The 45,067-nt window shown below is 40.5% G+C and carries 47 protein-coding genes and 1 pseudogene (1 of these 48 only partly in view); 20 read left to right on the top strand and 28 right to left on the bottom strand.

Translation table 11 applies throughout. The features are described 5' to 3' along the window. Positions 1-83: 83 nt before the first annotated feature. From J8L98_RS07905 to J8L98_RS07890, 4 genes are all read right to left on the bottom strand, one after another. Positions 84-608 (bottom strand): hypothetical protein, encoded by a 525-nt coding sequence (locus J8L98_RS07905; RefSeq protein WP_192506492.1) that lies wholly within the window; start codon positions 606-608, stop codon positions 84-86. Between the two features lie 17 nt (positions 609-625). Then, entirely contained in the window at positions 626-1,039 is a 414-nt protein-coding gene (locus J8L98_RS07900) for a hypothetical protein (protein WP_192506491.1), read from the bottom strand. Between the two features lie 157 nt (positions 1,040-1,196). Then, positions 1,197-1,571: an MmcQ/YjbR family DNA-binding protein gene (locus J8L98_RS07895; protein WP_210995986.1), complete on the bottom strand. Its 375-nt coding sequence runs from the start codon at positions 1,569-1,571 to the stop codon at positions 1,197-1,199. Between the two features lie 59 nt (positions 1,572-1,630). Then, entirely contained in the window at positions 1,631-1,909 is a 279-nt protein-coding gene (locus tag J8L98_RS07890; protein WP_210995985.1) for a ribbon-helix-helix domain-containing protein, read from the bottom strand. 18 nt (positions 1,910-1,927) lie between these two features. Here J8L98_RS07890 and J8L98_RS07885 point away from each other — a divergent pair, with 18 nt between their 5' ends. Continuing rightward, the gene (locus tag J8L98_RS07885) at positions 1,928-2,323 is read left to right on the top strand and encodes a VOC family protein (protein WP_210995984.1); all 396 of its coding nucleotides are present in this window, start codon (positions 1,928-1,930) and stop codon (positions 2,321-2,323) included. 18 nt (positions 2,324-2,341) lie between these two features. On the opposite strand, the gene J8L98_RS07880 is transcribed toward J8L98_RS07885, so the two are convergent. Together J8L98_RS07880 and J8L98_RS07875 are read right to left on the bottom strand one after the other, a co-directional pair. Then, complete coding sequence (locus tag J8L98_RS07880) at positions 2,342-3,358, bottom strand: substrate-binding domain-containing protein (protein ID WP_210995983.1); 1,017 nt, start codon at positions 3,356-3,358, stop codon at positions 2,342-2,344. Between the two features lie 133 nt (positions 3,359-3,491). Next, on the bottom strand, positions 3,492-4,214 hold the full coding sequence (locus tag J8L98_RS07875) for a lipoate--protein ligase (RefSeq protein ID WP_210995982.1): 723 nt from the start codon (positions 4,212-4,214) through the stop codon (positions 3,492-3,494). Between the two features lie 195 nt (positions 4,215-4,409). Here J8L98_RS07875 and J8L98_RS07870 point away from each other — a divergent pair, with 195 nt between their 5' ends. Next, complete coding sequence (locus J8L98_RS07870) at positions 4,410-4,679, top strand: hypothetical protein (RefSeq protein WP_210995981.1); 270 nt, start codon at positions 4,410-4,412, stop codon at positions 4,677-4,679. 151 nt (positions 4,680-4,830) lie between these two features. Here the strand turns inward: J8L98_RS07870 and J8L98_RS07865 are convergent, their stop codons facing one another. The 7 genes from J8L98_RS07865 to J8L98_RS07835 all read right to left on the bottom strand — a co-directional run bounded on the left by J8L98_RS07865 (position 4,831) and on the right by J8L98_RS07835 (position 10,676). Continuing rightward, on the bottom strand, positions 4,831-5,151 hold the full coding sequence (locus tag J8L98_RS07865) for a hypothetical protein (RefSeq protein ID WP_210995980.1): 321 nt from the start codon (positions 5,149-5,151) through the stop codon (positions 4,831-4,833). Continuing rightward, positions 5,148-5,786 (bottom strand): hypothetical protein, encoded by a 639-nt coding sequence (locus J8L98_RS07860; RefSeq protein WP_210995979.1) that lies wholly within the window; start codon positions 5,784-5,786, stop codon positions 5,148-5,150. Before J8L98_RS07860 ends, J8L98_RS07865 begins: the two co-directional genes overlap by 4 nt. A 70-nt stretch (positions 5,787-5,856) precedes the next feature. Continuing rightward, positions 5,857-6,549 (bottom strand): PspA/IM30 family protein, encoded by a 693-nt coding sequence (locus J8L98_RS07855; RefSeq protein ID WP_192506482.1) that lies wholly within the window; start codon positions 6,547-6,549, stop codon positions 5,857-5,859. Positions 6,550-6,563: 14 nt separating this feature from the next. Next, positions 6,564-6,977, bottom strand: a complete 414-nt coding sequence (locus J8L98_RS07850) for a DUF2170 family protein (RefSeq protein ID WP_210995978.1) — start codon at positions 6,975-6,977, stop codon at positions 6,564-6,566. Between the two features lie 79 nt (positions 6,978-7,056). Further along, complete coding sequence (locus J8L98_RS07845) at positions 7,057-8,793, bottom strand: polyamine aminopropyltransferase (protein WP_210995977.1); 1,737 nt, start codon at positions 8,791-8,793, stop codon at positions 7,057-7,059. 3 nt (positions 8,794-8,796) lie between these two features. After that, a complete protein-coding gene (locus tag J8L98_RS07840; protein ID WP_210995976.1) occupies positions 8,797-9,696 on the bottom strand; it encodes a DUF350 domain-containing protein in 900 nt (299 codons plus the stop codon). Between the two features lie 26 nt (positions 9,697-9,722). Further along, positions 9,723-10,676: a CHAD domain-containing protein gene (locus J8L98_RS07835; RefSeq protein ID WP_192506478.1), complete on the bottom strand. Its 954-nt coding sequence runs from the start codon at positions 10,674-10,676 to the stop codon at positions 9,723-9,725. Positions 10,677-10,972: 296 nt separating this feature from the next. On the opposite strand from J8L98_RS07835, the gene J8L98_RS07830 reads away from it, so the two are divergent. Further along, positions 10,973-11,521, top strand: coding sequence for a rhomboid family intramembrane serine protease (locus J8L98_RS07830; protein ID WP_210995975.1), 549 nt, complete (start codon positions 10,973-10,975; stop codon positions 11,519-11,521). A gap of 141 nt (positions 11,522-11,662) precedes the next feature. Here J8L98_RS07830 and arfA read toward each other — a convergent pair whose 3' ends face one another. Then, positions 11,663-11,845 (bottom strand): alternative ribosome rescue factor ArfA, encoded by a 183-nt coding sequence (gene arfA / locus J8L98_RS07825; protein WP_210995994.1) that lies wholly within the window; start codon positions 11,843-11,845, stop codon positions 11,663-11,665. 74 nt (positions 11,846-11,919) lie between these two features. On the opposite strand from arfA, the gene J8L98_RS07820 reads away from it, so the two are divergent. From J8L98_RS07820 to J8L98_RS07805, 4 genes are all read left to right on the top strand, one after another. Further along, positions 11,920-12,423, top strand: a complete 504-nt coding sequence (locus J8L98_RS07820; protein ID WP_210995974.1) for a DUF2867 domain-containing protein — start codon at positions 11,920-11,922, stop codon at positions 12,421-12,423. After that, positions 12,420-12,983 (top strand): TetR/AcrR family transcriptional regulator, encoded by a 564-nt coding sequence (locus J8L98_RS07815; RefSeq protein WP_210995973.1) that lies wholly within the window; start codon positions 12,420-12,422, stop codon positions 12,981-12,983. Before J8L98_RS07820 ends, J8L98_RS07815 begins: the two co-directional genes overlap by 4 nt. Positions 12,984-12,985: 2 nt before the next feature. Beyond that, complete coding sequence (locus tag J8L98_RS07810) at positions 12,986-13,378, top strand: DUF6463 family protein (protein ID WP_210995972.1); 393 nt, start codon at positions 12,986-12,988, stop codon at positions 13,376-13,378. A 460-nt stretch (positions 13,379-13,838) separates the two neighbouring features. Beyond that, complete coding sequence (locus J8L98_RS07805) at positions 13,839-15,281, top strand: hypothetical protein (protein WP_210995971.1); 1,443 nt, start codon at positions 13,839-13,841, stop codon at positions 15,279-15,281. Between the two features lie 57 nt (positions 15,282-15,338). On the opposite strand, the gene J8L98_RS07800 is transcribed toward J8L98_RS07805, so the two are convergent. Both J8L98_RS07800 and J8L98_RS07795 read right to left on the bottom strand, forming a co-directional pair. Beyond that, positions 15,339-15,908 (bottom strand): hypothetical protein, encoded by a 570-nt coding sequence (locus J8L98_RS07800; RefSeq protein WP_247682468.1) that lies wholly within the window; start codon positions 15,906-15,908, stop codon positions 15,339-15,341. Between the two features lie 138 nt (positions 15,909-16,046). Next, positions 16,047-17,153: an MBL fold metallo-hydrolase gene (locus tag J8L98_RS07795; RefSeq protein ID WP_210995970.1), complete on the bottom strand. Its 1,107-nt coding sequence runs from the start codon at positions 17,151-17,153 to the stop codon at positions 16,047-16,049. Between the two features lie 391 nt (positions 17,154-17,544). Between J8L98_RS07795 and J8L98_RS07790 the strand changes: the two genes are divergently transcribed. Next, on the top strand, positions 17,545-18,288 hold the full coding sequence (locus J8L98_RS07790) for an alpha/beta fold hydrolase (RefSeq protein ID WP_210995969.1): 744 nt from the start codon (positions 17,545-17,547) through the stop codon (positions 18,286-18,288). Between the two features lie 49 nt (positions 18,289-18,337). On the opposite strand, the gene J8L98_RS07785 is transcribed toward J8L98_RS07790, so the two are convergent. Continuing rightward, entirely contained in the window at positions 18,338-18,559 is a 222-nt protein-coding gene (locus J8L98_RS07785) for a hypothetical protein (RefSeq protein ID WP_210995968.1), read from the bottom strand. 40 nt (positions 18,560-18,599) lie between these two features. Further along, positions 18,600-19,289: a pirin family protein gene (locus tag J8L98_RS07780; protein ID WP_210995967.1), complete on the bottom strand. Its 690-nt coding sequence runs from the start codon at positions 19,287-19,289 to the stop codon at positions 18,600-18,602. A 126-nt stretch (positions 19,290-19,415) separates the two neighbouring features. On the opposite strand from J8L98_RS07780, the gene J8L98_RS07775 reads away from it, so the two are divergent. After that, positions 19,416-20,318, top strand: coding sequence for a LysR family transcriptional regulator (locus J8L98_RS07775; RefSeq protein ID WP_210995966.1), 903 nt, complete (start codon positions 19,416-19,418; stop codon positions 20,316-20,318). Between the two features lie 16 nt (positions 20,319-20,334). On the opposite strand, the gene J8L98_RS07770 is transcribed toward J8L98_RS07775, so the two are convergent. After that, the gene (locus tag J8L98_RS07770) at positions 20,335-21,048 is read right to left on the bottom strand and encodes a hypothetical protein (RefSeq protein WP_210995965.1); all 714 of its coding nucleotides are present in this window, start codon (positions 21,046-21,048) and stop codon (positions 20,335-20,337) included. A gap of 483 nt (positions 21,049-21,531) precedes the next feature. Between J8L98_RS07770 and J8L98_RS07765 the strand changes: the two genes are divergently transcribed. The 3 genes and pseudogenes from J8L98_RS07765 to J8L98_RS07755 all read left to right on the top strand — a co-directional run bounded on the left by J8L98_RS07765 (position 21,532) and on the right by J8L98_RS07755 (position 23,687). Further along, positions 21,532-22,707 (top strand): RNA ligase RtcB family protein, encoded by a 1,176-nt coding sequence (locus J8L98_RS07765; protein WP_210995964.1) that lies wholly within the window; start codon positions 21,532-21,534, stop codon positions 22,705-22,707. Then, a pseudogene (prfH, locus tag J8L98_RS07760) lies at positions 22,695-23,158 on the top strand (peptide chain release factor H); the annotation flags it as partial. The gene J8L98_RS07765 and the pseudogene prfH, both read left to right, overlap by 13 nt. A 130-nt stretch (positions 23,159-23,288) precedes the next feature. Continuing rightward, the gene (locus tag J8L98_RS07755) at positions 23,289-23,687 is read left to right on the top strand and encodes a phosphotyrosine protein phosphatase (protein ID WP_348771894.1); all 399 of its coding nucleotides are present in this window, start codon (positions 23,289-23,291) and stop codon (positions 23,685-23,687) included. A 306-nt stretch (positions 23,688-23,993) separates the two neighbouring features. Here J8L98_RS07755 and J8L98_RS07750 read toward each other — a convergent pair whose 3' ends face one another. From J8L98_RS07750 to J8L98_RS07735, 4 genes are read right to left on the bottom strand one after another with little or no spacing between them, the layout of a single operon-like run. Next, positions 23,994-24,815 (bottom strand): nucleotidyltransferase domain-containing protein, encoded by an 822-nt coding sequence (locus J8L98_RS07750; RefSeq protein WP_210995962.1) that lies wholly within the window; start codon positions 24,813-24,815, stop codon positions 23,994-23,996. Further along, entirely contained in the window at positions 24,815-26,077 is a 1,263-nt protein-coding gene (locus J8L98_RS07745; RefSeq protein ID WP_210995961.1) for a multifunctional CCA addition/repair protein, read from the bottom strand. The genes J8L98_RS07750 and J8L98_RS07745 overlap by 1 nt, the downstream gene beginning before the upstream one ends. 51 nt (positions 26,078-26,128) lie before the next feature. After that, positions 26,129-27,190 carry an RNA 3'-terminal phosphate cyclase gene (gene rtcA / locus J8L98_RS07740; RefSeq protein WP_210995960.1) on the bottom strand — a complete coding sequence of 354 codons (1,062 nt, stop codon included), beginning with the start codon at positions 27,188-27,190 and terminating at the stop codon, positions 26,129-26,131. Positions 27,191-27,198: 8 nt separating this feature from the next. Further along, the gene (locus J8L98_RS07735; RefSeq protein ID WP_210995959.1) at positions 27,199-28,425 is read right to left on the bottom strand and encodes an RtcB family protein; all 1,227 of its coding nucleotides are present in this window, start codon (positions 28,423-28,425) and stop codon (positions 27,199-27,201) included. 262 nt (positions 28,426-28,687) lie between these two features. On the opposite strand from J8L98_RS07735, the gene rtcR reads away from it, so the two are divergent. The 3 genes from rtcR (at position 28,688) to katG (ending at position 33,135) form a co-directional block, all read left to right on the top strand. Further along, positions 28,688-30,280: an RNA repair transcriptional activator RtcR gene (rtcR, locus tag J8L98_RS07730; RefSeq protein ID WP_210995958.1), complete on the top strand. Its 1,593-nt coding sequence runs from the start codon at positions 28,688-28,690 to the stop codon at positions 30,278-30,280. A 433-nt stretch (positions 30,281-30,713) separates the two neighbouring features. Further along, the gene (locus J8L98_RS25045; RefSeq protein WP_282098756.1) at positions 30,714-30,848 is read left to right on the top strand and encodes a hypothetical protein; all 135 of its coding nucleotides are present in this window, start codon (positions 30,714-30,716) and stop codon (positions 30,846-30,848) included. Between the two features lie 16 nt (positions 30,849-30,864). Then, positions 30,865-33,135, top strand: a complete 2,271-nt coding sequence (gene katG / locus J8L98_RS07725; protein ID WP_210995957.1) for a catalase/peroxidase HPI — start codon at positions 30,865-30,867, stop codon at positions 33,133-33,135. A gap of 87 nt (positions 33,136-33,222) precedes the next feature. Here katG and J8L98_RS07720 read toward each other — a convergent pair whose 3' ends face one another. Continuing rightward, the gene (locus tag J8L98_RS07720; protein ID WP_210995956.1) at positions 33,223-35,460 is read right to left on the bottom strand and encodes a TonB-dependent receptor; all 2,238 of its coding nucleotides are present in this window, start codon (positions 35,458-35,460) and stop codon (positions 33,223-33,225) included. Between the two features lie 623 nt (positions 35,461-36,083). Beyond that, positions 36,084-36,650 carry a hypothetical protein gene (locus J8L98_RS07715; protein WP_210995955.1) on the bottom strand — a complete coding sequence of 189 codons (567 nt, stop codon included), beginning with the start codon at positions 36,648-36,650 and terminating at the stop codon, positions 36,084-36,086. A 1,297-nt stretch (positions 36,651-37,947) separates the two neighbouring features. On the opposite strand from J8L98_RS07715, the gene J8L98_RS07710 reads away from it, so the two are divergent. Beyond that, positions 37,948-38,643: an amino acid racemase gene (locus tag J8L98_RS07710; protein ID WP_210995954.1), complete on the top strand. Its 696-nt coding sequence runs from the start codon at positions 37,948-37,950 to the stop codon at positions 38,641-38,643. Positions 38,644-38,955: 312 nt separating this feature from the next. Here J8L98_RS07710 and J8L98_RS07705 read toward each other — a convergent pair whose 3' ends face one another. Further along, on the bottom strand, positions 38,956-40,941 hold the full coding sequence (locus J8L98_RS07705) for a methyl-accepting chemotaxis protein (protein ID WP_210995953.1): 1,986 nt from the start codon (positions 40,939-40,941) through the stop codon (positions 38,956-38,958). A gap of 402 nt (positions 40,942-41,343) precedes the next feature. On the opposite strand from J8L98_RS07705, the gene J8L98_RS07700 reads away from it, so the two are divergent. Next, a complete protein-coding gene (locus J8L98_RS07700; RefSeq protein WP_210995952.1) occupies positions 41,344-41,748 on the top strand; it encodes a biopolymer transporter ExbD in 405 nt (134 codons plus the stop codon). Between the two features lie 62 nt (positions 41,749-41,810). On the opposite strand, the gene J8L98_RS07695 is transcribed toward J8L98_RS07700, so the two are convergent. After that, complete coding sequence (locus J8L98_RS07695) at positions 41,811-42,146, bottom strand: zinc ribbon domain-containing protein YjdM (protein WP_210995951.1); 336 nt, start codon at positions 42,144-42,146, stop codon at positions 41,811-41,813. 273 nt (positions 42,147-42,419) lie between these two features. Here J8L98_RS07695 and J8L98_RS07690 point away from each other — a divergent pair, with 273 nt between their 5' ends. After that, complete coding sequence (locus J8L98_RS07690; protein ID WP_210995950.1) at positions 42,420-42,587, top strand: hypothetical protein; 168 nt, start codon at positions 42,420-42,422, stop codon at positions 42,585-42,587. Here J8L98_RS07690 and J8L98_RS07685 read toward each other — a convergent pair. Then, positions 42,577-42,780 (bottom strand): hypothetical protein, encoded by a 204-nt coding sequence (locus J8L98_RS07685; protein WP_210995949.1) that lies wholly within the window; start codon positions 42,778-42,780, stop codon positions 42,577-42,579. The two genes, J8L98_RS07690 and J8L98_RS07685, sit on opposite strands and share 11 nt — an antisense overlap. A gap of 89 nt (positions 42,781-42,869) precedes the next feature. Between J8L98_RS07685 and J8L98_RS07680 the strand changes: the two genes are divergently transcribed. Both J8L98_RS07680 and J8L98_RS07675 read left to right on the top strand, forming a co-directional pair. Then, a complete protein-coding gene (locus tag J8L98_RS07680; RefSeq protein ID WP_210995948.1) occupies positions 42,870-43,943 on the top strand; it encodes a type 1 glutamine amidotransferase domain-containing protein in 1,074 nt (357 codons plus the stop codon). Between the two features lie 50 nt (positions 43,944-43,993). Continuing rightward, positions 43,994-45,067 carry the 5' portion of a serine hydrolase domain-containing protein gene (locus J8L98_RS07675; protein ID WP_210995947.1) on the top strand. Its footprint extends 750 nt past the window's final position, so 1,074 of the gene's 1,824 nt are visible here — the first part of the coding sequence; it begins with the start codon at positions 43,994-43,996; the stop codon falls past the right edge of the window.

Raw genomic sequence — 45,067 nt, 5'->3', positions numbered from 1 at the left:
TTATAAGCAGATTGGTATTATATCGATAAAATAAGAACTGAATATCACCTATTTCAGTTCTTATGAACAGCCTAATTGTCGATTTAATCGAGATTTTGTTCTAAAAAGACCGACTTTTCAATTTGTTCAAAAATTGAATTGTAATATTGTGGTTCAACAATCATATCTGACTCGACGACTTCACCACTGCTATTTAACCGCTTGGCAATGGCGTTGATCCGAACTCGAGTTATGCCTTTCAATTGGGTTACATTGGCAGAAATATCGATTGAAATCGTATCATCCAGATTATTGTCACCAAATACCCAATTAAGGCCCAGAGTAAAATACGTGGCAACTGCTTTTGTGAGTACTTCTGTGCCATTCGTTTGTGTCGTCGTACTATTTGCTAACACCACACCAGCATCAGAGTCAGAAGATGTCAGAGTAAACCCTCTATCTAACAATGCATTTATCAACGCTTTAAACACCACCAATTGAGTCGTACTATCGTATTCTTTCGTTTGCATACTGCGCACTTCTAAAGTCGACATTTGCTGTTGTTTTGATGCACATCCAAGTACACTTATCACGCATAACAATACGCTAAAATACTTCAGTAAATTCATTAGCTCTTACCTGTTAATTAAAATTTACTGCGGTGATAAGCAATTGAACTCACATTACTTAGCTGATCAAATTTGATGATGACCGTTAACGTATTCGAACTAACCTGACTACTGCCTTGTTCGGCAGAAACAATCCCTCCTCCGTTGCCAGAAAAGTACCCTAGAGTTCCTCCTGAGGTCTGATAAACTTGTTCTTTTGAAAACTTATCATATACCCACACTTCATTTCCGCTTGGTGCTGTTTTAACTATATTTGGGCTACCAAGTGCAGCAACCACATCCGTTGATGGCATACCATTTTTTATCTCCTTTTGAACTACACCTACTGTTAATCTATCCACCTTTTCTGAATTACTTTGTTGCACACTCTGACAGCCAACACACAGCGTCATCCATGTAGCAATAAACAATCCTAATTTACCTGTAGTCATCATTTTTCCTTAATTAATAGACAAGTTAATACAGTCTTCAATGTAACGAAAAACAGTTCAATTTCATACTAAATATTGTATCCAATATATCAAATCAAAATTTATTCATATAGCCCTGTTAGAATCACTGATAAATGGACCGAACTGGCCACGGAATCTACCTTTGAAGAATTGCCTTTTGCGCAGCTTTCGTCATTTTACCTACCACCAGCAAAAATGAATTATCTATCATCCGCTCAATTTCTCCTTGCGGAATTGAGCCATCGAGAATAATGGTGTTCCAAAGGCGTTTATTCATATGGTAACCAGGGATCACTGCATCAAAGATATCTCGCAGTATTGCAGCTTCATCAGGGTCACACTTTAAATTCATCCACCAATAATCGCTGTCTGCCTTGCCCATTTTACCTCGGGCTAAGGTGGCAAACATTTTATCTTTTACTTTATACACATCAACGCCTTCACCAAATGGCTGACTCACTGTGGTAAATGGCTTATTTAATAAGTAAGTATTAACTTCAATTTTTTCCATACTACCTGCCTTAACGATTAAAATAGACATGAGTTAAAACGTAGTACTCAGTTACTACCTCAACTTGAGCTACGTCCGTTATCATTGAGCACATACGTTAAGCAAGTAACGCGCAGCATTGATGCTAAGTTTTTTACTTCACCGTGACGCTCTATAATCTCTTGATATAAGACGGAAATAAACTCTGCAACTGAGCTCTGCTCTTGTTGTGCAATTTGCTCTAGTAAATGCCACATTTGATTTTCAAGCGCTAAGCTCGTAACAACACCTTGAATTCGAATTGAGCGCTTGGTTGTGTCGTATAGCAACTGTGGTTGCGAGGCATATAATTCACACATATTTACTCCGGGAACAACATGGCTAAAATGATCCATACGATGGTTAGGGTAACCAACGCTGAACAATCTATTAAATTTTATCACGCATTATTTAACTTGCATGAAAAGCGTCGTTTGACATTTGATGACTTTACACTGATTTATTTAGGTAATGAAGACAGTGATTTTGAACTCGAATTAACACATAACCATGCACAAAAAAACCAGTATGAATTAGGTAATGGCTATGGTCACCTCGCTTTCACGACGCCAGATCTTAATTCGCTGCACCAACTCGCCATTGAGCTTGGTTACCAGCCTAAAGAAATAAAACAATTTTTCAATCACTCTACCTTAATTGCCACCTTCTTTTTTATCACCGACCCTGATGGTTATGACATTGAAGTCATCGAGCGATCCAAAATATATCGTTAACTGAAAATGAGCAAACAACTAATGATTGACCGTACACGTCTGTGTGTTAGCTTGCTGACAATAGTGAAAGTCTAAAAAATAGCTGTCTTTATCGGGCATTTTTTTGTTAATAATCACATCATACAATAGCTGCGCACCCATTACGCCCATTTGAAATGGGTTTTGACCCACATTTTCTGTGGCCAACCCTTGCCTTAACGCATTCAATTGCACTTGTTCGGTATCCGCTGAGATGATCACTGCCTGTCTATTTTTAATTTTATCTTGATAAGGTCGCAGCATTTCAATATAGCGAGGATTAAACTGTGCAAATCCTGCTACAGCGATAAATATAGGCGGGTTAGCGGCTCTGACCATAGCAAGCAGCTGATTGAGGGCATCTTCTCTTCGACCCATCGTATAAAAAGGACATCGTTCATACTCTTTCCAAGTATTGCCTTTATCAAGCGGTACACGCGCACCACTATTCAAAGAATGACGTACACCGTCAATACGCTCGTTCAAATTAGGCGTCGTTTGGTGACCAGATTGAATACAAAACACCTGTGATTCATTGGTGCGATATTTTTTTGCAACCTCTCCCAGTGCCTTACCAAAATCAAAGTTATTTGTACCGACATAGGCCAGTCTATAGCTTTGATGTTCGGACAATAAGTCTGAGTCAAAAGTAATAACTGGAATACCCTGTCGCTTTGCCGCTTTTAATGCACCTTCAACCAAAAATTTGGAATCTGTGGTAGATATGAGTAATCCATCAATGCCTTTTTTCACCAAATCATCGACGATTAATACTTGCGTGCGCACATCTTGATAATCATCGGCACCATCGTATATGCACTCAATATCTCTATGTTGCTGTGCAAATTGTACACAGCCCCGATAAGACTGCTCATAAAAACTGTCATTTTTAGTTTTACCGACAACGGCAATCTTCACGGCAGCAAAGCTATAGCTGACACATAAAAATGATAGCACGACAGCTACTATGATCTGTGTCCCATAACGACTTATCGGCTTTCTATACTGCAAAATCATACTCATCCTAGAACGCGATTATACAAACTCAAAATCCCTCGCTGCTCACAATAAAAAGTGACAGCACTCAGATGAGAGTAAAGCAGGTAAAATAAAAGTAAAGGTAATCATTCTATATTGAATAAATTACACACTATTCAAAACTGGAATACAACTGGCTATCGATAAAGGCTTGTTGAAGCTTTGAAAACAACATATCGACATTTAAACGTTCGTCTATATGCTCAAATAAAGAGGTATGTACATCTGCTTTGATTAATTCTTGATAACCACAATGGGTATAACAAAGGTTAACCGGTTTAACCAACTCTTCCATTAATGCATCTATTAAAATACATGCTTGCGCCAATACAATTCGCCCTCCGCCTTTTGTTACGACAACACGCTGTGCTGTGCCTATTATTTTTTTACCTGCAATATTTAGATTATAGTCGCCGTCACAGTATGACCCAGGCGTGGCATGGACATCACAGGTGATACCAAACGATGCCAAAAAGCCAGTTAAAGCCCGACATAAATATTGGTATGCCAAAACAATTGAATAAGGTTTTGAGGTTGGCCAATGATATAAATGAGATACGTTAATAACACGGTCGGTTTGTGGAACCGGTGCACCACCTGTTTTTCGAGTAAATAATTGCCACCCTATTTCAGATAACGCACTTTCCAGTGAGGAACTCATGGGCCATTTGTTACCCGCAGGTAAAACCAATGTTGGTACTTTAGTTCGCCATAAAATTAAGCTTTGATCTAACGTGTTAGTTTGCAATTGGGCCAATAACGCCGCTTCTTTGTCAAAGACTGTACTAACTGCAATATCATTATAACGCAGTAGCTTAATACGTGTTTTTTCCATAATAGTCCTTTTCGTGCGGGTCTTAGTCAATGAATAAACAGCTGTAACATCATATCATATGGGGTATTGGTGGGGGACTCGAACGCTCCATACCCAATCTTTTAAAGGTACAATTGCATGACAACCTTAGAGTAAACCTAATTGAATATAAATACCTTGTGAAAAATACACATACACTGGAGTTTCACTGAAAAAATGACGTTATCTAACTATTTACTCTCTTTATGCTGCGCAAGTTTATTTGCGACGTATGCGGGCGTATGTATACCTGATCACTGTGCTCAAGTATATATAGAAAGGCGCTATGTTGAAGCCTCTGGAACAATATATGTTGGCACGAGTGGCGACGAAAAAATATTGAATTGCAACGCCGTTGCAGGTGTGTATGTCACAATTCCAGCTGGTACACTGGGTGCCAATTTATTATATTCAATATTACTGACCGCTCAAAGAGAACAAAAATAGAACAGCCCCTAGACTCACCGCCAATATAAAGGGCTAAAATTGGGCTACGCAAAGTTAATTGGAAATCACTTTCAACGGAGCCCAGCTTTTGACGGTGCAGAAACAGCGGTAATACAAAACCCCCATACCAAATTGATAAGCGCCTAGGCTGCTACTCACCTTTTGAAAATTTCTGGATCAGAATATCGGCAACTTGCTGCTTTACCGCTCTTTTATCATCTGTCGCAACCCCAAAACGTATTGCCAGCTCTGCAATTTCATCATCATTCAGATTAAATGACAGTCTTTGCCGCGTTTTTTTAGATTTTACATCTAATTGTAAAATCTTTCGGATCATATCTGATGGGGTTAACTCTTCATCAATGGCTTGCTTTTTAATGCTTTTTTGCACATCGCTGGTCAAATCAAATGCCATCTGCGTGGCTCGAACGGCTTGTTCTTGTCGTTGCCACTTGGCTTGCTTATCTGTCACGACCTTGACCCTGGGAACAAGTCAATTACATCACTTACAGGGCGTCTCAGTGTCAAAGACACTTCTGTTTCTCCCCCTTCCCAAATCTCAATATTAATACTGTGACTTTCGTCACTTGAGATCAAGCTTATCACTTCACATGGCTCGCCAGATTCATCTTGATAGCGCGGTAAAGTTTGATTTCTGTAGTCTTGTTCATGGAAATAACACACATAAGGCGTTTCACTTTGCTTATATTTATCTGCTAAGAAATGTGCATAAGCATCGGGTTGCGCAACAGTCGTGATCTCGCTTAACTGCTCTTCATCGAAAATACGTGCAAATTCATCCAAAGTAAAAATAACATCCACGTCTTCTCGCTGAATTTTGACCGAAAAGTTAGCAAACTCTTCGCCATCATTGCGTTCAATTTGCAGGAAAGCCACTTTGCCAGATTCACTTTCCAGTACAAACTCGTACTCTGCGTTATGCTGATATTGATAAGTTTGTACATCGGTTACTTTAAGCGTTTGACCTTTAAGCCAACCCGGGTACGCAAATGAATCAATCAGTGTCAGCATATCACCAACGGCTAACTGACTGGGATGAGAGAGTTGGCGCTCTGGCGCTTTTTTAGATTTAAAAAAACCAAACATAAGAAGCCTTATTTACAATAATACCAAACCAAAAAAGGAGGCACAGCCTCCTTTATCAGAGTAAAACAAATTATCCGTTTTGTTTTGCTTTTATACGCGCAAGAATATCATTACTCTTTTGATTTTGCTCACCAATACCCGCTTCAGCAAGCTTCGCTTTTAGATCATCACCATTAGCAGATGCTTCTAGTTGCTTCGCTGCACCGAGTTGATCTTGTCTATCTTGCTGACGCTGCTTAATACGCTCTAACGATTGACGCGCGTTGGTCATCGATGACTCATTAGTATTCAATGTGCTATTTACAGCCATTGTTGCTTGCTGAACACTTTCGGTCGTTTTAACCATCGTTAATTGACGTTGATTCTCTTTGATTGATTTTTCAGCATCTTTAACTTGTTGCTTTAAAACCACAATATGGTTACTAAAGCCTGCTAGTACTTGATCATGTTCAGATTTCTCTGTTTCAAAATCACCAATTTTTTCAGCAATTTCCATTGCTAATGCTTCATTGCCTTTCGCTAACGCTTGGCCTGCGTATTCTTCATGCTCGGCAATACTGTCATCTAAAGCGCTAATTTTACGCTTCGTTTGCATTTCTTTTGCCATCACTTCCGTTAAGCTTTTCTTGGCTTTATGTAGCGCATTCTGTGCATCCGCTATCTCTTGCTCAAATATACGAATGCCATTCGCATCCACAATCGACTCACCAACTTCTCTGGCACCACCACGTACAGCGGTAAATAACTTCTTTAAAATACTCATAACTTACTCCACTATTATTCGTTTAAATAAGCGGTCACAGCGTCTAAAGCATCGATTGCATTGTCAGCTAATGTTACTAGCTCATGCGTCACTTCATCAAAAGATGAACTCACCGCTAAAGCACCAAATATTGCATACTGATCATCAATTTTGGCGAATGCGCTCAAAGGAATTGGTACATTCAGCTTTAATAAGGCTTCATTCAATTCATGACGCAGTTCAGTTTTAACTTCTGCTTCATTAAATAAGTAACTGATGCAAAGTAGCTGCTCTTCTGTTTGAGTGACAAAAATAGGTAACTCATCATTGCCATCTACAATAACTTGCAATACTTCTTGCTCGCCTTCGTTCGCAATTAAGAATGACTCAAAATTTGCACCTTCAGTTTCAAATGATGCAAGTTTGATTGATAATTCATTTAATTCCATCTTATATACCTTATTCACTATGACATATTATGTCTGAGTTAAGATTTGCATAGCTGACATATTATGTCAACCTTCCATTTCAATTTTTATACAACTCGGCTTCTGTTTGCCATGCCTGACGATAATAATCGTACAACACACCAGAACCCAGTCTATTGACTTCTATACTTTTATTTCCATCAAAAAATTTATTTGGAAAAGCAAATGCAGCTTGTAAATATTCTTGATTAACCCAATTGCTTGGTACAGGAAAATCGTTAACGGCTTTGATTCTTTCACTGGCACTTTGACCTGTTCGAGTTGCGATTGTCCAACCCCATTGACCAAATGAAGGAATATTCTGCTGATATTGCTCAACATGCGCAAACCCAGCATGCTTTACCGTTTTAGCAATACTGATAAACGCATTCTTTGCATGATATGGAGAAGTAGACTGAATCGACAATGCACCATCCGGTGCCAATAACTGTCTAACATGATTGTAAAAGTAATCACTATACAGCTTGTTTAAATCTGGGTGATTCGGATCTGGCAGATCAATAATTATACTGTCAAATAACAGCCCATCATCGAGCATTTTCTCTACTTCTAAAAAGGCATCGGTGACAATGACTTTGGCGCGAGGATCATTCAACGCATTGTGATTTAACGCCGATAGCTTAGTCGTTATCTCCGGTAACGCTGAAAAAGGCTGACCTTTTAAACCAAATAGCGACAGTAATTGACCATCTAAATCAATAAGTGTCGCTTCTTTAACCGGCCATTTGAGTACGTCGCGCAGTGCTAATCCATCACCGCCACCGATGATTAACACTCGGTCGTGACGATTAGCCGCTAACATCGCAGGGTATACCAACATCGTATGGTATATCTGCTCATCGGCACTGGAAAATTGTAGACGCCCGTTTAAGAATAGATCATTAATAGGCATTGCTTGCGTGCGGCTCAACCTCTCAGTCACCACAACATGCTGGTACTTAGTCGACTCAGAATAAATTACCTTGTCTTTATACAATACATTACTTAAGTCCTTCATCCACACAGAACCATAGCTTAGCAATATCAAAAACAGTCCAAGCAGCAACACATGACAGAGCAATAACAGCTTAGCGAAACGCACATGTTGGTGATAACGCCACAAAAACATCAGCCCCGCAATCACGTTAAATAATGCAGTCCACGCTGCGGCTTGCATTATCGGCAACGCCAACATGATCATCACCCATATCGCTGCGCCAATACCCGCGCCAATATAGTCAGCACCATAGATAGTGCCTGCGTTATTTTCTAAAAATCGCCCATAAACGTGCTGGCGAATACGTGCGATTAGAGGGATCTCCATACCAATAAAAATGCCGAGCATCAGCCCAAAAATATACGGTAAAAAACGCGCGACATTTTGCAGTGATTCAAATACTCTGCCATCAATTACCGCATCAGCAGGCAGGTTATATAAGCTGGAAAACGTATGTGGGAGGGTATAAGTTAACGCAATAACACTGGCAATAATCAAAATACTACTCATGCCTAGCAGCGCAATTAAGCTTTCAAGCCATGCAAATGCAGTAAACGGATCTTTAAACCAACGTGCTAAAAATGCACCTATCCCCATGGCAACAATCATTGTTCCAATCATGGCATAAATCGCGCTTTCTACAGATCCTAAAACACGCCCTGCATAGTGAGATAATAAATATTCATAAATTAGGCCACAGCCAGCAAGAATCGCCATGACACTAATTAGTAAGATATCGTGACCGAGTAACTTAAGGTTACTGGTCACGTTTTCAGCGTTTTGCGAAGATGCGCTTGTCAAAGTTTATACGCCAAGTAATGTGGCCATAGTGATACCTATCGCAAACGAAATTGCCGCTGAAATTGTTGCTACGCCAATATTTTTCTGACGATTCACTTCATCTGAAATGTCTTTCCCTGCAAGAATTATTTTGATCATCACTAAATGCAACACGATAAATGCGATTATACTGCCCAGTGCTGATACGCTCCAATAAATCAAACTTGAAGTAATCGTGTCTGCCACGTACGGTGCAATCCCAGTCGCCGCTGTTAACGCCAATGCACTGCCAATCAAAAACCCTGCGTAGCGGATCCCAACCGCAATATTGTTATCTAAAATAGCTTGCTGTAAACAGTCACCATTGCGATTGGTACGTTTAAATAACTGTACGCGATATTGACTCACTAGCAGCATACAAATATTACCTATGACAAACGCAATGACAACAATAGGTAAGCCATACCAACCTTCTGTTAATACCCAAACTAATGCTGAGCGGATCACAATCGCAACACTTAACACATGACCAAAATCAATCAGGGCTGCGGTAATATTGCCTTTGAGGATCTCGCCATGTAAATCGACTTTTTTCAATGCCACTTTATCTTGAAAGAAGTGACCTATTTTAATTAAAACGATTCCCACCACACCATAACCAGCCATCTGGGTCGCTTCTTCTAATAATGAATCAGCAAAAGCACCACTGGTAATGCCAGTTAAGACTACTGCGAGTCCAGCAAGCCCGCCCGCAAAACTTAATCCAAATGCAAAGTTGTCTTTTTCAGTTATTTCATCGTTTGCATGGAGGTTCGAGACCCACCCTTTGATATATTTAAGGCTCACAAACAACGCTATGATAACAATCATATCTATCAATAGCGCTTGAAGAGACCAAGCCGTTAATCCGTTAATTTGGTACATTTTTATAAACTCCGCTATCTAATTCGTTACTTTCCTCGGCTAACACCGCGCGAGGTTCTACTTGAGCTATTACGCACCGAGCCAGAATTTGACTTAGCATAGCTACTGTTTCTCGAGTAACTACTGCGCGTTGCTGATGATGGGGTATGGCTACTACGACTCAATCCTGATGCGCCAGCTTTGGTCTTGGCATAAGGGCTGGTAAACTGCTTCCCTTGGCTTTTATAAGACTGGCGAGTGCGCTGTTCAACCGCGGTTTGACGCTTATAGTTACTATAACTGGTATAGCGTTTTCGTCCATAATCGTTGTAATAACTATACTTCCTGTGTTTGCTCCAACGCCCATACTCCACTCCTCCAACGAGATCACCAAACATTCGATACATGCCATACCACATCCAAAAATTGGTGCCATTAGATTGGGTTTCCCATTGCCCGTAATTGGCATTTCCTACTAGTTGATTACCGACACCGGCTTGGCCATTGGCGGCATCTTCAGCCGCTTTACTAATAGCCCCTACACGTGCCAGCGTACCATTTGACATATCCGCCAATACATTAATTGGGTCGGTTAATGCGTCTGCAAATAGACTTCGCGTCGCGGCTTCTTTTAATAACATCGCTTGTGTAATAATGTCATCACTGTGCATCGTTGGCTCTGGTGCTTTCAGCTGACGATAGCGGGTGAGTAAATTTTGATACAAAGGGCCTTGCGTCGTTGCATCTTGCGCGACAAGTTCTGCAATGGCACTAAATTGTGGGTTTTGCTGACTGAGTACGTTGCCATATTCACTGAGTAATACCGCATTTCGTATTTGTTTTTTTTCAAGCGCTTCACCTAAGGCATTAATCTCACGTGAAGCTTCTTGTAGTGTGTATTTGATTGTTTGTTGCGTACGTTCTTCCTTCGATTCACAACCCAGCATTAAGCTAAACAAACAAAACAGACTAATCAGTTTCCAAACTTTAAAATCGGACATTCATTGTCACCTGATCTGCTTTAGTAAAAGTTTAAGCTCCCATTCTACATACCCCGGCAAGATAACCAAGTGCTACTCACTAAAAATCCCTATTTGTGTAATAAATTACTTGGCGTAAATAAATTATGTAAGCTGTTATTTTAATTTAACTTAATTCTTTATGCATAACCAAAATGGGAATATGCTGTTACAATTACATGGGGTAATTAATGCATTATGCACATAAGATATCCACACCTTTACGGTAATTATTGTCATATTAAAAACACTTTAAACTTGATATTCGGAAACGTTCAATGCCATTTAGACAGTCAATCAAGATCATCGCCGTACTACTTTTAATCATGCTGCTTATTCAGCTACTTAACACAGTAACAAATGGCATCATTTCGCAGTTTGGTATTATTCCTCGTACCACAATGGGATTAATCGGGATTCCATTAGCACCTTGGATACATCACAACTGGCTACACTTAGCATCAAATGCGATCCCACTGGCTTTGTTATCGTTTCTTGCTCTACAAAATGGGTTTAAACAATATATTCTCGTGTTCGCTTTTATTACGCTCGTCGCTGGCAGCGGTGTTTGGTTATTAGGCTCAGCGGCACATCATGCAGGCGCCAGTTTGATAATATTTGGGTTATGGGGTTACTTACTCGCCTTGGCTTTTCTTCAACGTAACGTTAAAAATATTTTCATCGCTATTGTGGTCTTTTTTATTTACGGAGGACTTGCTTTCTCACTGCTCAGCTATCAGCCAAACATAAGTTGGAGTAGCCACTTTTTTGGCATGTTAGCTGGTTTACTCGCCGCTCAGCTGTTCAAAAATAATGGTGTTAAATAGTATGGCCTTACAGCTAAATAACTCCGTAACATACTCGGCTTATCCGAAGGTCAAAAACCAGACGGCCACTGCACTATTAAAGCTTCAGCTCCTACCATGAAACCAAGCTATCACTCTAGAAAAGCCTTATCTTAGAGCTCGCTACACTGCCATAAGATAAGGCTCTTGGCCTTGATGTTTCGCTTTACGTTTAAAACGCCCCTTACCTTTTTTTACTTGCTCAACTTTTGCTTTAAATAGTGGGCTTGTACCCAATGCTTTAAGCGCATTGTCTTTTATTTCTCCACCTTGGTGGGCATGTTTAATAACATCAAAACTATTAATCACTTTACAACTGCATAATAAAAGTACAACATATACATACCATAAGGTATGGTATGTAGTTGAAGGAATAGTTTATGTGGAAAGTAAAAGCAGTCCCCGTACCAAAAGATGACTTTTTAGCATCAAAACGCAGCAAACATAGCTTTCGAGATGCCTTAAGCGCCCCTGTTAGCCAACCATCAATAAGCGCTGCGAAAGCGCAACTTAATATATTTTCCCGTATGCCTAAGTGGGTAGATACATTGATGAACATCCGTAACAAAGTCGTCAAGTACTTTGGCTTCAAGGTGGCGATAGATAGTTCATTACAAATGGAGAAAACAAACTTAAAGCTGGGTGACGCCGCAGGGTTTATGACCGTCATCTCTGTACATGAGCAAGAAATAGTTAGTTTTGCTGAAGATAAGCATATGCAGTTTTACATGAGTGTAACTACAAATGGTCAACACGCAACGGTGTCAACATTAGTCAACCTTAAAACGCCTACAGGCCGATTATATATGGCACTCATCACGCCATTTCATTGGATAATTGCCCGAGTGGTTATTCACAATGCGGTCAAGGAACAACGATTATGAATAAAAAAAACCAACAGCTCAGCAAAATACAATGGCTTGAAAAAGCACTCGAACAACTCATCGCGCTTGGCCCGCAACACCTTAGAATTGCAAATTTATGCCAAAATTTTGAAGTCACCAAAGGCTCGTTCTATCACCATTTTAAAAATAGAGATGACTTTGTACATGCATTAATGCAGTACTGGTATGAGCAAGCCACGGTCAATTTTATCGCGCAAGCTAACACCCAAAGCTCGCCCTTAGAAAAGTTACAAAAACTTGACCAAGTCATTGCAAGTAATAACATTGAGGCTGAAATACATATTCGGGCTTGGTCACTCACTGAAACATTTATCATCAAACACTTAGAGAAAATCGACACGCAGCGCCAAGCATTTTTAGCCTCATGTTATCAAGAGTTAGGACTAAACTCTGAGCAAGCCACAGATCTGGCTGCAATATCCTATGCCCAATTTTTAGGCCTCTTACACATAAAACCGCAACCCGATGTAACGCAGTGCCTAAAGCTATCAGCATTAATTTCGCAACAATTCTTACCCGCTATACAACAAGGAGATTAACCGTGAACTTAACTAAATATTCAGGATATGCTTTATTTTTTACAGGTGTACTTCACACCATGATAGGGGTGATTTTGGGCTGGCCGACTCTATTAGAAATGCATGACAGTGGTTGGTTTAGCGCCACTATCACCAATGGGGAAATGAACTTCAAAAGGGAGGCCATTACCTGGTTTTTATTAACGGGTGCTTTTTGGATAACATTTGGTCATGTATTACAAACCATGATTAAGCAAGGCCTCAAAGTGCCACTTCAATTGGGCTGGAGCTTCATATTTTTAGGCACAATCACGGCCTATATCATGCCCGTATCAGGTGCTTATTTGTTTATCATACAAGGGGCACTTATTGTGTTAAATAGGAGTAAAACACCTCAAATACCAACCCCTATTTAAATCTGTATCACATATTGTCAAAATGAGGAGGGTTATACACCTCTTCATTTTCACCAAACCGATGTAGCTGAAAACCACACTCCAGATATCGCAGGCAGTCAGGGGTAACACTGGAAGGGTGAATTATTTTACTGCACATGAGATCTATATGACGCCTTAATTTAGCATCAGAAATGCTCTTGTATACTGAGTACTTCTACATACTTAGATTCACTCAATGACACACAAGCTGATTTATTTTAAATAATCAACTCGATTGGCATATCGCTACAAATTCACGTATGTGCTTTGATGATGACTATTTCCTACCCCTTCGGTTCAATCCATTGTCGCAATATCTTACGATAAAAACATATTCATGCTAACTCACATTCCACTAAGAACTTTTTTGCCAATTGCACGGTCTATTGTTTACCAAGCACTATCTTCTTCTTATTCACTAACGGAATATAAAATATACATGCCACTATGCAAACAACAATGGATGTTAAAGACTTCAGTTTTAAAGCTTATTATTTATAGTTCTTTGCCAATTTTTCCTGCTATTTTTTTACTGGTTGCATATGATTTATTTGAAATCACTTTAATTGCGAAACTGTGCTCTGAGCACCTTTCAGCATTAAGCTTCAGCGCACCCATTACAATCGCGATGACCGGCTTCACTATCGCTTTATCAATTGCAACCAACAATTGGATATGCCGTGTAAAATCAGAAACATCAACATACTCTGATGACAACATGATGGGAGGGTTAAACGTCAATGTGATAAGAGCTTTAACTGTGGTGGGCCTATTCACACTCTTCATTTCACTACTACTTTACATGACGACCCCTTTGATATATTCCGTATTAGGGACAACTTCCTCTCCTACATCCGCGGTGGACTTAGCGGTCACCTCGCTCGCTACCGAATATACCAATATACGATTAGTCTCTTGGTTGCCCTTGGTACTCATTTGGCAATGTAATGGCATACTGCGTAGTTTGGGCCATATAAAACCAGCGAGCACAGTACTGACTTTATGGATGCTCAGTAAATTTGCATTAAGCTATATTTTAATTGGTGATGGTACGTGTGCCCAATCTTCAAATAGCGGCATCATGGGTGCGGGATACGGCCATTTAATTTCTGATACCTGTTTTGCGTTTGTGTCATTATTGATAACGTTTCGCATGCTCGGTATCGATAACATCGTTATTCAGAAAATAAAATGGCGTAACACGTTCAGGCAAATATCAATCACAGGGCTAAATGCAACGTTACAGCAATTGTATATGCCTGTGTGTATTGGTGTACTCACCTATTTTGTTGCAAGCATTGCGCACGAAAAACTACCACTTTTGAGCATTGTATTTCGAATTGAAGCACTCGCTTTGCTAACGCCGATGGTATTCACGGCATCACTGCCAGGCATTCTTGCAGCAAACTGGTGGGCCAATGAGTATTCTCGAGTAAAGTCATTTATTATAAATAGCTTTGCGATAGTTTTTATCATTCAAATCGCCATTGCACTGCTTTTATTTGCTAACGCTCAGTCTATCTTCATCGCGCTAAACTTGAGCAACGTGTTAAAAGCAGATCTAGATGCATTTTTACTGTTTGTACCTATTAGCTTAATTGGCGCAGGCTTTGTTATGCTAACGCAGTCTTATTTAAACGCAATAAATCACGCAACCCAAGCAAATGTACTCAGTCTTAGCCATAAAATTCTATTCACACTGCCTCTGGCTATAATTGGATTGTACTACCTCTCACTAACCGGTATGTTTATAGCCATTGCTGTAGCTAATATGATAACTGCGTTTTTTGCCGTCAAACGACTGCGACAATTATCACAGCAAAATCATAGTCAGCGGTTATCTACTCATGCCAAAAGGACACTCATTAACAACCCTCAATAGAATCAGATAATAATCAAACATCAGGCATTGAGTATGGGCAATCACTGTTAAACGCGCTCATTTTTTGTTGAGCGTCAATGCAGATATGCTCAACTGGGCCTTGCCACCGTCTTTATCTGTTAAACTGGGTACAAAATAAAGCGCATTGATATGTGCCTTTATCATCCCTTTGCCCGTTGACCATTTTGGTGTCCAATCTGGGCGAGAAAAATCAGATAACATGACTGTGTGCGTCGTCTTTTTATCTGCCTTTGGTAAGGTAACCTGATAATGCGCATAGCTTTTATCACCCTGCCTACCATAGTCTTTTTGCGACAATTTAATAATAAGAGCTCTATCACTTTGATAAGTCACTGTGACGCTTTCGTAGCCCCCTAGAGAACGGGTTGGAATATCATATATCAGCTCAACCCAGGAATTATTCGCCTTGTCGAGCCTTGGCACGCGCAAAAAGCCAATATCAACTTGTCCATTTGTCACTAATCCCCCCTCAAAGACAGCCCGACTTCCATGCGGATCTGTTGCATAGCGCCAATCCTCTGCTATCAGATGCTGTGTATCTGTAACACTGACACAGCCACTCAATACCATTCCAGCTAAAAAAAAGCCCCCTCGAAATACCATCATATTTCCATACCTTTGAATTTAGATGCATATTATATAAGAAGCGAAGAAAGAAACAGTAAAAGAGACCGTTATATTTTTCATACAATGGTCTCTAATGCGACATTTTGCGATGCACAATTATGGTCGTTGGGCTAAATATTAATTAGCCATATTTAATAACTCAGCATAATTTACACTTTCACCAACCAGTAATGTTTTTACAGTAAAGTTAGGCTTCATGTCTTGTACGGCTGTTGCTAATCGGCGTAACGGTTCATTGACGTGTTCAAACCCTAACGCCCAAGTACCATACCCCCATGGAATAAACACCTTACAACCTAAATCGAGTGCTGCCTGCACCGCATCTTCTGGTGACATATGCATTTTTCTTGCTCCCCGAGGGTATGCAACAATAGGCATTAGGCACACATCTATATCGCCAACTTGCTGCTGTATGTCTTTAAAAATGGGGCTATATCCCGTATCCCCAGCAAAGTAGACTGTGTGTTTACCGTCGTTCATTAACCAACTTCCCCATAAACTTTCATCTGTATCAAACGCGCCATGACTAGACGTATGATTCGCAGGCAAAAAGTGGAGGTCGGTATTGCTATGTTTGGTTTGTGTATACCATCCCATTTCAGTAATGGGGCCTTGCTGATAGTTGACATCATCAGCGGTATCCAGTGGTAAGTACAAAGCCGTATTGCCATTAAAACGATTCAAAGTTTCACTATTAAGATGATCATAATGATTGTGAGAAACCATGATTGCCGTAACAAAATCTAGTTGGTCTGCTTTTATAGGTGCATCGCCCAAGCGGTTTAAGTCATCAATAACTTTACTGCCAACCCAACCATATCTATCAAACTCACCAAAAACAGGGTCGGTAACGAATGCATCGCCATTGGTTTTCTGTATCAAAAAGCTTGCATGCCCAAGCCAGGTAATATGACCTGCATTGCGGCTATTTATTTCCGCCGTCGGAGAGAGTAGCTTTTCATAATCAAACCCAAACGTTTTATCAATACCAGAATGCGCAAAACTGATCATGCCCGGTTCAACTGTTTTTTTCTCTGTTGGTAATAAAAAGTCAACATCATCATAAGCATGATGAGGGCCGCGGCCTTGATATGTACCAGGATAAATATTTTGATATTTCTTCTCTGTTACCGGGAACAATTCATTCTCTATACGCGTGATATTTTGAGAGCAAGCGCTTAAACACAGGGTACTTAAAAGCGTAAGTAAAAGTCTATTTTTCATTGTTATGATACCTTTTCCTAAAACATGCTGTCATTGTACATTTACGGTTTACCTAAATCTTAACCACTTTTTATTATTTGCGAAAAATAGAAAACAAAAAGAAAAATTAAAAATATAACCATAAAAATCAAAATGATAAATTTATCCTCCGAAAAAGTAACGAGCATCATATCAATATTACTTTTACAACAAATACGATCTCCGCTCCTCATAATGATCTGCCCCAACAACCAAACACATACTCATAGCCAAAGGTCTCTTGTTGAGGTGCCGCAATTAGAATCACCTAATAATTCACCTTAACGCGTTTATTGTCTCACTGAACGAAAATCACTGAAAAAAAAATAAGCTATCGTTAAGTTGGAACAACACTTAAATTAAAAGAACGATTATGAAAAAAAATTATAAAGTACTCAGCATACTCATATTCCTTGCGAGCTTTTCTACTGTGGCACACGCTACAGAGAATGTATTAATCACCTCCGACAAATTTTCTCTAAAAACAGACTATTTCAAACCTAACATTGCCAGCGACCGTGCCGTCTTAATGCTTCATCAATGTAATTACAATCGAAGTATGTATACCAAGATAGGTGAACAATTGGCACAATTAGGTATTCACGCATTAAGTTTAGATTTTAGAGGATTTGGAGAAAGCGTAAATCATCAATATGATATTGAAAAAGTAAGATCGCAACCAGATGACACTCGGCGTTCGGCTTGGTTAAAACTATCTAAAAGTTGGCCCAATGATGTCATGCTTGCATACACTTTTCTGAAAGAGAAAAGTGGCCCTAATAGCAATATCGCCGTTATCGGTGCCAGCTGTGGTGGTGCTCAAGCAATTACTTTAGCCCAAAGCCAGTCTATTTCGGCCATCACGTTTTTTTCATCCGCACAAAGTGACACCAATATCGCCCATTATAAAAATGATTTGGCCAGCATACCTACGCTGATTATTGCCGCGGAACAAGATGGTAGAACCTATAACAGCGCACAAACATTGTTTAAAAATGCAGAGCATATAAATAGCAAGTTTGTCAGCTATAAAGGAGCTGAGCATGGCTACCCATTACTCGATAAAGACAATAACCTAGTGCCTCTTATCACTAACTGGCTTGATAAGCAGTTATAAAAAACGGGGTCCGCTTACCTCTATTTGAAAACTCACAGGAGAGACACAATCAGTGTTTCTCTAACATTGATGCCTTTTTTCCAAAGCAATATACGACCAAAGGCATCACAACATAAGACATAATAGGGACTATTAACGCAACAACAATACAGACTTGCAGTAAGTGATTGTTAGGCAAGTAAGGCGTTACCCAGGTTGGAATAAAGTAAACCAATGGCACTAATACAATGTAGTTAATCAAAGCAATCAGGTGTGGGTTGATATGTGTCATGGCTTTGCTCCTGATAAATTAATAGATTAAAACAGGCTACCTAAGGAGCTGTCACTGTCACAACAACTACTTCTACGTCATTTTTCGCCTCAATATGAAGACCTTCAGCGCGCACCACGCTCCCTTCTGATGCATCGTAATACGCATTGTCATCCATTAATCGCGCATTGCCTTTACTGACGTAAACCAATACATCGTTGTTCGAAGTGAATACTTCACCGGCTCTTAAACGCACAATATCTATGGTAGTTTTACTATAAAAACTGTCAGTTTGCTTTTTGCTACCACCATAGATGCGCGTGACCCCCTGTTGCACTGTGTAATGCTTAAACCCCGCTGGTTCGCCTAACTCATCAGGTAAAACCCACAGTTGTAGCAATCTATTTTTTGTTATATCAGGATTTACCTCGTTATGCTCAAACCCTTCCCCCCCAGCTCGTTGTACCTGCGCTTCTCCTGCAATGAGGCTTTGCCCATGCTCTAACGACCCTTCATGACTAATCCGCCCATCCATCATAATGGTGATCACGTCAATTTCTTTATGTGGATGCATATGCGTTTCACCCATTGGGTTAAACTGTGCGTCAGCAAGGTAAACAAAATTACCAATGCCCTCAAATGTATTTGGACTTTTTCTACCAGCAAACACGCGGCTATCTGTCACTAAACGATGCTCTGTTAAACCCGCAAAACCACCCAGTGGTAATGATTCTCTTGTTAATACTTGCATCTATTTCCCCTTCGTAAAGTCATTTTATCTGGTTGATGTGGTAATAGTACGCTGTCTAATTAGATTGATAAATGCACGTTAATTGATATGATATTCTCATAATCAACAACAATTAGATGCTGACTTATGCAATATGATTTAAATGACATGATGGTTTTTTTAGCTGTAGTAGAAGCTGGTAGTTTCACATTAGCAGCAGAACGGTTGGGGATCCCCAAAGCAAATGTCAGCAGAAAAGTATCTCGCTTAGAAAAGCAGTTAGATATTACTTTGCTGGAGCGTTCTACCCGGTCACAGCACTTAACAGAAGCAGGTAAACATTATCTTATACATTGCAAGCGCATACATGAAGAGATTGATTTAGCGAATAGCTCAGTCAGTGAACAGTTACATCGTTATAAAGGCCAGTTAAAGATTGGCACATCGGTCGCGATGGGCCAACAAGTGTTGCGCCCAGCACTTGGCAAGTTTATGCATAAATACCCTGAAATCAACGTGCAGCTCAATTTAGTCAATCGACGAGTCGATTTCATTGAAGAAGGGTTCGACGTTGTAATACGCATTGGTCACTTAGAAGATTCACTGTTAATTGCGAAAAAATTGGGCAGTGTTTCACGTAAACTATTTGCTAGCCCACGTTACCTAACACAGTACGGTAACCCCACCTCTGCTGATCAACTCATTGAGCATCAACTGCTGATTATGAACCCCGCGAGTAACGGCACAAAGTTAAACTTGAACTCAGAAGATGGCCAGTCAATCACCTTGGCTAACAAGCCGCGTTTACTCGTTGACGATTTTGCGTTGCTTAAACAATCCATAATAGATGGCTTAGGCGTTGCTGTACTGCCTGAATATATGTGTGCAAAAGAAGTAAAGGCAGGTAGCTTAATTCAGATCCTGCCCAAGTGGGGAATGCCAAAAGTTGATGTTTATGCACTATACCCTCGTAATCGAGCAAAGTTACCGAAAGTTAGTGCTTTTTTAGCCTTTATTGAAACGCTGTATCATCAAGTACTAAATGAATAAAACCAACTAAGTCACACTAGAAACGGTAGCTCACATAGGCACCAACTCCTTGTTTGTTGGCACTGTCAGCCGTAAAGCCATTCTCTTGCGGGTTAAAGCTCGAGTATTTCAAGTACACTCCAGCATCTAAGCTTCTGGAAAGTGCATAATTCATTGACACAGAGGCTTCATGTGCGGTTGACTGAGTCATATCATTTAAACTCCTGAGTGTATAGTCAGCACTCACTACTACATCCTCAAGCACTTGATGCTGCACTCCTAGGTTAAACCGATATTCATCCGCGTTTTTATCGGTATGTTGTACATTCCAAAACACATATTGCGCACCAAATAGTAAGGCAGTATCTTGAGAGTAGACATATTTACCCATAATATCAGCACCGTAGCCCAGCACATCAACATTGCTTTGCCCTAATTTTTCGTACATGCCTTTTAAACCTGCGCCCAGAGTCAGTTCAAGGCCTAAGTCACTATCTCCTCGGTCTAAAAATCGATAACGAGTATGCCCTAAGCCGATTGTCCAATCATCATTTAAGCCATACCGCGCATCAAAACCAACCTCAATACCGTCTTCATCACCGTTTTTACCGTAACCCAAAGCACCAACAACTTGTAATTCACTGTCTTGTACCGTCAATGAACGAGTGACGACATTACGGTCACTCAATTCACTCGCCTGACTTGCACCGATGCATGCCAGCGCAATTAAAAGAGAAAATTTATTTAACATTGTTATGTCCTATTACTTGCTTCAATAACAACGATAATACCGATACAACCTGTAATATTCGTGTATTCAGCTGTAGGAAAGTGTTCGCGAACTGTGAGAAAGTGAAAACGTAATACCATATTAATTAGCTTGCGCTGTAAGCGAGAACACAAGAAACTGTTCATCATTGCTTATTTTGAAAAAAGTAAATTAAATATTGCTTTACGTTACCGATTTCAATACCATGCGCTCGTTCAATAAACACACCCAATTCATTTAATCTATTAACTGTAAAGGAGAAAACATTATGACTATGACATCAACAACCTTTGCAGGTCTTATCCAATAAGAAACGAGTGACTTAATCGTCATTTATTTGCATCCCTTATATATGCAAATACATACCGTGAGTTTCATTCGCGTCAACGCGACTTAGATCCAGACCTGCCAATACGTATTACGTTTTAAATCCTAATTTTCTATCCAGAGAAAGGAATTGGTACTATGGACAGATCCGTCCAAAAAATTACTGACAATGTTAGCCTTATTGCGTCCGCAGATACGTGGATTGAAGGGCTGGCAATCGAACAACTGATTAAAACATCAAATTTACCAGACATGCATTACGTCGCGGGAATGCCTGATTTGCACCCCGGTCGTGGTTACCCTATTGGGGCAGCATTTTTTACTCAAAATAAAATCTATCCAGCACTGGTTGGTAACGATATCGGCTGCGGCATGTCACTTTGGCAAACCTCAGCAAAAGTATCAAAGGTCAATTTAGAGAAACTCGTTAAAAAGCTTGCATATGTTGAGCAACCCTTAGATGAAAGCTGGTCTGCATTAATAGCCAGCCGCAAAGCAGAAAAAGGTATCAATATTCACAGTTACGACCGAGCTTTAGGAACCATTGGCGGTGGTAATCATTTTGCAGAGTTTCAAGCCATTGAGCGCATTTATGATCACACTGCATTTGATACTTTGGGGCTTAATAAAAAGCACCTACAACTTCTGGTTCACTCCGGTTCGCGCGGGCTGGGTCAATCGATTTTAGTAGAACATGTTACCAACTATAATCATCATGGTTTAACTGTCGATGACAAAAGTTTTCATGGCTATATGACTCAACATGACGAGGCCGTTCGTTGGGCGGAATTAAATCGTGAACTCATCGCACTCCGATTTTTAGACGCGATAAACGCCAATGGCAATTACGTATTAGATATCAATCATAATCTCGTCTCAGCGAAGAATATAGAGGGTAAAACAGGATGGCTACACCGAAAAGGGGCAACTCCCAGTGACAAAGGCTATGTGGTGATCCCCGGTTCTCGTGGAGATTATAGCTACCTAGTCAAACCACTTATCACAGATGAAACAACAGCCCAAAGCCACGTTACCAGCTTATTCTCATTAGCGCACGGCGCTGGTAGAAAATGGAAACGCGGAGAGTGCCATGGCCGCCTAGGTCATAAATACAAACGCGAAGACTTATATCGAACATCTTTAGGCAGCCGTGTAGTATGTGGCAATAAAGAACTGTTATACGACGAAGCTCCACAAGCATACAAAAAATGCGAAACAGTGATCCAAGACATGATCGATGCAGGGTTAATCACAGTCGTTGCAAAACTGCGCCCAGTATTAACCTTTAAGACCAATGGAGAATGTTCATCATGATCTTATTGCAACTGTCTGCAGGCCAAGGACCACTAGAATGCTGTCAAGCAGTAGGGCTGGCGTTAAAAGTAATTGAAAAACAATGCCGTGCTCAAGGAGTCAAACTTACAGTCATTGAAGCTAAAAAACTCAAAGAGCGTGACTGCTTTAAATCAGTGTTACTTCAACTTGATTCTGCACAGCGCTTAGCTAAGTCTTGGCAAGGTATTATGCTATGGGTATGCCAAAGTAAATACCGCCCAAAACATAAGCGAAAAAACTGGTTTTTTAGTGGCCAAATGTACGAGGTCAATGAAGCACAACTGGACCAAGGCGTCACTTTTCAAACATGCCGAGCTTCTGGTGCCGGCGGTCAACACGTCAATACGACTGACTCTGCCGTACGCGCAACACACCACACTACTGGCCGTCTGTACGTGTAGAAAGTGAACGTAGTCAACACGCGAACAAACGCCTAGCAAGTATCTTGTTATTTCAAAAGTTAGAAGCACTAAAACATGAACACATGGCACAGCAAGAAAAAGCCCGCTGGCAACAGCACCAGACACTTGAGCGAGGCAGCCCAATAAAGGTATTTAAAGGTGAAAGATTTTCGCTCAGCAATGGAAGCTAATAACATGACAAAAGGACATAAAGAAGTAACAAATATCTTATTTATTTGCAGTCGGAATAAGTGGCGCAGCCCTACAGGGGAGCATATTTGGCGACATCACCCCTTTATTTCGGTGAGGTCTGCTGGCACCAGTGCAAAAGCCAACAGAACCGTCAATAGCAAGGATATTCAATGGGCTAATATCATTTTTGTGATGGAGAAAAAACACAAAAACCGGTTACTCGCGCAGTTTACCCGGCACATCGCCCATAAAGAAATTCATATACTCGACATTCCCGATGAGTATCAATATCTAGACAACACACTAGTCAACATGATGAAGTCGTCTGTAAGTCATTATTTAGGGTTTTCCGAGCAATCTAACTAATCTCAGGTTTGGATAAGGGTTTTGGAATAGAAAATGTTTTGTAAACAAACTTACTTACAATCCAATGATGATATTTTGTTCAATATCAAAGCGCTTTCATTTGTAAGAGCGGGCTATTACAAATGAAAGCAACGCCGAGAGTGAGAAAAATAGCTTTATTGGGCAAATTCGCTTATCCAGGGCTGAAGTTAACTATTGACCCTTAGTACTAAGGCCAAAAATACAACATCAATTTATAAAGGTTATGCTTATCTGTGCGTAACCTTTATATTGTCAAATACACTGTACAACGGTGCGACCACACCTCTACGAATATGTATCGAGTACATCACGGAATAATTGATTAAGCACTTCTACATCAACGTTGCGTGCTTGGTATTTAGCTCGGTAGCTCTCATGCCGTGCTAACTCTGATTCTATAAATGCATTGATCGCAGGCTCAGTAGGGATAAACTCTTTTTCTAAGCTCACTCGCTTGCGTGCCAATAACAGGGTGATGGCATCATCTAAATCCGTATTATGCGCAACTAACTCTCGCAATCTCTCAAACTCAATGGGCGCAGGCGTATTGTATTTTTCAAGCCACATAATCGCCAGCAAAGGTCGTAAAACATAAAAGTACTTTTTTAACGGAACCACCTCTTTTTTAAGGTATTCTCGGTAATTTCCTTTCGCCATATGTAAGTAGTGATAAATGGCTTTTTCAGACGAGGCTATTATCGGCATGAGCGCTTGAGCTTGCTTGGTAAAGCACTCATCATTGACATACACTATGGGCGATTGCAACCATTCTATAAATGACGGGTTTGAGTTGAAAAAAAGCTTGAGTGCTTTTTTTATATCCCAACCATTAATGTCTATATCATCCACGATGGGATATTCAATCACATCCCTTTTATCATCTAGATTTACTGCCAAGTACCACTCTTTAGGGTGCACATAAATAAAGCGCACATCATAGTCACTATTGGGCGATTCAAACCCCCAAGCACGGCTACCTGACTCAATCGCATACAACACCTTGACGTTATGTTCACTTTCCGCTGCTTTTATACGGCGCATTATCTCTACACGTACCTGTTTTTCAATGCATCGTTCGAATTTACACTCGCGTTCAATGACTGCCATTACTGTGCTCTCTCTATATTCTTTTTTAAGTTATCAAAACAACTTCGTAAACAATGAATTTCTGCTTCGCGTACGAACTGACCTATATCAGGACCTTGCCTCCCTTGTAACAGCGCCTTTTGCACAATGGCTTTTCTATCTAACGTTTTTAATGCTGTGAATAACCTTTGCGCAGCCAGTAATTGTGGGTAAGCATGATTAACAAAACGCTCCCCTCTGCCTTGGGCATCACATAAACACGCTTGCAGAAAATGTTCAAATCGTTCGGGATGTCCCAGTGCATCCATATTCTCAACAATCAGTTTATGCACCTTTTTTGCTGTTAGTTCAAATAGTTTATGGCACCGAGTATGATTGTCACTGGTTAACTCCCCTACTGACTTAAACCGATTGGGTATTTTTAGTCGTGCACAAAATGCGTCAATGACAGCGACTCCAGCTTGCTCGTGCCCGCGTAAGTGACCATACTGTTTATAACAATACGCTTTACCAAAATCATGCGTTAAAGCAGCAAATCGCGCTTCAATATCAAAATTTAACTCGGCAGCTCTTTTCAGTACCAACATCGTGTGGGTGTATACATCTCCTTCAGGGTGATGCTTTACAGGCTGCGGGATACCTTTCATCGCTTCAATTTCAGGAAAGATTCCAAAATCACTGAGTGTCTCAAAGAATAAATGCGGATAGGTTTCTCCAAGGGCTTTTTCGGTTTCAAGCCATACTCGTTCAGGAACCAAATGTGATAACTCGCCACTGTCTCGAAGCCGCTCCATCAATAAATAAGTTTGTGGTGCAATGCGCCAAGTATCACCATAACGTGCTAAAAATCGTGCTATGCGTAACACTCTTACTGGGTCTTCGATAAATGCCTCTGACGTATGCCTGAGCACTTTATCTATTAAGTCTTTTCGGCCATTAAAAGGGTCTATTATGTTACCTTCATTATCCATCGCCATCGCATTGATGGTTAAATCACGCCGAGCAAGGTCATCTTCCAAAGTAACTGACACCGCTGCATTGACCGAAAAACCGGTATATCCTCGGCCATTTTTTCGCTCTGTGCGCGCTAACGCATATTCCTCTTTTGTGTCAGGGTGCAAAAAAACAGGAAAGTCGCGCCCAACAGATTGAAAACCCAAAGCGAGCATGGACTCAGACGTCTGCCCCACCACAACATAATCTTGATCTTTAGACGCTTGTCCAAGTAAGGCATCTCTGACAGCCCCTCCGACTAAATACACCTTGCTCAACCCACTTGCCATTACTCTACCTACTTATTTTTGCCAATACATGAACGTGAAATACGACTTATCTTAACCCGGTTTTAACTCATCGTTATGCAGTGAAATACGCCACAAAACCTCTGTCAACTGCTCAACAACAAACACTTTACCGAGTACCAGCTTGATCACATCAATATTTGTGAGCGTATGTAAACTCGGCTTCGTCGTCGTAAAACTGCCACTGCCAGCAAGCGCAATCGGTAGCAGCAATTGATCCGCTAGCTGTTCCTCGACAGCGGCATGTGCTTCAATAAATGTACTTACTCGTGCCGCAGCTCGCCTAGCGACTTCTTTCGCAGCCAATCCGCGCTCACCTATCACCTCAAATACGCTGCAATGTGTGCTACTTGCAATAGACAGTTGAAAGCTATTACCTGCCCCTTTTGAGCTCACTTGCTGTACACTGCTCGAAACTTGCTGCCAATCTAGCAACTTTTTAGCAGTCGCCACTTCCGTGTCACCAATACGCTTAGGTAAAGCACTCAACAGTGCATGCATCGCACAGTTTTCAATTTTGTTAGCGAAATGGCTCCCACTATCAAGTATATGAATGGAATTAAATGCAGCCGCAGGCTCAATCGTTATTTGCCACTTCCCCCCGCCGGCGGGGTAAAAGCCCAACGAGTATACCTCTACTTTACAACGCACACCCATGATCGCCAGAATAGGGAAAAATGATTGCTGTAAAAAACTCAATGAAGGAGACATGCCATTATGTGTGCCGCCTTCAAACAGAACGGTCGAACGTTCAGCTGCAAGTGCCAGTACAGGTAAAATCGTTTGACACACCAAAGCTGTACTACCAGCTGTACCAATTGCAAACTCAAAGTTACCCGCTTTAATTTCCCCTGGTGAAAAGCGGATACGGCAGGAACCTAGTTCAACGCCGTCAAGCTCGGCATCACATACCGCTTGAGCGGCTATTACTGACGTTAAATGCTGCCTCAATAATCCTGGTTTTTTTCTACCTGCTCGAATATTGATAAGTTCAATTTTTCGCTGTGTTAAAATAGACAGTGTCAAAGCCGTTCTCAATACCTGACCGCCACCTTCACCCTGAGCGCCATCAATAATTAAATAATCAGAATTCATATAACTATCTACCCTTTTACACATACAATTTGCTTTAAGGTATGTACCACTTCAACGAGGTCTTTTTGTGCCGCCATGACTTTGTCTATATCTTTATAAGCATGCGGTATTTCATCAATGACCGAAGCATCTTTGCGGCACTCGACGCCTTCTGTTGCAGTAATGTGGTCAGTAATACTGTAGATTTTTTTTGCTTGTGTTCTCGACATAACTCGCCCTGCACCATGGCTACAGCTATTAAAGCTCTCTGGATTCCCAAGCCCTCTAACAATAAAAGACCGTGCGCCCATGCTTCCTGGGATAATCCCCATTTCGCCTTTTTCAGCGCGCACAGCCCCTTTTCTTGTCACGAAGCAGTCTTTACCAAAATGGTGTTCCCGTGAAATATAATTATGGTGACAATTTACCGCTAATTCAGTAGTTGAAAACGCTATCGGTAACATCTTCCTCAACGCAACAATCGCATTGAACATCATAATTTCACGGTTTTTAGCCGCAAAATCTTGCGCCCATTCCACGGCTTCAACATAGTCATCAAAATAATCGCTACCTGCCTCTAGGTACGCTAAATCCATATCAGGTAAATTTAATTGATGGCGCTGCATCTCTTTTCTCGCTAGTTCAATAAAGTAGCTCCCAATACGGTTTCCCACTCCACGACTGCCTGAGTGCAGCATGATCCATACGGCATCGTTTTCATCTAAACAAAGCTCTAAAAAGTGGTTGCCTGTCCCCATGGTTCCCAAATGGTTTACTGTATTGCTTTTTCTTATTGCCGGGTGTTTTTCACAAATACGCTCAAAACGCGCTTGTAGTTTTAACCACTCACTCGCAACCACTTCAGGGATATTGTGCCAAGCACCTCTGTCAGTTCGACTTCGACCACCAGTTCTACCATGAGGTACGGCCGCCTCAAATGCATGGCGTATGCCTAATAAATTGTCAGGTAACTGACTTGCAGTTAAAGACGTTTTAGTGGCAACCATACCACAGCCAATATCTACCCCAACGGCTGCTGGAATAACGGCATTCACAGAGGGGATCACGCTGCCAATTGTTGCGCCTTTACCTAAATGGACATCCGGCATCACGGCAATATGAGAGTGTACTAACGGCATAGCCGCAATATTGTGCAATTGCTGCTGAGCCTGCTCTTCAAATGGCACCCCTTTAGTCCATGCTTTAATTGGGACTCGTCCAGCCTGCGCGATGATGTTGTAATTTTGCTTAGTCATTGTTCTCAATTTTCTCTATCTTATTTTATTCTGAAAAGTATGAGTGTTGTCATCAAGTTAGATAACACCATAATCACTCAATTAAGTGAGTAGCAGTAGTACAAGTCGTATGCCAACAACATAAAAATTAAAAAAATACAACCTAAAGCATTGAAATATAAATGAATTTAAAATTTAGACACGTTGTAAACATGATTTCCCTTGCGCTTAAAAGCAACAATAAATATCATTTCAGATACAAAAATATCCAAGTAGATATATTATGAAAAAAACAATTGCGGTCAGTTTGATTGGGACTCAACTAGATTTTAATGGGAAAAGGGGTGATCGATGGGCTAAATGGCGACCTAATGTTAGTTTATGTAGCCAAGATAATTTAATTATCGATCATTTACACCTCTTGCATGATAACCACAGCAGTCGACTCGCAAATAACGTCGCCGTTGATATCGAATCAATATCTCCTGAAACAACATTGACCTTGCACGATATTAACTTCATTGACCCATGGGACTTTGAAGAGGTCTATGCAAAGTTGTTTGATTGGTGCCAAAAACAAAGCTTTAATACTGAAAAAAATGACTACTTATTTCATATCACTACCGGCACTCATGTTGTGCAAATATGTAGCTACTTACTTACTGAAAGCCGACATTTCCCTGGTCGATTAATCCAAACATCACCGGACAATAGCAAGCAAAATAAGTCTATTGGCCGCACACAAGTGATTGATTTAGATCTTTCTAAATATGATCAATTAGCAACTCGATTTGATATTGAGCACCAAACAGGTAAAGAATTTTTAAAAGGCGGCATCAAAACTAAAAACCACGCCTTCAATGCCCTTATTTCCCAGATCGAAAAAGTCGCGATTCGCTCGCAAGAGCCTATATTACTCACAGGACCTACTGGAGCAGGCAAAAGCCAACTCGCGACTCGAATTTATCAACTGAAAAAAAAGCGTTCTATGCTCAAAGGAGAGCTGGTATCAGTCAATTGTGCGACCTTAAGAGGTGAAAATGCAATGGCGGCCTTATTTGGTCACACAAAAGGCGCGTTTACCGGCGCAATGCAATCTCGCGATGGTTTTTTACTCTGTGCAAATAACGGCGTGCTATTCCTTGATGAAATCGCTGAGCTTGGACTTGAAGAGCAAGCAATGCTGCTACATGCCATTGAAAATAAAACCTTCCACCCTGTTGGCAACGATAAACCCGTACAGAGTAACTTTCAACTTATCGCAGGTACCAATAAGGATTTAAAGCAAGAAATTGCCAAAGGGACATTTCGCGATGATCTCCTTACCCGGATCAATCTATGGACCTACTCATTACCACCTTTAAAAGCCCGTAAAGAAGACATACCTGCCAATGTCGACTTTGAGATTGACCTCTTTACACAAAAAACAGGCCAGCGGGTTCAATTTAATAAAGAAGCCAAACAGGCATTTTTAGCATTCTCAACGTCACCTGAAGCCTGTTGGTCGGGGAATTTTCGAGATTTAAGCTCTGCGATAACCAGACTATGCACTTTAGCCGACTCATCCCGTATAACTACAGCCGATGTACTTGAAGAGATACAGCGCTTAAAAAATGATTGGTATTTACCTGTCAGTCAAACCGCACATCACGCATTAGCACAACAGCTATCAACACAACAAATCGCCCAACTTGATGTATTCGATGCCAATCAACTTAACTTTGTTTTATCTACCTGCGCTCAGCATAAAACCATGGCCTCTGCGGGTAGAGCCTTATTTGATGTCAGTCGCACCTTAAAAACACAACAGAATGACTCAAGTCGTCTGCAAAAATACTTGCAAAAGTTTGGTATTAAGTGGGCTGATATCTCTTAACGAGTCTGACAGATAGATAAAGCTCCCCCATTCTCCTGCCACCCAGCCTGAGCAAAGTTGACGCATCATCGTCAACTTTTCCTGTCGATCACACAGCCACACAACATACGAATTTAAAACATACTTTAACTGCCATCTAAATGTTATTTTTTTGTGATATTTATGTGATAAATATTATTTAACATCTACCCAACTCTTAGTTTTTATTATTTTAATGAAAATAAAAACATCAAACTCAAATAGTTGGAAAATATCATGCCTAATTTTCTTCTACATTTACTGAAATGAATAGTAATGGCTAGCAACGTAAAGAATAACAACTAAATAACCTATAAATAACAATTAAGCAAATTGAGTTTTCCGATTGCACTAATCGGTTTAATTCAAAATACATTACACAACATATTCCATATTCTTTTTATGGAACCAAGTTGTGAGAAAACGCACTTCAGCAACAGCAATGAATACGACGGTCGAACAATTATTGTATTCATGTGTATTGGCAACATCACCAATTCATGCTGTGCAATTGATAAAGTCATTCACGAAACGATTACATTCGTTTTAAAACAGGAACTGGGACAATGAAAAAACAGCAAGTATTTTCTAAATCAACTATCGCAATACTCACGGGACTCGCGTTAGCGTCAGGTGTCGCCGTTGCACAATCAGATCAAATAAGTAAACCAAAAGGTGCGCTGGGGAGCGGTATTAGTAAAGACGGCCATGCTAAATCTAATCAATTTTGGTGGCCTGACCAACTCGACTTATCCGCATTGAGAGATCACGATGTGCGGTCAAACCCATTAGGTAACGACTTTGATTACGCCAAAGCATTTAAGGGCCTTGATTTAGCCAAAGTTAAAAGTGACATAGAAAAGCTGCTCACTACCTCTCAAGACTGGTGGCCAGCTGACTTTGGTAATTACGGACCCTTTTTTATTCGTATGACGTGGCACAGTGCTGGCACCTATCGTACGCTTGATGGCCGAGGTGGGGCTGGTGGTGGGCAACAACGCTTTGACCCACTAAACAGCTGGCCTGATAACGGTAATTTAGACAAAGCAAGACGCTTACTATGGCCTGTAAAACAGAAATACGGAGAAGCATTATCTTGGTCTGATTTAATGGTGTTAGCCGGTAATGTATCTTTAGAAAGTATGGGTTTTGAAACGTATGGCTTTGCTGGTGGACGTGCAGATGATTGGGAACCTGACAGAGTCTATTGGGGTCCTGAAGTTGAAATGCTCGCCAGTGACCGACAACACAAAGATGGTAAACTACAACGCCCTTTAGGTGCCACTCATATGGGCCTCATTTATGTCAACCCTGAAGGGCCAAAAGGCAAACCTGATCCATTAGGCTCAGCAAAAAATATTCGCCATGCTTTTGCGCGTATGGCCATGAATGATGAAGAAACACTTGCTCTTATTGCTGGTGGCCATACATTCGGAAAAATGCACGGTGCACACAAAGCATCTAAATGCCTTGGAAAAGCGCCTGCCGCAGCTCCGCAAGAACAGCAAGGTCTTGGTTGGAAAAATACCTGTGGTAAAGGCCATTCTGAAGATACCGTGACAAGTGGCTTAGAAGGAGCTTGGACCCAGCAACCCACTCGCTGGACATCATTATATTTAAGTAATTTACTGCAATTTGAATGGCAGCAAACGCGCAGCCCAGCAGGTGCAATTCAATGGGTGCCGACAGACAAATCTTTGCATAAAATTGTGCCTGATGCCCATATTAAAGGTAAGTTTAATCCACCCGTAATGACCACCGCCGATTTGGCATTAAAATATGATCCGGCTTATCGCAAAATTGCCGAACGATTTTTAGCTGATCCCAAAGAATATCAACTCGCATTTGCGAAAGCATGGTACAAATTAACACATAGAGATATGGGCCCTACACGCCACTTTTTAGGTAACGAGGTACCTGAAGATATTCATATCTGGCAAGATCCCATCTCAGACAGCACTAAGTCAGAATTGAGATCTAAAGACATTAAACGATTGAAAAAAAGTATCTTAAATTCAGGATTGAGCATATCTGAGCGAGTACGTGTAGCATGGGGTGCAGCCGCCAGTTACCGTGATTCAGATATGCGTGGAGGAGTTAATGGCGCTCGCATCGCCCTTGCACCACAAAAAGGGTGGGCTGCCAATAACCCAGCAGAGGTCACCAAGGTCTTAAATGTTCTGAAAGAAATACAAACTTCAGCAAATAAAGGATTTTTAAAGCGCCGCCATGTGTCATTGGCCGACTTAATCGTACTCTCTGGTGCGACAGCAATTGAAGAAGCCGCTAAAAATGCGGGTACTAATGTGTCTGTCCCCTTTACCGCTGGTCGTGGCGATGCCAGCCAAGCACAAACCGACATCAACTCTTTCAACCTCCTCACTCCACATGCAGATGGCTTTAGAAACTACTTTGATACTGAAAAAAGTCATAAATCGCCTACCGAAATGCTCATTGATAAAGCGGATCAGCTCGACTTGTCAGTGCCTGAAATGACTGTTTTAGTGGGGGGGTTGCGTGTTTTAAATGCCAACTACAAAGGCGCTACGCATGGGGTCTTAACAAACAAACCTGAAGTACTTTCTAATGACTTTTTCATCAATTTGCTGGATATGTCTACTCAATGGAAAAAATCATCGCAACCAGGTGTATTTGAAGGTATCAATAGAAAATCCGAACAATCCAAATGGACAGCAACGTCGGTAGATTTGATATTCGGCTCTAATTCAGAACTTCGTGCAATTTCAGAAGTATACGCATTTGATAACTCAAAAGAGCGTTTTATTAATGACTTTGTAAAGGCATGGGTCAAAGTGATGAATTTAGATAGGCAGTAAATTCAATACTTGGCGCACCATTAAAAAGCTCGCAGTGAAAACATTCACTGCGAGCTTTTAGTTTAGTGCAACAAGCTTATGTATTATTTAAAAAGTCGCATTATAACGAACACCAAACTCACTGGCGTCATTGCTTTTAATTAATAGAATGTAAGCCCCTGTGTTTAAACGCGCATCGTCATAACGCTCATCAAACACGTTGCGTCCATACAGTGAGACTGTCCAATCCGCATTCATTGGCGCATACGAAATATCAAAATTTACTGTGGTACGTGAATCAATTTGCGTCATACGACGGACGTCTGAACTTGGCTCTCCATACATGCTATCACGATAAGATATGTCTAATCGGGTTGTCACTAATGCACTATTATTCAGCTCAAACTCATATGATGGACTGATAGACGCTGTAAGCTCTGGTGTTAAAGGCGCGACAGGTTTTACGCCGTTTTGCTCTTCCACATCCACATCCATAAAGCCTAAGCTTGAATGCAAGGTGAAATTATCTGTGATTAAATACGTACTTTCAAATTCAATACCACGACTTGTTTGTTCAACGACTAAGTTATTTGTATCAAAGCCCGCATCAGTTACCACACTCACTTGATACGGCAAATCATCATATTCAGTATTGAAAAACGCTACGCTCATACTAAAGTCATTCGTTAACTGGCCTTTAAAACCGGTTTCATAGTTAATAGCACTGATATTTTCACTGGCTATAAATGCATTGTTAGCACGTACAATTGCTCCAGCTTCTGGGTTATCAAACCCGCCAGCCCCGAAGAATTGATTAATCAAGAAGTAAGGACGTGCTGGATATTGGCCAGATTGATAACCCGTTTGCACCGTTGCATACCAGTTTAAGCCATTTTCAAAGGTGTAGTTACTTGCCACTTCCCATGACACGTCATCCCACTCTCTGTGGGAATAAATAGTCCCTACTGGGTCAAATACATTGGTAGAAGCAGATTTTTCATCTTCGGTGTAACGCACACCACCGGATAAACGTAAATCATCGGTGGCATCGTAGCCTACATTTACAAACACTGCGCGGCTTGTCGTTTCTTGGTCAAGCTCTAACTTCGTTGGCCCGCCATCAAAGCTTGCCTCAGAGGCACTCTGACGATTGCTACCTTCTTCGTTAAACCAATATAATCCGGTCACAAAGTCAACATTGCCTAAGTATCCAGTAAACTGTAGTTCAACAGAAGTTTGATCGGCAGTACCTCGTTCTGGGTAATGATCCAAGGCAAGCTGTGTCCCATCATCATCCAAACCGGCTTTATACTCAGAAGAGCGTTTACTAAAGATAAATTTAGTACCCAAATCTTCATTGATATCATAATCGAGGGTTAACGATAGACCATTTGCATTATTAGAGACGGTTGATGTTTCAGCTGTGCCTGTTGCGTTGTCGTACGGGTCTGCTGCAACATCGGAATTACGCAGCCCGTTTTGATACAAGCGGCCATTCGGCATTTCATCTATCAATGTTGTATATGGGCGCGTGCCCCCTTCACCATCATTTGCGTCTGCGGTAAACACCACGCGTAAATCATCACTGGCATTATATTTTAATGAAAAACGGCCGTGAAACTCTTGGTTCTCGCCAACATCAAATTCTGCATTTGGTAGGTTAGTGAATTCACCAAGCCCGCCGCGGCGATTAAAACCAAGGTTGAAGTTAAAAGCGAGGTCATCATTCACTGCTTGGTTGGTGAATATGCTCCCCTTCAAACGGCCACGCGTACCAACTTCAGCACTGACCTTAGTAACCGCGTCTTGATCTGGCTGTTTGGTGATAATGTTAATTGCCCCACCAATTGAGTTACGACCATACAAAGTACCTTGTGGGCCACGCAATACTTCGATGCGCTCAATGTTTGCTAGGTTCCAGTTTTGACCAACTTGGCGACCAAGATATACCCCATCAACGTAAACACTGACACCTGGGTCTGTCGTGATCAAATGGTCCTGAAGACCAATGCCGCGAATAAAGGGGTTTGCCGATGAGTTATGGCCCGCTGAAAAACCGGTGATATTCAAGTTTGGAACAAATTTACCCACATCAGTAATACCTGAAATACCCTGTGATGCTAATTCATCACCAGAGAAAGCGCTCATAGCAATTGGTACTTCGTAAATAACCTGCGAACGCTTGGTTGCAGTTACTGTTATCGCTTCGATTTTTGATTCTTTTTTGGCTTCTACTTCTTCGGCCAAAGCGGGTGTGATAGACAAGCTAGCCAATGCTAACGCCGTTGCAGCAGCGATAGGATTTAAGTGACAAACCCCTTTAATCGACTTATTCGTGATGGTCATACTTGCTCCTCATTAGAAACGGTTAATTTTTAATCTCGTGTGTTTTGGTTTCTCGCAAAGGCGCGCCAACCAAAGCGAAAGCAGCGATACATACATGATCATTTTTATAAAACACACGCGCACGAAAACGCCATCTACTAATGAGATTGCAATAATAAACGTGAGAAAATAAAGACGAAAAGTATAGCAAAAATCTGCTATTCGGTTGGGCGGACATTATACCCTTCCTTGCCTAATAAAAGCAATGGATTTTTTATAAAAGTAGCGCAAAATCACATTAGCTTGAATAGAAAAACCAACTTTCATCCATTCAGTGAAATTATAAATCATATTTATTGGCTGTTCGATGGTAAGTATTTAACTGACTTTTTATAAGTGTAAGCGAAAGCACTGCTATGATGTGCATTTAGCATGGAACAAAGAAGATCATATTTCTCTAATATAATCTCTTCAATCTAGCAACTGCCAAAACACAATTTAAGGAAAGGTGAACTGCCACATCATCATTGAATATTTATGTATTAACCCACACAAAATGTTAAATAAAGGTAAAGACCAGCTTAATGAAAAGCCGGCTTTTTTAAATAAAATAAATTCACTTTAAGAAACTGAATTGTCCTATATTAGCAACTAGAAACACCTTCACGACATGGATCACTTTGAGGGTTCACCCAAATCGTTTTTGTTTGTGAATCTGTATAACCGCTATTATCCGTCACTTCATATTTAACAGTGAAGCGTGTTGCAGTACGTACTTTAATTGGACTGATTGACGAACCTTTATATGCACCATTCAACCAAAATTTTTCAGAAACAATACTACCATCACGGTCACTACCACTTCCAGAAACACGCAACGCGGCTTCATATGCCGTACCATCATGTAGTGCTCTCAACGTCAAATTCGCTTTAGGTGTATAATCACATTGTGAACTTGTTACCGTTTGTTTTCCATAATAACGCAGCGATGTAGTACAACTTTGTCCATGACTGTGTAACCTAATAAAGCTAGTCGTTGATGGCGTAACATATTGTCGGATATCTGTGCCTGACGAAGTTGTACAGCTAGCGACATAACCGCCATACACACTAACGTTATGGGTCTCACTACGACAATTAACAGGGTCATCACCCGCATATGCTAGACTGCTTAGAACTGTAGAACCAATCAAAAATATTGCTTTTTTCATTTTTTAACACCCTTGTAAGTATTTAATATTTATGCACTCCTTGCGCTTAAGACACTTAATAAAACTCATTAGTTGATACATGTTTTATTCATAAATCAAGTCCACCAACGGGGATAAAATACGTAAGATTCCGTCATGAAATTATATATAGTACAATTAAAATAAACTATGCATTAACTGACATATAAAAATATACACAAGCCACTTAAGCACTGCTTTACATCTGACATGAATACATAAAGTCACATACTAAAAATAATTTAGGCACAGTAACACGCATTAATTAAATACATATAACAACGCGCATAATAGCCGTTCATCATTTAGCAAAACAACACACAAAAATGACATTAATCAATTAGCAACAAGTAAAAAATTAAAATATATAAAGATAAAAACATAAACCAACATTGCATTTTTATAAACATCGAAAGGCAACGAGATAAACATTAACAATCAAATAAATTTAAATCAAGTGACTTTCAATATTAAATTCACATCAGTAAAAGCATGTTACCACATAAAACATCTCACTCGTGAGTTAAGAGGTCGCCCCCTTTCAGGTTAACCTGAATCCACTTACTTTCTAAAAAAGATATATAATTTAAATACTGTAACACCCACACATCAAATTACAATGTAAAAAAACAACAAAAAACATTAGTGCATTAAACAAAACAATATTTACGTAACTATATTGCAGGTAATAACGCTGAGTTTTTATATAAATCCAGCCTATTCTCAAAGTACCTTTAATAACTCCATCCCAAAACCCTTTTTATTGTGTTTGTTACTTTACAAATAAAAAAGTAACCATTTGATTTAAAAATCAAAATAATGACACTATATCAGCTGGGAACGTCAATAAATCAGTGAGATTTAAAACACTTATCGATATATTTTAAAAGACAGCAATATCACCGTCAGCATAAAGTAATATAAATAGTAGGACCATTGACTTTGCAATAAAAAATTTAACCCATTTTTGACATTTAGCATAACAAAAATCGTTAAAACAACCGTAAATTTATTGATATATATTTTAACGCAACACATATGTAAACGACTGTCGACATCATTGCGTCTTCGAGCATGAAGGCTGCGAAGTAAATTCCGTTCTCTTTTTAATATCGTATTAAATTAAATTTGCTACTCTCCATTCAAAGAGCATCTCGAAAGTACAATAGCCGCTGCATCACAGGTGTAACTTATCATGGTGTAATATCCATGTAATAGCTTTCAATACCACGATTCGTAAAAATAGGCTTTACGATAAAATTGCTTACAAGACATAGATATGATGAATACGCTCGGAATCATTGGTGGGACAGGCCCAAGCGCTACTGCACAACTTTATCTCACTCTACAAAGACACTATACTGGCGCAAAGTATCGCCCTAATATTTTAATTAACAGTATCGCAGTTCCTCATACCTTAGAATATGACATACTCCTTAATGGTGCGAGTATTGCCCCTTATAAGGACATGCTTGTGAGCGCGGCTATCAACCTCGAAAAAAGCGGCGCAACTTTCTTGATACTGCCCTGTAATACGCTGTCTTATTTTATCGATGATATAAGACACGCAGTAAATATACCGGTACTGAACATCATTAATTTGACTGTAAGAGCTCTGGCGCACAGCCAAATTACCAAAGTCGGGTTGTTGGCAACATCACACACCCTGAATCAGGGTTTATATGCAAAAGCAGCCCGTTCTTATGATATTGAGCTTATGCTCCCTAATGTCGAGCATCAGCAAGCACTTGATAAGTTGATCCATGATCAAGTAAGTTACTCACCAGCATTAGCAGTTGCGCATACTCCAGAATTACTTGTTGAAATCACTCAAGATCTCGCACGACATGGAGCACAAAACATTATTTTAGGATGTACAGATTTACCCAGACCGGCGAACTTACCATCAATTGACCCTTTGCTGTTACTCGCTCAAGAAAGTCTCAAGCTCCTTTCGACTCCCTTAAAAGCGTAAAAGTACGTAAGTGAAGGTTATTCAGGAGACGATACATCAAAAATTCCAACGTGCATTATGTGCTCTGGATAGAAGTACAATGATTCAAACATAAGACTTGTCCCACGATTTCCAATGTACCGTTGATAAACAGAGTCTCATCGCTTATTTAGGTTAAGCAATGATCAATATCTAAAGGGTCGCTGCAAATTTTATGACTGTATCGTTTTACTGTAAAAATCTTGGATATTTGTCTTTTTCGACAGCGCTACATCCAAAGCCAGTTTTACTATATTGATCATAAACCCCATCTATAACGCCGCGTTTGAGTCATTATGAGCTTTTTACATTATATTGTTCAATCAAGCTGTCCATATTTTCAGCTGCATCAGAAATACGCAGAGCCGCTAATGCTATTTGTTCTGCGCCGGTCACATTCTCTGCCGACTTGTTAAATATGACTGCAATATGCTCACTCACATCGCCAATCGCTTCGCTTTGTTGCTGTGTGCTGATTGAAACAGATTCTGTGACCTTTTCAACTTGTTGCGCCTGAGTCACTATTTTATTCAGTGCACTCTTAATTTCATTGGCTCGTTCTGCCGCTTCAATCGCATTTTCCTTCCCCTTTATAATGACCTCTGATGCCTCTTCTGAGCTTGCTTGCAACTGTGAAACCAACGACGATATTTCTTCTGTTGATTTTTGTGTTCGACTCGCCAAGCTTCTTACTTCATCTGCAACAACCGCAAAACCTCGGCCTTGCTCTCCAGCTCTAGCAGCCTCTATCGCAGCATTCAATGCTAACAAATTCGTTTGTTCCGCAATACTGCTGATCATTTCAACCATACTTGAAATACTGCCAACACGCTCATTTAACGCATCAACTGCAACTGCTGATTTGGCCATATCATCTGATGCATGCTGAATCACAATAACAGCGTCCCTCACTATTTTTTGACCATGAATCGACTCATTTGCTACAACTCGGGCTGCGTCTGAATTCTCATTCATTGAATGTGCTATCATTTGAATACTACTGCTCATTTGCTCAGATGCCGCAGCTATGGTTTTTATCCCATTTTGCTGCTCAACTAAATTATCTTGGCTTTGTGCTATCGCTGTCGATGTTGCCTGTATCGCGCTTGTAATCTCTGTTGCTACTTGTCCAAACTCCATCAAGTCACTACCAAACTGCATCGTTAATTGGTTAATATTTTCAGCCGACTTCCCCAATTCATCAAAGCTGGTGACTTCTATTTCGTGCGCTAAGTCTTTTTTATAAATCGCAATTTCAATACCACTGGCTATCTTCTGTGATTGACTAAAACGCATCCGAATCGCCGTAAATAACGCAAAGGTGATCAGTAAACCTAAAACAAAAACTATTATTTCAACGACTAACACAAAAACCGTTGCTTCGTATATCTCTTTTGCGGTCTCATCAACCAGAGCCAACGCTTGCTCTTCGGCCTCTTTCAACACATTAATACGCTTTGTTGCGGTCTTAAACCACTGCTCAGAGTCAACGCCAAAGTTACTTTCTTTGCTTTCAATTTGTAGCCGATATGCATCCACTGCTGTATTTTCATTGGAAGATAATACCTGTTCAAATATCCATTTCATTACCTCTGGCGAGGCTTCAAGCGCTTCATTTAGATATACCTCCTGCTTAGTACGTAATTGTATATATTTTGCTTTTAATGCATAACTGAGTTTATCAGTGCTAAACACATTGGTTAAAACTGCCCGTTCAATGCCTGCTGATTCTTTCGCACTAGAAAAGTTATAGATAGCAAAAAGTTCAGCTGCGATAATATGCTCATTGCTTAAACGCGAGGCAGTGATCACGATATGCAAACCTTTCTCATTAATGTCCGTATAATATTTCAACATTTCGGGGAGCGGCATTGCTTGTGCATCGACTTTGTCTCTTACCCGATCGAGTTTTTCAAAATGTCGTAAAAACTCACGCAACTCTCTTTGCATCGTTGCGCTCAGCTGCCACTTAGCTTGTTTTGCACGCAATTCTTTTATAACGCGATCTGCTGCCGCTCTTTGTTGAGATAAATTAGCCTTAAACTTACGCCCTTTCGAGGCAATAAGCCCCGCAGATAAGCCCCGTTCTTTTTGACTTTCATGTACGACGCCTAATACTCCATGACTCAAAAATGCATTATATTCTGCTTCATATGCATCATTCATTCGCTTCAATGACATTGAAACATCATAAAAGACAACAGCAGCCAGCAGAATACAAGGTAATAAAGCAACAAAGGTTAAATGACTAGAAATATACTTAGATATCGCTCGGAGCATGACACAACCCAATAAAGTATTCGCAGCTATGTCTACGATTTAACCTATAGAATAGATCACTATTTCATAGTGAGGCGCTCAATAAGCGCATGCAAGTTATCAATCACGCCGCCGACCGACCATGCCAAAATAACATAGGCATAATATAAACAATAACTTAAACAACACCATCAAAGTCAATTTACACAGTAGCATCTGCTTATTCCAAGCAATTTAAGTGATGAATTTTGAGGAAAAACGTAACCTAACAAATTCATCGTATCTATCCCTTTCGCAGTACCCGACACCTAAATTGTTCAAAATAAAGACAACTTTGTAAGAAAATATGAATATTAACAATGCGTTTCCAAAATAAAAACAACCATATTCTAAGCTCACTATGAACAACTCAGGAGAAATAATATGCATAAAACAAGAAGCGCTTATCAACAAATGAATGCGACTGTAGATATGAACCCTATGCTAGATATTGTGTTCATTTTATTGATTTTTTTTATTGTCACTGCCAGCTTTAACCGCGACACGGTGCTTGATATTGAGCGAACAAAAAACAGTGTCAGTACCATTGAGCCCAAACTAACACCCCAATTTACGATTAACAGCAAAAACCAAATATTTCTTAATCAAAGGCTGATAGAAATAACAGCCGTTAATGTCAACATCGCCCGCTTAGCGGCTGTTGGGAATATAAATTCCATCAGTCTGCGCGCCCATCCAAATAGCCAACACAATACATTGGTATCGGTGCTCAATGCCATCAAAGCACAAACATCAGCACCGGTTTCTATTGGCGAAATACTGAATTAAAGACCTATGCGAGGGAGCTCAAACAGCTGGCTTATTATCACGGCTTAAACTCTTCATTGCGTTTAAGCTTTTTTCACAAATTTTGCCGTGATCATCATTTCACCAACACCATCCACTTTGCAGTCTAGCTGATGATCTTTGGCATCTTTAATTCGCCTAATAAGCGCTTTAGTGCCAATTTTGATAACCTGAGAGCTCGCTTTTATTTTAAGGTCTTTGATTACCGTCACTTTATCACCATCAACCAACATCGTTCCATTGGCATCTTTTGCGGTTATTGTTTCCTCAGCCCGCTTTTCTTCAGGGTTCCACTCATAGGCACATTCCGGGCAAACTAAATTAGATTGATCTTGATATACATACTCAGATGCACAGCTAGGACAAGCAGGTAACGACATACACTATCACTATTGTAAGAAATTTAATGTTATTTTAATCAGTTTTTACCGCCTAAGCGAGTAACAATTGCGCGCAATTCGTCAATCAAGCGAATAGCTAGTTCCACGGCTTTATTAAATAAAACAGGCCTTTCATTATAATATATAGCCGCTCTACCTGTATTTTCCTATATACGGGCAGCTAGAATAAACCATACTTTTTCACACTATCTACCATGCCCTTTTGCAATATAATTCTATTGATTTTACACGCTAATAAGGGAACAAATAGTTATGAAAAAAAACGTCGTCGCAAATTGGATTGCAATTGCGCTTAGCACGGTATCTACTGGTATATATGCACAAGAGTTAATAAACAATGGTAGTTTTGATGGCAATACATTAACCGAAAACTCACAAAGCCATACATATGCTGTGCACCTTACTCTATTTAAGGTGTAAGGTAACACACATATTGACCCACTAAACTGCCAGCCTGACCTGTATAAGTCATTTGACAAGGGTATGAAAAGCGCTCAAGAAAAGTATCAATGCTATCTCTTATTTCTCGGCCCTCTTCCCAGCCACTGTTGTAGTCAACCTCAATGCAGTGCTTTGTCATTTTAAAATCATCGACGCGATATTTATCACCCAAAATTTATTTGCCCTGAGAAAGCGAACTTCACACAAATTTCACATTGCCTTATTTATGCTCGTTGCCACATTATTAATTGGGTTACTGTTATGCTGAAAAAAATTATCTTTACACTCGTCACGCTTGCTCTTTTAGTGATTGGGCTCGGTTATGGCGCCAAAGGCTGGGTTAAAAGCTTATTGCCTGAAAAAGCCCACTTTCTTGCCTTAAAAGAATCTAAAATGAGTGACTTCCCCTACTTAACTGACGATATTCCCGCACCCAGAGGGAAAATCCTCGCGGTGGTCACAAGCGTTGATACAATGGCCGAAGATAAAGAAACAGGCTATGAGCATACCGAACTTGCTCGTGCTTATTGGGTCTTTATTGCCAATGGCTTTACGGTTGATATTGCCAGCCCAAAAGGCGGCAAACCACCTGTTGTCATCGATGGCGAAGATATGGGCGCATATGACTATGCGTTTTTAAATAATGAAACCATTCAACAACAAGTCGCCAACTCCATCCCTTTAGCAAACATCAACCCAGATGAATATGAAGCTGTGTACTTCGTCGGCGGCAAAGGCACCATGTTTGACTTCCCAAACAACCCCCATATACAAAATATTGCAAAAACCTTATACCAAAACAATAAAGTCGTCAGTGCGGTATGTCATGGCCCTGCGGCACTCGTGAACGTGCGGCTCGACAACGGTGACATGCTACTGAGTAATAAAAATGTCAGTGCTTTCACCAATGAAGAAGAGCTGTTCCTCATTCCTGATGCAAAGCAAATCTTTCCATTTTTACTACAAGACAAACTCATCGCACAAGGCGCGCAATTTCAAGCAGGTACAACCTACTTAGAAAAAGTAACTCAAGATGGTAAACTCATTACCGGCCAGAACCCGTGGTCAGTTTGGACGCTCGCGGAAAAAGTTATCGCAGAACTAGGGTATGAACCCAAAACCAGACAACGTACCCCTGAAGAATATGCAGTTGCATTACTGTTAACCTATGACGAATATGGCTTTGAAGCAGCAAAAAAGGCACTAAAACAACAGCCTCAAGCATATCAACGCATTCTCATTGTGATGCATGGCATCCTTGCATTCATGCAATTGGATATAAGCAAAGGAATTGATATCTTCAGCTTGGCTAATCAGCTTAAACAATTAAATTAAAAAAATAGGCGGTGGTAATTTGTTATACACCGCAAAAGACTAGGACTTTCATGCACATTAAACCTCTATTACACACTGCGATGCTCTGCCTAGCAATACTGATAATGAATATCGTACATGCAACTGAAATTGAACAACTTGAAAAACACATTGAACGCGTGCTTAGCGAAGAGCAATTAGCCGGTATAACCTGGTCTGTTATTGACGGTAATCAAAGTTATGTTGGTAGCACGGGACAAGCCAATATTGCAACACAATTACCCATGAAAAACGCACAAAAGATGCACGTTGGGTCTGTCTCAAAAACGGTGCTTGCGATGGGAGTTCTACGTTTAATATCAACAGGTGCAATAACATTAGAGTCAGAAGTCACGCCTTATTTATCTAAGCTGCAATTAAATAACCCATGGTCAGCCAACACCCCTATTCGCGTTAAACACTTGCTTGAACATACAGCTGGCTTAGATAACATCAAAATGCGGCAATTTTTAAGTACTACCCCAACACCGGATATGCCGCTGGAAGCTGCTTTTTCTAAAAATCAGCACGACTTACTGAGCATAAGAACTCAGCCAGGCACTCAGTATTCATACTCAAATATGGGCTATGCACTGCTTGCTATGATTATAGAAGATGTGACACAACAACGCTATGAAGCCTATTTAGATAACAACGTGTTACACACTCTCAATATGCATGACAGTACTTTTGAGTTTTTAAGCCAGAATGGACCCAACAAAGACCCTTTGTTGGCCATGGGTTATCACGAAAATGCGGTAATGCAAACATCAGTGCCCATGTACTTAAGAGCCGCGGGTCAATTCACGACTACCGCCCCTGATATGGCTAAATTTATGGCATTTATTTTAAGCAACGGACAGCACAAGGGTGAAGCATTTATTCAGGCAGATTTAATGGCACTACTTGCCATTGCCGATAACACGGATGCTAAAAAAGCAGGGTTACCCATGGGCCACGGGCTCGCCTTCGCCACGCGCGATAGGCATGATGCAGTGGGCATGTGCCACCCCGGTGGAACCTTTGGATTTAAAGCTTATATTTGTCTTTATCCCAATGAGAAAAAAGGTTTTTTCTATTCGATTAACACCGACAGCGAAACCGCC

Origin of the sequence: Pseudoalteromonas sp. MMG013 (assembly GCF_018100885.1) — a bacterium.
Lineage (GTDB): Bacteria > Pseudomonadota > Gammaproteobacteria > Enterobacterales > Alteromonadaceae > Pseudoalteromonas > Pseudoalteromonas aurantia.
The sequence above is the reverse complement of the archived record's forward strand: the minus strand, read 5'-3'. Positions and strand labels throughout refer to the sequence as shown.

Bases quoted from the DNA above. Each gene is read 5' to 3' on its own strand.
- J8L98_RS07905 (WP_192506492.1), bottom strand. From the start codon at position 608: ATGAATTTACTGAAGTATTTTAGCGTATTGTTATGCGTGATAAGTGTA.
- J8L98_RS07900 (WP_192506491.1), bottom strand. From the start codon at position 1,039: ATGACTACAGGTAAATTAGGATTGTTTATTGCTACATGGATGACGCTG.
- J8L98_RS07895 (WP_210995986.1), bottom strand. From the start codon at position 1,571: ATGGAAAAAATTGAAGTTAATACTTACTTATTAAATAAGCCATTTACC.
- J8L98_RS07890 (WP_210995985.1), bottom strand. From the start codon at position 1,909: ATGTGTGAATTATATGCCTCGCAACCACAGTTGCTATACGACACAACC.
- J8L98_RS07885 (WP_210995984.1), top strand. From the start codon at position 1,928: ATGGCTAAAATGATCCATACGATGGTTAGGGTAACCAACGCTGAACAA.
- J8L98_RS07880 (WP_210995983.1), bottom strand. From the start codon at position 3,358: ATGATTTTGCAGTATAGAAAGCCGATAAGTCGTTATGGGACACAGATC.
- J8L98_RS07875 (WP_210995982.1), bottom strand. From the start codon at position 4,214: ATGGAAAAAACACGTATTAAGCTACTGCGTTATAATGATATTGCAGTT.
- J8L98_RS07870 (WP_210995981.1), top strand. From the start codon at position 4,410: ATGACGTTATCTAACTATTTACTCTCTTTATGCTGCGCAAGTTTATTT.
- J8L98_RS07860 (WP_210995979.1), bottom strand. From the start codon at position 5,786: ATGTTTGGTTTTTTTAAATCTAAAAAAGCGCCAGAGCGCCAACTCTCT.
- J8L98_RS07855 (WP_192506482.1), bottom strand. From the start codon at position 6,549: ATGAGTATTTTAAAGAAGTTATTTACCGCTGTACGTGGTGGTGCCAGA.
- J8L98_RS07850 (WP_210995978.1), bottom strand. From the start codon at position 6,977: ATGGAATTAAATGAATTATCAATCAAACTTGCATCATTTGAAACTGAA.
- J8L98_RS07840 (WP_210995976.1), bottom strand. From the start codon at position 9,696: ATGTACCAAATTAACGGATTAACGGCTTGGTCTCTTCAAGCGCTATTG.
- J8L98_RS07835 (WP_192506478.1), bottom strand. From the start codon at position 10,676: ATGTCCGATTTTAAAGTTTGGAAACTGATTAGTCTGTTTTGTTTGTTT.
- J8L98_RS07830 (WP_210995975.1), top strand. From the start codon at position 10,973: ATGCCATTTAGACAGTCAATCAAGATCATCGCCGTACTACTTTTAATC.
- J8L98_RS07820 (WP_210995974.1), top strand. From the start codon at position 11,920: ATGTGGAAAGTAAAAGCAGTCCCCGTACCAAAAGATGACTTTTTAGCA.
- J8L98_RS07815 (WP_210995973.1), top strand. From the start codon at position 12,420: ATGAATAAAAAAAACCAACAGCTCAGCAAAATACAATGGCTTGAAAAA.
- J8L98_RS07805 (WP_210995971.1), top strand. From the start codon at position 13,839: ATGCCACTATGCAAACAACAATGGATGTTAAAGACTTCAGTTTTAAAG.
- J8L98_RS07800 (WP_247682468.1), bottom strand. From the start codon at position 15,908: ATGATGGTATTTCGAGGGGGCTTTTTTTTAGCTGGAATGGTATTGAGT.
- J8L98_RS07795 (WP_210995970.1), bottom strand. From the start codon at position 17,153: ATGAAAAATAGACTTTTACTTACGCTTTTAAGTACCCTGTGTTTAAGC.
- J8L98_RS07790 (WP_210995969.1), top strand. From the start codon at position 17,545: ATGAAAAAAAATTATAAAGTACTCAGCATACTCATATTCCTTGCGAGC.
- J8L98_RS07785 (WP_210995968.1), bottom strand. From the start codon at position 18,559: ATGACACATATCAACCCACACCTGATTGCTTTGATTAACTACATTGTA.
- J8L98_RS07780 (WP_210995967.1), bottom strand. From the start codon at position 19,289: ATGCAAGTATTAACAAGAGAATCATTACCACTGGGTGGTTTTGCGGGT.
- J8L98_RS07775 (WP_210995966.1), top strand. From the start codon at position 19,416: ATGCAATATGATTTAAATGACATGATGGTTTTTTTAGCTGTAGTAGAA.
- J8L98_RS07770 (WP_210995965.1), bottom strand. From the start codon at position 21,048: ATGTTAAATAAATTTTCTCTTTTAATTGCGCTGGCATGCATCGGTGCA.
- J8L98_RS07765 (WP_210995964.1), top strand. From the start codon at position 21,532: ATGGACAGATCCGTCCAAAAAATTACTGACAATGTTAGCCTTATTGCG.
- J8L98_RS07750 (WP_210995962.1), bottom strand. From the start codon at position 24,815: ATGGCAGTCATTGAACGCGAGTGTAAATTCGAACGATGCATTGAAAAA.
- J8L98_RS07745 (WP_210995961.1), bottom strand. From the start codon at position 26,077: ATGGCAAGTGGGTTGAGCAAGGTGTATTTAGTCGGAGGGGCTGTCAGA.
- rtcA (WP_210995960.1), bottom strand. From the start codon at position 27,190: ATGAATTCTGATTATTTAATTATTGATGGCGCTCAGGGTGAAGGTGGC.
- J8L98_RS07735 (WP_210995959.1), bottom strand. From the start codon at position 28,425: ATGACTAAGCAAAATTACAACATCATCGCGCAGGCTGGACGAGTCCCA.
- rtcR (WP_210995958.1), top strand. From the start codon at position 28,688: ATGAAAAAAACAATTGCGGTCAGTTTGATTGGGACTCAACTAGATTTT.
- katG (WP_210995957.1), top strand. From the start codon at position 30,865: ATGAAAAAACAGCAAGTATTTTCTAAATCAACTATCGCAATACTCACG.
- J8L98_RS07720 (WP_210995956.1), bottom strand. From the start codon at position 35,460: ATGACCATCACGAATAAGTCGATTAAAGGGGTTTGTCACTTAAATCCT.
- J8L98_RS07715 (WP_210995955.1), bottom strand. From the start codon at position 36,650: ATGAAAAAAGCAATATTTTTGATTGGTTCTACAGTTCTAAGCAGTCTA.
- J8L98_RS07710 (WP_210995954.1), top strand. From the start codon at position 37,948: ATGATGAATACGCTCGGAATCATTGGTGGGACAGGCCCAAGCGCTACT.
- J8L98_RS07705 (WP_210995953.1), bottom strand. From the start codon at position 40,941: ATGCTCCGAGCGATATCTAAGTATATTTCTAGTCATTTAACCTTTGTT.
- J8L98_RS07700 (WP_210995952.1), top strand. From the start codon at position 41,344: ATGCATAAAACAAGAAGCGCTTATCAACAAATGAATGCGACTGTAGAT.
- J8L98_RS07695 (WP_210995951.1), bottom strand. From the start codon at position 42,146: ATGTCGTTACCTGCTTGTCCTAGCTGTGCATCTGAGTATGTATATCAA.
- J8L98_RS07690 (WP_210995950.1), top strand. From the start codon at position 42,420: ATGAAAAAAAACGTCGTCGCAAATTGGATTGCAATTGCGCTTAGCACG.
- J8L98_RS07680 (WP_210995948.1), top strand. From the start codon at position 42,870: ATGCTGAAAAAAATTATCTTTACACTCGTCACGCTTGCTCTTTTAGTG.